Origin of the sequence: Streptosporangium vulgare (assembly GCF_042428775.1) — a bacterium.
Taxonomy (GTDB): domain Bacteria; phylum Actinomycetota; class Actinomycetes; order Streptosporangiales; family Streptosporangiaceae; genus Streptosporangium; species Streptosporangium vulgare.
On record NZ_JBHMBS010000007.1, the window covers coordinates 229913 to 287583 of the forward strand.

Here is a 57671-nt window from a genome sequence, read left to right on the forward strand (position 1 = left end):
GCCGCCCCCGCCCGGGGGCCGGCGCTCCGCTGTGTCCTGGATCACACTCTCTCGGGACAACCGACAGCGTCCAGTGGCGGTCACAGCCTGTGTGAAGAACGCCATCCCGCGCGCCTGGACCAGGCTCGTTCCCCCCTTGACCGCTCCCGCCGCCCCATCCGGGGCCGTATCGCGAAGGACCGCCACGCCCGGGGCCGCCCCGCGGACGACCGGCCCCGCGCTCGCCCTCCTGACGGCCGTGGCACTGGTGTCCGGCTGCGCCGCGGAGACCACCTCCGCCGCCCCGCCTCCCTCCGCGTCCGCCCCCTCGGACTCCTCGGCGGGCACGCCGGACGCCGCCGCGGAGACCACCCCGGCCGCCGCGCCCGCCGCCACCCCCGAGCTCTTCGGTACGGAGTTCCAGGCCGCTCCCGAGCACGACTGGAGCAAGGGGCGTCCGCCGCCCTTCGAGGGCGTCCTGCGTGGCTGGCTCACCGACGTGGACGACAACGGGGTGGCCGAGTACCGGCCGATCCGCTTCGTCCAGAACGGCGGCGAGGACGGCCACTTCGACGGCCCCGAGGAAGGCGACGTGGTCCGCTATCTCGCGCCCATCGCCGAGGACGTGCGCTTCCTCGCCGACAGCGGCTGCGAGGGCACGACGCAGACCTACGACAGGGCCACCAACCTCGGCACCGAGAGCTGCACCCGCCAGACGCTGATCGACAACGTCAGGGAGGCGGCCTCCCTGACCGGCGTGGAGGGCCTCCACCGGCCGGCCCTGATCACCACCGAGAACGGCAGGATCACCAAGGTTGTCGAGATCTTCTGGCAGGGCGGAGGCTGACCGGGACCGCCGATCCGGCGCCTCCGCGCCACCCTCGCCCGGCGGCGAGCCGGGCGCGGGTGGCGTCCGCGCCCGGTCCGCGCCCGGTCCGCGCCCGGTCCATGTCCGGTCCGCGCTTAGCCGCTCACGGCCCGGGGCATAAGCCGTACGACCGAAAACCCCATGATCCCTCCCGCGAGAGGGGTTCGGCGAATAGTGTGAGGCAATGGATCGTCGCATCTTCGGGCTTGAGAACGAGTACGGCGTCACCTGCACGTTCAGGGGGCAGCGGCGGCTGTCACCCGACGAGGTAGCGCGTTATCTATTCCGCCGTGTCGTCTCCTGGGGCCGATCGAGCAACGTCTTCCTCCGCAACGGGGCGCGCCTGTATCTCGACGTGGGCAGCCACCCCGAGTACGCCACCCCCGAGTGTGACAACGTCGTGGAGCTCGTCACCCACGACAAGGCGGGCGAGCGCATCCTGGAGGGCCTCCTCGTCGACGCCGAGAAGCGTCTCCGCGAGGAGGGCATCGCCGGGGACATCTACCTGTTCAAGAACAACACCGACTCCGCGGGCAACTCCTACGGCTGCCACGAGAACTACCTGGTCGGCCGGCACGGCGAGTTCGGCCGCCTGGCCGATGTGCTGATCCCGTTCCTGGTCACCCGGCAGATCATCTGCGGGGCGGGCAAGGTGCTGCAGACCCCGCGTGGAGCGGTCTACTGCGTCTCCCAGCGGGCCGAGCACATCTGGGAGGGCGTCTCCAGCGCCACCACCCGGTCGCGCCCGATCATCAACACCCGCGACGAGCCACACGCCGACGCCGAGCGGTTCCGCCGCCTGCACGTCATCGTCGGCGACTCCAACATGAGCGAGACGACCATGCTGCTCAAGGTCGGCGCGACCGACCTGGTGCTCCGCATGATCGAGGCGGGCACCGTGATGCGCGACCTGTCTCTGGAGAACCCGATTCGGGCCATCCGCGAGGTCTCCCATGACATGACCGGGCGGCGGCGGGTCCGGCTGGCCAACGGCCGCGAGGCGTCCTCGCTGGAGATCCAGGAGGAATACCTCTCCAAGGCCCGCGACTTCGTCGACCGCCGCGGCGGCGACGAGATCAGCCACCGGGTGCTGGAGCTGTGGGAGCGCACCCTCAACGCGGTCGAGACGGGCAACCTCGACAAGGTCGCCCGCGAGATCGACTGGGTGACCAAATACCAGCTGATCGAGCGTTACCGCAGGAAGTACGACCTGCCGCTGTCGAGCCCCAGGGTCGCCCAGCTCGACCTCGCCTACCACGACGTGCACCGCCGCCGTGGCCTGTTCTACCTGCTGCAGAAGCGCGGCGCGGTGGAGCGGGTGGCCTCCGATCTGAAGATCTTCGAGGCCAAGTCGGTGCCGCCGCAGACCACCCGGGCCCGGCTGCGCGGTGAGTTCATCCGCAAGGCGCAGGAGAAGCGCCGCGACTTCACCGTCGACTGGGTGCACCTGAAGCTCAACGACCAGGCGCAGCGCACCGTGCTGTGCAAGGACCCCTTCCGTAGCGTCGACGAGAGGGTGGACAAGCTCATCGCGGGAATGTGACGGTCATACTTCGGCAAGCTCGTCCCGGTCTTACCTTCTCCGTACGCCGGGACGGGTAATGTTGCGCGAACCTGACGTCTGCTTGAGGGATACCTATGCGCCGCCGCAGCATGGCCGTACTGGCCGCAGTGCCTCTGATGTTCGCCGCAGCATGTGGCTCCGGTGGAGGCACGGCCACCGGCGCCTCCAGTCCCGCGAGCAGCAGCGGGGTCGCCGAGCTGCAGGTGACCGGGCAGGCCGGAGCCAAGCCGACCGTCGCCTTCCCGTCCAAGGTCGTCGAGACCTCCTCCTACAAGGTGCTCACCCCCGGCACCACGGGCGAGGCCGCCAAGCTCGGCAACAGTGTGATCGCCAACTTCACCGTCTTCACCTGGGACGGCAAGGAGAACAAGATCGCCGGCTCGACCTACGACGAGGGCGGGCCGCAGGTCATCACGCTCAACGAGCAGGTCCCGGAGATCCTCCGCAAGGGCTTCGCCGAGACCAAGGGCGGCGGCAGGTTCATGTCGGTCGTCGCCAAGGACACGCTCCCCGCCGAGCAGCAGGCGCAGGCCCCTCCGGGCCAGTCGCAGGTCTTCGTGGTCGACGTGATCGGCGTCCCGCAGGCGAAGGCCGCCCAGGGCACCGCGACCGATCCCGGCGTCGAGGGGATCAAGGTGGAGAGCCCCGGAGGCGACGCCGCGCCGAAGCTCACCACCAAGACCAAGAAGAAGGCTCCCAAGGATCTCGTCGCCAAGACCGTGATCAAGGGCGCCGGCCCCGAGGTCAAGACCGGCCAGTCGATCCTGGTGCAGTACGCCGGGAAGATCTGGGGATCGGACGTCGAGTTCGACAGCAGCTGGTCGCGCGGCGGCCAGCCGGTCATGTTCCCGATCGGCGCCGGCAAGGTCATCAAGGGCTGGGACCAGGGCCTGGTCGGCGTCCCGGTCGGCAGCCGGGTGCTGCTGAGCGTCCCGCCGGACCTCGGTTACGGCAAGGCGGGCAGCGGCGAGAAGATCAAGGGCACCGACACCCTCGTCTTCCTGGTCGACGTGCTGGGCGCCTACTGAGCCCGCCGGGCCCCGGCCCACTGATTCGCTGATTCACCGATCCGACGTTCCGCCTCCGGCGAGGCCCACCGGGCCGCCGCCGGGGCACCCTGTCCCATCCCGGAGCCCGGCCGTGCGCGCACGGCCGGGCTCCGTGCCTTCCCGGCCGAGGCCCCGGGACCCAGAGGCCGGTCCGCGCGGCCACGTCGTCCCGCGGCCGCCGACCCGCGTACGGGCCAGGCCGTCCGCCTCGTCCGCCGGGTTTCGTGCCGTCCGGAACGCCCGCCACCTCGTCCGCCGGGCCGCACGCCCTCCGGAACGCCCGCCGGGATCTTCACCGGGTCTCGTGTCACCCGGAACGCCCACCGGGTCCCGTGCCGTCAGGAACGCCCGCCGGAACGCCAGGCGGCTCCCGGCGGCGAGGGCGTGACCTCCCGGGGCCGCGGCCTACAATCCGGGCTGTGAGCGGCGACGATCTCGACACGGTGGCGGTACTCCACGACCCGGTGCGCCGGGCCGTCTACGACTACGTGGCCTCCCGGGGCCAGGACGTGGGGCGCAACGAGGCGGCCGAGGCGGTGGGGGTGCAGCGGACCCTGGCCGCCTTCCACCTCGACCGGCTCGTCGAGGCGGGCCTGCTCGAGGCGGGGTTCCGGCGGCTGACGGAGCGGACGGGGCCCGGCAGCGGCAGGCCGGCGAAGGTCTATCGCAGGGCGCCGGGGGAGTGGCAGGTCAGCGTGCCCGCCAGGGACTACCGCACCCTCGCCCTGGTGCTGGCCGAGGCGGTCGAGCTGCTCGGCGGGGACGAGCGGGCCGAGCAGGCCGCCCGGCGGGCGGGGGCCAGGTTCGCGGAGGAGGGCGAGGATCTCGCCGGGGTGCTGCGGCGGCGCGGATACGAGCCGTACGAGGAGGACGGCCGGGTGCGGCTGCGCAACTGCCCGTTCCACGTGCCCGCCGAGGAGCACCCGCTGCTGGTCTGCTCGGTGAACCTGGAGTTGTGCCGAGGGCTGCTCGACGCGCTCGGGCGGGACCCCTCGGCGGCCGGCCTGGACCCGCGTCCCGGGGAGTGCTGCGTCGCCTTTTCTAAAAACAATGAAGATTGACATAGAAGGATCGGTGGTGATCTGCTGTCTTCATGCATCTGGCCCAGTTGAACGTCGCCCACGCGCGCGCGCCCAAGGACTCCCCCGAACTGGCCTCCTTCATGGCGGCCCTCGACTCCATGAACCGGCTGGCCGAGGCCGATCCCGGCTTCGTGTGGCGCCTCAAAGGGGGTGACGGCCCCGAGGACCTGGTCGAGCACGGGTACGGCGACCACCTCCTGATCACCTTCTCCGTGTGGAGGTCGCGCGACGCGCTGTGGGACTACGTCTACCGCAGCGGCCACCTGGCGTTCCTGCAGCGGCGCAGGGAGTGGTTCCTGCGCGTCGCGGAGCCGTACCTGGTGATGTGGTGGATCCCCGAGGGGTACGAGCCGACGCTCGCCGAGGGGATGGAACGCCTGGAGCGACTGAGGGCCGAAGGCCCCACGCCGGAGGCCTTCACCTTCAGGGACTTTTACGACAGCAGCGAGGCCGCGTGGCGCCCGGCGGCGGCGGAGGCGAGGAAGTAGGCGAGGTCCTCGTCCAGGCCCCGGCCCATCGTCGACAGGCGCACCGGAGAGCGCCGCAGCGCCTCGTACAGCCCGTCCACCGGCACCTCGACCAGCTCGTGCCGCGCGGCGAGCGGGCGCGACTGCTCGGCCACCCGCCTGCCGAAGTCGCCGGGCAGCACGGGCACGGCGACCTGGGCCGGGGCGAGCGCCACCCGGCCGTAGGCGGTCAGCGAGTGGTGGGAGACCCCGATGTGGCGCTCGCGCAGGTCGCCCTCGCTGACCCGCAGCGCCGCGACCGGGCGGCCCCCAAGGACGGCGGCGGCGTTGACCGCCTCGCCGGCCGAGACGCCGGAGAAGCCCCAGCGGGTCCCGCTGCCCAGGTTGCCCGGCCCCTGGGTGACGATCGCGACGTCGGCCTCCAGGACGTGCCTGGCGGCCAGCAGACCGGTGTGCGGGGTCACCACCTCCACGTCGCCGCCGAAGGCCTGGCCCGCCGTGACGACGCCGCACAGCCAGCCGGTCTCCCGCAGCCGCGCGCACGACATGGAGAACCAGGCGGGCAGCGCGCCCCCGTCGAGCATCACGTAGGCGACCCTGACGGGCTTTCCGCGCTCCCCGCCGCCGGGCCCGCCCGCGGTTTCGCCGGGCCCGGCCGGGTTCCGGTGATCGGGTCCGCTCGCGGTTTCCCCGAGCACGGCCGGGTTCGGGTCGCCGGGTCCGTCCGCGGATTTCCCGGCCTCGGGCGGGTTCCGGCCGTACAGGCCGCAGAGGATCGCGGGCAGGGCCGAGTGCAGGTCAGCGACGATCACCGGCATGCCGTCCACGGAGTCGGCGTCGCGCAGGAGCTCGTGGAAGGGCGAATCCTGCTCGTCCGCGCCGAGGACGGTGGCCTGCAACGGGGTGTAGCGTGCCTTCACCAGGTGTCCGGGGCCTTGGGGATCTTGTGGCAAACGGTCGGGAACAGCCACCACCATGGCGTAGCCTCCCGTACCGAGACCCATCGCGAGCGCGGTCGTGTTGAGCAGCACCACGTCACCGGGCTCCGGACGTCCCACCAGGGCCGGGTAGGCGAGCGCGCGCGCCTCACCGTCCTCGGTGGTCACGTCGAGTTCCACCGCCCCCGGCCACTCGCGCCGGACCCGTACGACCTCGCCCCTGCGCCATCTGATCACGGGGGAAGGGTAGCGTCACTCGAACAGGGAGGAGGCCGGATGTCGCGCCGGAAGACCGAGCGGCTGCTCAATCTCGTGATCTGCCTGCTGGCCACGCGGCGGCCGCTGAGCGCCGAGCACATCCGCCAGGCGGTGCCGGGCTACGACGCCGACAACGACGAGGCCTTCCAGCGGATGTTCGAGCGGGACAAGAACGAGCTGCGGGAGATCGGCATCCCGATCGAGGTCCACAAGGACCCGTGGGAGGAGGATCCCGGCTACCGGATCGTCCGCTCGGCGTACGAGCTGCCGGAGATCACCCTGGAGCCCGACGAGGCCGCCGTGGTGGGCCTGGCGGCCCAGGTGTGGCAGCGGGCCAGCCTCGCCGAGGCGGCGAGCGGGGCCCTGCTGAAGCTGCGCGCCGGGGGTGTGCAGACCGACGAGGCCCACGGGGTGCTCGGCGGGGCGCTGGAGCTGCGCGTCGACACCCAGGACCCCTCCTTCCCCGCGCTGTGGGAGGCCGTGCGCGACCGGCGCGCGGTCCGGTTCGCCTACCGGGCGGCGGCGAGCCAGAACGTGCTGACCCGCACGGTGGAGCCGTGGGGCGTCGTCAGCCGCCGGGGCCGCTGGTACATGGTGGGCCACGACCGCGACCGGGACGCGCCGAGGGTCTTCCGGCTCAGCCGGATCAGCGGCACGGTCACCACCGTCGGCCGCCCCGGCGCCGTGGTGGTGCCCGAGGGCGTCGACATCAAGTCCATGGTCGGCTTCAGCGACGCCGCCGTCCGCGAGCGCACCGCCCTCATCCGGGTCAGGGAGGACACCTGCCAGGGGCTGCGCCAGGTGGCGAAGGCGGTGCGGCCCGCCGGCGACGGCTGGGACGAGCTGGACGTCGACTTCACCGACCCCGGCCGGCTGGCCGGGTGGATCGTGGGCTTCGCCGCGGACGCCGAGGTGGTCGGCCCGCCGGACGCCCGCGACGCGGTCATCTGCCGCCTGAAGGGAGCACTCGCGTGAGCACGGCCGATCGCCTGCCCAGGCTGCTGGCACTGGTTCCCTACCTGATGTCGCACCCCGGGGCCCAGGTGCCCGAGGTCGCGAAGATCTTCGGGCTGAGCGAGAAGCAGCTCATCGACGACCTGCAGCTGGTGTGGATGTGCGGGCTGCCCGGCCACACCCCCGGCGACCTGATCGACGTGTCGTGGGACGGCGGGGAGATCGTCATCGACAACGCCGAGACCATCGCCCGCCCGCTGAGGCTGGGCGTCGACGAGGCGAGCGCCCTGCTGGTCGCGCTGCGCCTGCTCGCCGAGATGCCGGAGTTCGGGGAGCGCGACGCGCTGGCCCGGGTCATCGCCAAGTTCGAGCGGGCCTCGGGCGAGGGCGCCGCGGCGGTGAGCAGCCAGGTCGCGGTGGAGGTCGACGCCGCGCCCGACGCGCTGCCCGTCGTCAACGAGGCGCTGCGGAGCGGCAGGCGGCTGTCGCTGCGCTACTACGTGCCGGGCCGCGACGAGATCACCCCCCGCGAGGTCGACCCGATGCGCCTGGTCGTCGTGGACGGCCGCCCCTACCTGTCGGGCTGGTGCTACCGGGCCGAGGCGGTCCGGCTGTTCCGGCTGGACCGGATGCTCTCCGTCGACGTGCTCGACGTGCCCGCCGACCCGCCCGCGGACGCCGTGGCCGACGAGGTGACGCCCGGGGTGTTCCGGCCCTCGCCGACCGACGAATTGGTGGAGCTGGAGCTGACCGCCGCGGGCCGCTGGGTCGCCGAGTACTACCCGTGCGAGCGGGTCGAGGAGCTCGGCGAGGGCCGCGTGCGGGTGGCCCTGCGGGCCAGGGACCAGGGCTGGCTGGTACGTCTGGCGCTGCGCCTCGGCGACACCGGCAGGGTGGTCTCGCCCGCCTCGCTGGACGAGAGCGTCCGGGCCGCGGCCACCGCCGCGCTGAATCGTTACGAGTCGGTTTCCTGACGCACGGAGCTGGAGTCTCCCGACATGAGCTGGATCATCGCCGTGATCACGCTGACCCTCGCCGGGCTGGCCGTGGTGGCATTCCTCGCCGTCCGCGTGCTGCGCGCGGCCGCCGAACTGGGCCGTGAGGTCGACCGCGCGCAGGGGAGGCTGGAGCCCGTTCGGGTGCTGTTCGGCGAGCGTACGGCGACCGTACGGGGGCAAAGGGATGAGTCTGTCCCCGAGGGAGCGTACGATCGGGACCAAGAGACTGCACGTCGCCCGGCGTAAGGATGTGTAATGCCCAACCTCGGACCCACTGAGCTGATCATCATCGGCCTGATCCTGGTGCTGCTCTTCGGTGCCAAGAAGCTGCCGGAAGCCGCCCGCGGGCTCGGCCGGTCGCTGCGCATCTTCAAGTCGGAGACCGCCAAGCTCCGCGACGAGGACGAGCCGCCGACCGCGACCGCCACGGTCGTCCAGGCGCAGCCCCAGCCCGCCGCCCCGGCTCCGCAGCCGATCCCGGCGGCGACCCCGGCCCCGGCCCCCGAGCCGAGCGCCGAGGAGCAGGCCCGCCGGCTCGAGGAGCAGGCCGCCCGGCTGCGCGCCCAGGCCGGAGCGCCCAAGTCGCAGTGATCGGCGGTAGCCTGAAGATCTACCCTGATCATCCGACTCGTCACCACAGGATTCGCGAATGGCGCTGCTGAAGTGGCCCAAATCGGGCCGGAACGGGGCGGCACCCCCGCCCGCCGAGGCGGGCGACGGCCGCATGCCGCTCATGGAGCACCTGCGCGAGCTGCGTAACCGTCTGGTCATCGCCCTGCTCGGTCTGGTCGCCGGCATCATCGTCGGTTTCATCTTCTTCGATCCGATCTGGTCCTTCGTGTCGGCCCCCTACTGCGGGCTTCCCCAGGCGCAGGAGCTGCGGCCGGGTCAGTGCACGATGCTGATCCTCGGCGTCTTCGACTCCTTCTTCGTGAACCTGAAGGTCGCGGCGATGTTCGGCCTCGTGGTCTCCTCGCCGATCTGGCTGTGGCAGATCTGGGGCTTCGTCACCCCGGGCCTGTACCGCAACGAGAAGCGCTACTCGATCCTGTTCATCATCCTGGCGGTCCCGCTGTTCCTCGCGGGCGCGGCGCTGGCCTACTTCGTGATGGACACGGGCCTGTCGATCCTGCTGGGCTTCGCCCCTCCGGGGACGCTCACCGGCATCACGATCGACGAGTACCTCGGCTACGCGCTGATCATGCTCATCGTGTTCGGCATCTCCTTCGAGCTGCCGCTGCTCATGGTGTTCCTGAACATCATCGGGGTGCTGCCGCACGCGCTGGTGGCCAAGCACCGCCGCATGGTCATCTTCATCATGTTCGTCTTCGGCGCGGTCGCCACCCCCGGTGGCGACCCGTTCACGATGATCGCGCTCGCCCTGCCGATGGTGGTGCTGTTCGCCCTGGCCGAGGGGTTCATGTATCTCAGGGAGCGAAGGCAGCCCAAGGGCGACGACTTCTCCCACCTGTCCGACGACGAGGCCTCCTCGCTCGACGACGACGTCTCGCCCGTGGGTGACGTCGCCCCCGTCGGCGATCCGGCTCCTATCGATTCGAAAACGACCGACACCGATCCCGCCAGATAGGGGATAAGTTCCGGTCTGTGCCCGCAGAGATCGCAGTCCTCGTCAACCCCGCCGCCCGCGGCGGCCGTTCGCGGGGGCTGCTCTCCCCGGTGCTCGACCGCCTGAGGCAGGGCGGGCGCGAGGTCTCGGTGATCCTCGGGGACTCGGCCTCCGACGCACTGGAGCGCGCCTGCACGGCCGTCGCCGAGCAGCCGGAGGCGCTGGTCGCCTTCGGCGGCGACGGCCTGGTCCACCTCGCGGTCCAGGCGGTCGCGGGCAGCGGCGTGCCGCTGGGCGTCATCCCGGTGGGCACCGGCAACGACATCGCCGCCGCGCTCGGCATCCCGCTGAAGGCGCCGCTGGCCGCCGCCGACACCGTGCTGCGCGGGCGGGTGCGCACGGTCGACGCCGCGAAGGCGGGCGAGGACGAGTGGTTCGCCGGGGTGCTGGCCTGCGGCTTCGACTCCCGGGTCAACGAGCGGGCCAACACGATGACCTGGCCGCCCGGCATGGCCAGATACCTGGTCGCCCTCGCCGAGGAGCTGCGCTCCTTCCGGCCCATCCCGTTCAGGATCGACCTGGACGGCGAGATCGTCGAGCGTGAGGCGATGCTGGTCGCGGTCGGCAACACCTCCTCCTACGGCGCGGGCATGCGCGTGTGCCCCGGCGCGGTCCCCGACGACGGCCTGCTGGACGTGACGATCCTCGGCGCCATCCCCAAGGGGGAGTTCCTGCGCACCTTCCCCCGCGTCTACCGGGGATCCCATGGCGCCCACCCCGCCGTCACCATGCTCCGCGCCCGCCGGGTGAGCCTGGAGGCGCCCGGAGTGATCGCCTACGCCGACGGCGAGCGGGTCGGTCCCACCCCGCTGACGTGCGAGATCGTCCCCGGCGCGCTGACGGTCCTCGTCTAGGCCGGTCGCGCCTTCGGACGGCCCCGCGACGGCCTCCCGGCGGCGCCTCGACGGCCCCGCGGCGCCGTGCGGCACCGGCCGGAACCCCGCCCCGGACCGCCCGTGTGGGCGGCCGGATCCCGGCGGAAAAGGGGGGACGGACCGGAATCCCGATATCGGTAGGCTGGAGGCATGACGACCCCAGCGGAACGATACGCTGCCTTCCGTCAGAGCCAGGCCGAGAGCGGGCCGGCGCTGACCTCGTTCCGCGGTCTGTACGACTTCGAGCTGGACGACTTCCAGCTCGACGCCTGCCGGGCGCTGGAGGCGGGAGACGGGGTCCTCGTGGCGGCCCCCACCGGATCGGGCAAGACCGTCGTGGGCGAGTTCGCGGTGCACGTGGCCCTGGAGGAGGGCCGCAAGTGCTTCTACACCACTCCGATCAAGGCGCTGTCCAACCAGAAGTACAACGACCTGGTCAAGCGGTACGGCACGGACAAGGTGGGCCTGCTCACCGGCGACAACAGCGTCAACGGTGAGGCCCCGATCGTCGTCATGACGACCGAGGTGCTGCGCAACATGCTCTACGCCGGGTCCCCCACCCTGGCGGGGCTCGGCTTCGTCGTCATGGACGAGGTCCACTACCTCGCCGACCGGTTCCGCGGCGCGGTCTGGGAAGAAGTGATCATCCACCTGCCCGAGTCGGTGCGCCTGGTCGCGCTGTCGGCCACGGTCAGCAACGCCGAGGAGTTCGGCGAGTGGATGGGCGAGGTCCGCGGCGACACCAGCGTCATCGTCGACGAGCACCGCCCGGTCCCGCTCTGGCAGCACATGCTCGTCGGCAGCCGCATCTACGACCTGTTCGTCACCGGCGACGAGGACCGGCGCCCCCAGATCAACCCGAACCTGCTGCGCATCGCCAGGGACGAGGAGCGCCAGGCGTACGGCAGGGGGCGGCGCGGCTACTCGCGGCCCCGCAGGAACGGCCCGCCGGACCGGGCCGCGGCCATCGAGCGCCTGGACGCCGACGCCCTGCTGCCCGCGATCACCTTCATCTTCTCCAGGGCCGGCTGCGACGCCGCCGTCATGCAGTGCCTGCACGACGGCATCCGGCTCACCACCGACGCCGAGCGCCACGAGATCCGGCAGATCGTCGACGAGCGCACCGCGCACCTGCCCGACGAGGACCTGGGCGTGCTCGGCTACCTGGAGTGGCGCGACGCCCTGGAGCGCGGCCTGGCCGCCCACCACGCGGGCATGCTCCCGGCCTTCAAGGAGGTCGTCGAGGAGCTGTTCACCCGGGGCCTGGTCAAGGCCGTGTTCGCCACCGAGACCCTCGCGCTGGGCATCAACATGCCCGCCCGTTCCGTGGTGATCGAGAAACTCGACAAGTGGAACGGCGAGACCCACGCCGACCTCACACCCGGCGAGTACACCCAGCTCACCGGGCGGGCCGGGCGCCGCGGCATCGACGTGGAGGGCCACGCGGTCGTCCACTGGCAGCCGGGCACCGACCCGCTCCAGGTCGCCGGCCTGGCCAGCACCCGCACCTACCCGCTGCGCTCCAGCTTCCGTCCCTCGTACAACATGGCGGTCAACCTGGTCGGCCAGGTGGGCAGGGAGCGGGCCAGGACCCTCCTGGAGTCCTCGTTCGCGCAGTTCCAGGCCGACCGGGCCGTGGTCGGCATCGCCAAGCAGGTGCGCCGCGCCGAGGAGGCCCTGGAGGGCTACCGCCAGGCGATGACCTGCCACCTGGGCGACTTCGAGGAGTACGCCGCGATGCGCAGGGCCCTGTCCGACCGGGAGGCCGAGCTGTCGCGCCAGCGCGGCGCGGCCCGCAGGACCCAGGCGCTGCGCTCGCTGGAGGCGCTCAGGCCCGGCGACATCATCAGGGTTCCCGGCGGGCGCCGCGCCGGTCTGGCCGTCGTCCTCGACCCGGGCCTCAACTCCAGGGGCGAGGGCCCGTCCCCGCTGGTGCTGACCATCGGCAAGCAGGTCAAGAAACTGTCACCGGCCGACTTCCCCGTGCCGGTGGAGCCGGTCGAGCACCTGCGCATCCCGAAGAACTTCAACGCCCGCTCGCCCAAGGAGCGGGCCAACCTGGTCTCGTCCGTGCACGCCAAGATCGGCGACCGTGACTTCGGCAAGCCCGTCAGGGCGCGCGACCACGCCGCGGAGGACGACGAGATCACCCGCCTGCGCCGGGAGATCCGCCAGCACCCCTGCCACGGGTGCGACGAGCGCGAGGACCACGCCCGCTGGGCCGAGCGCTACTACAAGCTGCTCCGCGAGACCGAGGGGCTGCGCCGCCGGGTCGAGGGCCGCTCCCACGTGATCGCGCGCACCTTCGACAAGGTCTGCGGGGTGCTCGACCAGCTCGGCTACCTCGACGGCGAGAGCGTCACCGCCGAGGGCCGCCGCCTGGCCCAGCTCTACACCGAGCTGGACCTGCTCACCGCCGAGTGCCTGCGCGCGGGGCTCTGGAACGACCTGGACCCGGCCGAGCTGGCCGCGTGCGTGTCGTCACTGGTCTTCGAGTCGCGGCAGGCCGACGACGCCCGCCAGCCCAGGATCCCCGGGGGAGCGGCCCAGAAGACGCTGGCGGACATGGTCCGCCTCTGGGGTGAGCTGGAGTCGATCGAGGGCGACCACGGCCTGTCGTTCATCAGGGAGCCCGACTTCGGCTTCGCCTGGGCGGCCTTCCGCTGGGCCAAGGGCCACACCCTGGACGCCGTGCTCCGCGACGGCGTCGCCGGCTCCGAGCTGGCCGCGGGAGACTTCGTCCGCTGGACCAAGCAGCTGCTCGACCTCCTCGGCCAGATCTCCGACGCGGCCCCGCCGGGGAGCAAGGTCAAGCAGACCGCGGGCAAGGCGATGGACTCCCTGCGGCGCGGGGTGGTGGCCTACTCGTCCCTCACCTGAGTCCCGGCCCACCGGCCCCCCGGCCCGGGCCTTCTCCGGTCCGGGCCCGCGTGGAGCAGGCCCTGCCCCGCGCCGGGCCGCGATGGTCCGGTGAGGAGGCCCGATGGCGTCGGGGCCGGGCTTCGCGGGGTCTCGGACCGGTGCCGGGAACGTCAGGCCAGGCTGAAGCGGACCTCGCGGGTGGTCGGGTCGGCGCGCGTCAGCCGCACGCGTACGGTCTCGCCCAGCGGGAGTCCCTCGCCGTCGCAGCGGGCCACCACCGCCGGGTCGGTGACCTGCACCTGGCCCCACGGCCGGTCGTCGGCCACGTCGATCACCACGGCCTCGAACGTCTGGCCCACCCGCTCGCGCAGCACGAAGGCCTCCACCAGGTCCACGCACGCCCGCTCGACGCCGCCCGCGCGGCGCCCGGTGGCGTGCATGATCTCCGGCAGCTCGCCCATGGCCCGCTGGACGTCCTGCGGCACCGGCTCGCCCGCCGCGACGGCCAGGCAGATCTCCGTGGCGTAGCGGTCGATGAGGCGGCGCAGCGGGGCGGTCACGTGCGCGTACGGCGCGCCCACGGCGGCGTGCTCCGCCTGCGCGGGCGGCTCGCCGTTGAAGGCGACGTATCCGGCGCCGCGCAGCAGCACCGTCGACTCCTGCAGGAACGCGGCCTGCTCGGGGACCTTCGGGTCGAGGGAGTGCACGACCTCGCCGTACCCGGCGCCCTCGGGCCAGGGCACGCCGAGAGCGGCGGCCATCCGGCGCACCTGGGCGATCCTCTCCGCCGGGGCGGGCGGCAGCACCCGCAGCAGGCCGATCTCGGCGTCCAGCATCATGGAGGCGGCGGCCATGCCGGTCAGCAGCGAGATCTGCGCGTTCCACGCCTCGGCGTCCAGCGGGGCGCGCAGCTCCACCCGGTAGCCGTCGCCGTCGGGGACGACCTCCTGGTCGGGGGTGGGCAGCGTCACGCCGCCCCTGGCCCGCTCCTGGGCGAGCCTGAGCCGGCCGATCTCGGCCAGCAGTCGCAGCGTGCCGTCGGCGGTGCCGGTGTCGATCGCGGCCTGCGCGTAGTCGTAGTCGAGCCGCTCGCGGCTGCGTACCAGCGCCCTGGTCACGTCCGCGCCGACGATCCGGCCCTCGGCGTCCAGGTCGACGCACCACAGCGCGGCGGGCCGCGTCACGCCGGGCAGCAGGCTGGCGGCGCCCTCGGACAGGACGGGCGGGTGCAGCGGCACGCGCCCGTCGGGCATGTAGACCGTCTCGCCGCGGGCGCGGGCCTCGGCGTCGATCGCGCCGCCGGGCTTGACGAACGCCCCGACGTCGGCGATGGCGTACCAGACGCGGTAGCCGCCGGGCCGCTCCTCCAGGTGCACGGCCTGGTCGAGGTCCATCGCTCCCGGGGGGTCGATGGTGATCAGCGGCAGGTCGGTCCGGTCGAGCCGGGGGAGGGCGGGCACCTCGGCGACCCACTCGGCCTCGTCGACCACCGCCCGGGGGAACTCGTCGGGCAGTTTCATCTCACGACGGATCCGCTCGAAACCATCGTCGAGCCGCGGATGGGACTCTCCGGGCACCCGGATGCTCTTGTGAGGCACAGGGAGCAACCTACCGGCTCGCGGCGGGCCACCCCACCGGCCGGCCGGGCCGACGGCGACCGGCGCGGCCGGGGGCCAGGTCAGCGCCCGGACGCGGCGGACGGAGACGATGAGGCCGGGCCGGAAGGCGGTGGGACCGGCGGGTGTGGGATCGGCGTGGGGCGGGCGGGGTCAGAGCGCGGAGGTGAGGCGCTCCAGCGGGCCGGAGAGGCCGTAGCGCTCGCTCAGCGCGGCCAGGGCCTCCGGGTCGCGGGGCTTGGCGGGAAGCGCGATGCCGACCTCGGGAAGGGGGGCGTCGCGGGCGACCTGGACCACCTCGGGGGCCACCCGCAGGTAGTCGCGGGCCGCCGACAGCTTGGCGCGCTGCCCGGTGGTGAGGTCACCGCCTTCCTCGCCCCCGTCGACGGCGCGCAGCAGCGCCTCCAGCGAGCCGAACCGGGTGATCAGGGCCGCCGCGGTCTTGTCGCCCACCCCGGGCACGCCCGGCAGCCCGTCGCTGGGGTCGCCGCGCAGGGTGGCGAAGTCGGCGTAGGAGCGGCCGGGGACGCCGTACTTCTCGGCGACGGCGGCCTCGTCGACCAGCTGGAGGTTCTTGACCCCCCTGGCGGTGTAGAGGACCCGGACCGGCCGGGAGTCGTCGACCAGCTGGAACAGGTCGCGGTCGCCGGTGACGATGTCGACCTGGCCGCTCGCGCGCGCGGTGAACGTGCCCATCACGTCGTCGGCCTCGTAGCCGGGCACGCCGACCCGGGCGATGCCCACCGCGTCGAGCACCCGCTCGATCACCGGCACCTGCGGCGCGAGCGTGTCGGGGGTCTCCTCGGCGCCGCCCTCGGCGACCCGGTGGGTCTTGTACGTCGGGATGGCCGCCACCCGGAAGGCAGGGCGCCAGTCGGCGTCCATGCAGGCGACGAGCTCGGCGGGGGAGTGCCGCCGGACCAGCATGGCGATCATGTCGATGACGCCGCGCACCGCGTTGACGGGCATCCCGTCGGGGGCGGTCATCGACTCGGGGATGCCGTAGAAGGCGCGGTAGTACAGGGAGGGGGTGTCGAGAAGCATCAGGCCGGGCATGGCGACCATTTAACCAATCAGCCGAGCACGCCGATCGCCAGAACGCAGGTGTCGTCCTCGGGGTTGGGGCCGCCGATCACCTCGATGAGCCGGTCGAGGCCGTCGTCCAGGTCGCCTCTCAGCAGGGCCGCGGCCTTCATGGTCAGCTCCAGGCCCTCGTCGATGTCGCGGGTGCGGCGCTCCACCAGCCCGTCGGTGAACAGCAACAGGAGGTCGCCCTCCCGCAACTCGATCCCGGCCAGCTCGTACGGCTCGTCGGGGGTGGCGCCCAGCAGCACCCCGGCGGGCGAGTCGAGCTGGCCGGTAGTGCGGGGACGGCTCGCGGGGACCTCCCCGGTCCGGTCGTGCGGGCGCGACCCACGGGGACCGCCCACGGGCACGGCCGCATGGCGGCGGTCGCGTGGCGGGTGTCAGAATCGGGGTGGCCGGTGATCCCGGCCGCCCTCTCGCCGTCCGCGCCGGGACCTCGGGGCCGGGACTCCGCGCCGGGACCCGGAGCACGCGGGCGCGACCCCCTCCCCGCGAACCCTGGGGCGGGTCTCCACGCTGGAAGGACTCAGATGACCGTTGAGCGCGTTCTGCCGACCGGCGACGCCCATGACCTCCTGGACCTGGTCCGCGACCTGATCGGCAAGGAGGTGGGGCCCCGGGCCGCGGCCGACGAGGCCGCCGGGCGCTTCCCCCGGGAGGTGTTCACCACGCTCGGCCGCGCGGGGCTGCTCGGCCTGCCCTACCCCGAGGAGCACGGCGGGGCGGCGCAGCCGTACGAGGTCTACCTGCAGGTGATCGAGGAACTCGCGGCGGGCTGGCTCGCCGTCGGGCTCGGCCTGTCGGTCCACACGCTGTCGTGCTTCCCGGTGGCCGCCTACGGCACCGCCGAACAGCGTGCCGCGCTGCTTCCCGAGATGCTGGGCGGCGAGTGGCTGGGCGCGTACTGCCTGTCGGAGCCGCAGTCTGGGTCCGACGCCGCCGCGCTGACGACGAGGGCGGTTCCCGGGGACGGCGGCTCGACCGGCTACACCGTCGACGGTGTGAAGGCCTGGATCACCCACGGCGGCGCCGCCGACTTCTACACGCTGATGGCCCGCACCTCGGCCGACGGCGCGCGCGGCATCTCCTGTTTCCACGTGCCCGCCGGGACGGAGGGGCTGTCGTTCGGCGCGCCCGAGCGGAAGATGGGGATGAGGTCCTCCCCGACGGCCCAGGTCCGCTTCGACGGGGTGCGGCTGGCGCCCGAGGCCCTGCTGGGTTCCGAGGGGGAGGGCTTCCGGATCGCGATGGCCGCACTGGACGGCGGCAGGCTCGGCATCGCCGCCTGCGCCGTGGGCGTGGCCCAGGCGGCCTTCGAGACCGCCACCGCGTACGCCGCCGAGCGCCGCCAGTTCGGCTCGCGGATCATCGACTTCCAGGGCGTCGGCTTCATGCTCGCCGACATGGCCACCCAGATCGCCGCCGCCCGCGCCCTCTACCTGGACGCCGCCCGGCTGCGCGACGCCGGTCGCCCGTACGGCACGCGGGCCGCGATGGCGAAGCTCTTCGCCACCGACATGTGCATGAAGGTCACCACCGACGCGGTCCAGGTCCTCGGCGGCTACGGGTACGTGGAGGACTTCCCGGTCGAGCGCCTCATGCGGGAGGCCAAGGTCCTGCAGATCGTCGAGGGCACCAACCAGGTCCAGCGCCTGGTCATCGGCCGCGCCCTCGCGAAGGACGCGGAGAAGGCCGGGCGGTGACAGGCACGACAGGCACGACGGCCACGACAGGCACGACGCCGCCGCGCGGGTGATGCGCCGGGCGGTGCCGGTGACGATGGCGACGGTCCGGGCCGTGGGAGGCGGCGCCTCCCACGGCCCGGACGCGGGGCCGGAACCCGCGTACGCCAGGCCGGAGCCCGGGTGCGGCCGGGTCAGAGCCCGTACGTCTCCAGCAGCCGCAGCCAGATCTCGCTCACCGTGGGGAAGGACGGCACGGCGTGCCAGAGCCGGTCGAGGGGCACCTCGCCGACGACCGCGATCGTCGCGGAGTGCAGCATCTCGCCCACGGCGGGGCCGGCGAAGGTCACCCCGAGCAGGACACGGCGCCGCTCGTCCACGACGGCCTTGACCTTGCCCCGGTAGCCTTCGCCCTGTAGGTAGGCCCCCGTCACCTTGGCCAGGTCGTACTCGACCACGCGGACGTCGAACCCCTCGGCGCGGGCCTCCGCCTCGGTCCGGCCGACCGAGGCCACCTGCGGGTCGGTGAAGACGACCTGCGGCGCGCCGTACGCGTCCGCCAGGTCGCGCAGGCCCGGCAGGTCGTCGGGCTCGCCCTTGGCCCGCGCCGCGATGACGTCGCCGCACACCCGCGCCTGGTACTTGCCCATGTGGGTGAGCAGGGCGCGGCCGTTGATGTCGCCCACCGCGTACAGCCAGCCGTCGGAGACTCCGGTGGCGCGCATGCTGTCGTCGACCTTCACCGTGCTCCCGGCCTCCAGCCCGACGGTCTCCAGCCCGATGTCGCCGGTCGCCGGACGCCTGCCGGTGGCCACCAGCAGCTCGTCGGCCTCCACCGGCGGGCCCTCGGACAGGTGTACCGTCACCGGGCCGCCGGGCGCGGGCCGCTCGACCCTCGTCACCTTGACGCCCGTGCGCACCGTGATGCCCGCCTCGGCGAACGACGCGGCCACCAGCTCCCCGGCGAACGGCTCCATCCTGCCGAGCAGCCCGCTGCGCGCCAGCACGGTCGTCTCCCGGGCGCCGAGCCCGTGCATGGCCTGGGCCATCTCGCAGGCCACCACACCGCCGCCCAGCACGGCCAGCCGCCCAGGCACGCTCCTCGCCGCCGTCACCTCGCGGCTCGTCCACGGCGACGCCTCCGCCAGGCCGGGGATCGGCGGGACGGCCGCGCCGGTGCCGGTGGCGAGCACGACCGCGCACCGGGCGGTCAGCGTGCGGACCGAGCCGTCCTTCGCGGTCACCACGACCCGCCTGGGGCCGTCCAGCCGCCCATGTCCGCGAACGAACTCGGCGGGCACGTTTTTTATCCACTCGACCTGGCCGGCGTCGTCGAAGTGGGACACCGCCTCGTCGCGCCGGGCGAGCACGGCGGCGGTGTCGATCGGGCCCGGCGTGAGGCCGGGCACCCGGGCAACCTCGGCGGCCAGCTCCACCGGGCGCAGCAGCGCCTTGCTGGGAATGCACGCCCAGTAGGAGCACTCGCCGCCGGCCAGCTCCCTCTCGACGATCGCGGCGGTCAGCCCTCCCCTGACCGCGCGGTCGGCGACGTTCTCGCCCGCGGGCCCAGCGCCCACAACCACCACGTCGAACTCGTCCGACACGACTTACCTCCCACAGAGAACCGGCCATCGGCCGTGCGCCGCCCCCGGCGACACCGGTCGTACCAGCTTCGCACCCTCCGGCAGGGGCCGTGGACGGGCCCCGGGTCTCGGCGGGCCCGGGGGCGGGGCCGCCGGTGGGCCGCCCATGGGCGGGGCCGGGGAGGTGTGGTCGAGGGCCAGATCGGGATAATGGAGAAAATGCGGGGGAACATGGGGGACGCATGAGAGCGCAGGGAACACGCCCCTGCGCTCTCATGCGTCCGACAGGCGCTCGGTGAAGAGCGTCATGGGCCTGGCTCGAACAGCTCGAGGTCCACGTCCTCCGGCGGAATGTATTGACGTGCTCTTCGGCACGAATGCCGAAGACTCAGCCCGTGCCGCTCGCGCGACACCCCTGTGGCTTCCTGCTTCACCGACCTGAGCCACCGAGATGGTCTTACCGAGTCTCCACAGGCTTTCGAGCTCTTACGAACCCCGTTCCCGCCCGCCCGGCGGTACCTGACCTGAGCAACGTACCGCGCACCGATCCATCATGATGGTGAATTGCGCTTCCCGGCCTATCACATGTGAGGGTCCGCCTTACCTCCGGCGTGAATACGCAGCGTCGCGGATGGCTCCGGTAGCGGGTGGGCAGGCCCGTCTCGAACAGCAGCACCGGGCGCCGGGTGTCCGCGACGACCCTGCCGTCGATCTCGACCCTGACATGCCGCGAGCTGGGCACCGGATCGACCCGCTTGTACGGGTCACGGGGATGGACGAAGATCTCCTCCTCCTCTTCGTACCAGTGTTCGAGTACCTCGCCACCGTGCTGGAACCACTCGAACGCGATGTGGCCGGGCAGGGCCGGGTAGCTCCACGCGGCGTTCGCGACGGTCTCGCCGCCGATCACCAGGTCGTAGAAGACCGTGGACCCCTCGTGGACACCGGTCGGCGGGGCGGCGGCCGGACGCAGCAGGTCGGAGCGGACCTCCGCCTCGGGGAAGGCGTAGCGGGGCACCGGATGCGACGCCTCCCAGACCAGCACCGGGGCGCGGCTGTCGACGACGGTGACGTCGCCCTTGATGCCGCGTACCCAGCGCTCGCCGGTCTCCCAGTTGAACGTTCCCGACGCGGGCACGGCCTACGCCTCCGCGAGTTCCGTGAGCTCCGCGACGTACGGCCTGCGTTCGCGCCAGGCCGCGATCTGGTCCGGCCGCCCGAAGACCCGCAGGTACTCCTCGACCTGCCCGCCGGCCTGGTCCCACAGCAGCTCCGGCTCGAAGTCGCCGCCCTCGGGGCCGACGAACGGCTCCAGCGGCTCGATCACCGTGTCGAGGCTGGGGTGCCAGAAGACGCCGGTGGAGCGCCGGGTGACCGTGCCGCCCGCCACGACGCGGTGCCTGCCGGGGCGGAGCCGGCCGTTCGTCCACTTGGTGAGGATGTGGCCGGAGAAGACCTGCAGGGCTCCGGGCACGATCGGCACCGGGATCCAGCTCCCGTCGGGCGCCTGCCCCTGCAGTCCCGCGTAGTCGCCGCGCTGGTGCAGCACGGTCAGCGCCGAACCGTCGGCGTGCTCCAGCAGGAGCAGCTTGTCGTCGTCCGTCCCGGTGTCCTCGTGGGTCCAGGTCGGGTAGTCGTTGACGACGAAGCTCGTGTAGTAGGGGCGCCCGGAGATCGGGAACGTCGACAGGGGCACGCCGAGCACCCGGCTGTAGAGGGCGAGCACCCGCTCGGCCACGCCGACCGAGGCGTCGTGGTAGAGCCTGGTCACCGCGGCCAGGCCGGGCTCCTGCGGCGGCCAGACGTTGGGGTGGGCGTACAGCTGCGCGTACTCCTCCGACAGTCCCGCGGCCTTCGCCTCCTCGACGGTGTCGAACTGGCCGATGTTGAAGCGCTCCAGCTCCAGCCGCCCGAAGTCGTCGGGCCACTGCCGCCAGCCCCGGTAGGGGTGCCCTGTCGGGCTGGCCAGCTTCGCCTTCTCCTCCCTGGGCAGGGCGAGGACGCGGCCGATCCTGTCGTGGAAGTCGTCGATCAGCTCGGCGGGGACGCCGTGGTTGACGACCTGGATGATGCCGACCTGCTCGGCCGCCGCGCGCACCGAGGCGATCAGCTCCTCGGGGGCGTCGTCGCTCAGGGCGAGTTCGAGGTCGATGACGGGGATCTGGGCGGTCATGCGGTTCTCCCTTGGATGGTGTCGAGCGTTTCGCGCAGCACCGCGGCCTGCTCGGCCGGGCCTGTCGCCGTGACGAGCCGGGCCGACGGGGCCCGGCGCAGGAGCTCGCCCGCGGCGGCGTCGCTCACCCGGCCGCCGGTGGCGGGACGGACGAGCAGGATGGGCACCTCGTACCCGGAGAGGACCTCCAGCTGTTCCCAGAGGGTCTCGTCGCCGAGGTGCGCCGCCGCCTCGGCGGGCAGGTTTCCCAGGTGGTGGCGCCAGGTCCAGGTCCCGTCCGGCTCCTCGACGGTCTCGTAGCGGACGTCGGCGACCAGGTCCTCCTCGGCGGCGTCCGGCCTCGTCTCCCTGAGCCGGTCGAGCGCCTCCTCCCTGGAGGCGTGGCGGCCGGGCGCGACGCCCGGCTCTCCCGGCGTGCCGGGGAGGGTGTCCAGCAGCACCAGGGCCCGTACCAGGTCGGGCGAGCGGGCGGTGAGCGCGATCGCGGTCAGCGCGCCGAGACCGGCGCCGGCCACGACCTTCGAGGCGGGGGCGAAGGACCGGATGGCCTCGCTCACCGCGGGGGCGAGCCTGCGCGGGGAGTAGACGCCGTTCCCGCGCCAGCCCGACCGGCCGTGGCCCGGCAGGTCCAGGGCGAGGGCGGGACGGCCGAGCGCGAGCAGCAGCCGGTCCCAGGAGCGGGCGCTGCGGCGGGCCTCGTGCAGCAGGACGATCTCGGCCGGGCCGGTGTCCCAGGTGATGCCGCTGACATGGCCACCGCTGACCACGGTGACCCAGCGGCGCTGGACGCGGTGCGGATCGGGGCCGGTCAGGCCGAGGCTCTCGGCGATCTCGGGCAGCAGGGCGAATTCCTGTTCGGGTACCGCGAGTTTCGATGACATTGGTGCCTCCGTACGGGCTGGTGGGAAAACAGGGCGGGTTCTAGGGCGATCCGTCCTCCTTGCCTCAGGTGTCTTGGGTGTGTCGGGTGTCCGGGGCGTCTCGGGCGTGCCGGGTGTTCCGGGGATCGGGAGCCGTCACCGGGACGGTGGTTCGCGGGAGGTCGCCCGCGTCGAGGTGGCAGCGGACCGTGTGGCCGTCACCGGTGCGCGCCACCGGCGGGTCCACCGCGTCGCAGAGCCCCTCGATCCGCAGCGGGCAGCGGTCCGCGAACCCGCACCCGGTCGCGCCCTCCGGCCTGTTCGCGCGCTCCCACCCGATCCGGTTCGCCCACCCGATCCGGTTCGTCCACCCGATCTGGTTCGCCCACGCGACCTGTTTTGTCCGCCCGAGTCGGCTCGCTCGCGCGGTCTCGCCCGCCCGTGTGGCCCCGTTCGCCCGCACGATCCCCGCAGGCTCTCCCACCGGCTCTCTCGTCGGCCCTCCCGCCGGGCGGGTGCTCTCCGGACCGTTCAGCGCCGGGTGGGTGCTCTCCGGCTCGTCCAGCCGGGCTCGCGACGCGGCGACCAGTGAGGCGGTGTACGGGTGGTGCGGACCGGAGAGCACCCGCCCGGCGGGCCCCTCCTCGACGATCCGGCCGCGGTACATGACCGCGATCCGATCGGCCAGGTAACCGACGACCGCGAGGTCGTGCGAGATGAACAGGTACGACGTCCCGGTCAGCCGCTGCTGCTCCGACAGCAGCCGCAGCACGCCCGCCTGAACGCTCACGTCGAGGGCCGAGACCGGCTCGTCGCACACCACCAGCTCGGGATCCCCGGCGAAGGCGCGGGCGATCGCGGCCCGCTGCTTCTGGCCCCCGGAGAGCCGGTCGGGACGGACGTCCAGCAGGTGGTCGTCCAGGTCGGTCCGCGCGGCCAGCTCGGCGGCGGTGCGGGAACCGCCCAGCCCGCGGACCGCCCTGGTCAGGATCACGCGGATCGTGTGGCCGGGGTTCAGCGACGTCTCGGGGTTCTGGAAGACCATCTGGACGCGGCGGCGGTCGCGCGGGTCGCGCCGTCCCACGGTCGCGGCCAGTTCCCGCCCGTGCAGCGCGATCGTCCCCGTTCCCCGGGGTCCGAGCCCGGCGACGGCGCGGGCCAGCGTCGTCTTGCCGCTGCCCGACTCGCCGACCAGGCCGAGGACCTCGGCGCGGCCGATGGTCAGGTCGACCCCGTCGACGACGGCGGTCCGGCCGTACTTCCTGGTCAGTCCGCGCACCTCCAGCAGCGGCACCCCGCGCGGGGCGTCCGTACCGTCGGCCGGGCCGGTCGGCTCCAAGGGGGCGCCGGTCGAACCGGTCGGCTTTCCGAAGGGCGAACCAGGCGCACCGGACGGCTCCTCGAAAGGCGAACCGGGCACATCGGTCGGCTCTTCGAAGGGCGAGCCAGGTAGCTCCTCGGAAAGAGGACCGGGCGCCGAGAGCAGCCGGTCGGTGTGGTGGCAGCGGGCCAGCCGCCCGCCGGGGGCGGTCTCCAGCGCTGGCGTCCTCTCCCGGCAGAGGTCGTCGGCGAGGGCGCAGCGGGGCGCGTACGCGCACCCGCCGACCTCCTCGCCGGGAACAGGGGGCCGGCCCGGGATGGCCGCGAGCTCTCGCGTATGGCGGGAGACGCCCAGCAGGGGGACGCTCGCCAGCAGCGCCGAGGTGTAGGGGTGCCGCGCGCCCGCCATCACCTCCGCCGCGGGGCCCTCCTCGACCATGCGCCCCGCGTACAGGACGCCGACGCGTTCGCACAGGCGTCCGACCAGTGCCAGGTCGTGGCTGATCAGCACCACGGCCGCGTCCGTCTCCGCGCGCAGCGCCCAGAGGAGGCCGAGGATCTCGTGCCGCACCGTCGCGTCCAGGCCGGTCGTCGGCTCGTCGAGGACGAGCAGCCGGGGGCGGGTGGCCAGCGCGGCGGCGATCACGACGCGCTGCTGCTGGCCCCCGGAGAGCTGGTGCGGATAGCGCCGCGCGATCGCGGCCGGGTCGGGCAGCCGCACCCTGGCCAGCAGCGAGACCGCCTCCCTCCGCGCCTCGGCCCGGCCGCGTCCCTGCAGTCCGAGGACCTCCGCGAGCTGCGCGCCGATCCGCATCGTCGGGTCGAGCGAGCTGCCCGCCTCCTGGTGCACGACGGCGAGCGAGGTGGTCCGCCAGCGCCGCAGGTCCGCGGGGGAGAGGCCGAGCACCTCGACGCCGTCCACGGTCACCCCGCCGCCGGTGATCGACCCGCCCGGCGGAAGGTGGCGGCCCAGGGCGCGGCTCAGCGTGGTCTTGCCGCACCCCGACTCGCCCACGATCCCGTACGTCTCGCCCGGGGCGACGTCGAAGGAGACGTCCGTCACCGCCGGGGCCTCGCCGCGTGCCGTGCGGTAGGAGACCGACAGCCCCGTCACCCGCAGTCCCCGGCCCGCCGGTTCGCCCTTATCAGGTCGGGATCCGTGGCCGTGCGGGTCCTCCCCGCGCGGTCGCGTGAGGTCGACGCCCCGGGCCACGGGTTCCCGCGGCGCCGGGAGACGAGGTCCTCCGGCTCTTGCCCCGGTCACGACGCCTCCCATCTGCCGCGCAGCGAGTCGGCGACGAGCGCTGTCCCCACCACCAGCGAGGCGATGGCCAGCGCGGGGGCGAGCACGGTCCAGGGCGCGAGCTGGAGCCAGACGCGGTTGTCCGAGACCGACGCCCCCCAGTCGGGGGAGCCCGGCGGCTGGCCGAGCCCCAGGAACGACAGCGTGGCGGCGGCGAAGATCGCGTCGCCGAACCGGGAGGTCGCCTCCACCAGCACGGTCGTGCCGACATTGGGGAGGATCTCCCGCCGCATCAGCGACCAGGGGCGTTCCCCGCGCAACCTGGCCGCCTCGACGTACGCCTTCTCCCGCTCGACCAGTGTCGCCGCGCGGACGCTGCGGGCCACGATGGGCACGAACGACCCCGCGACGACCAGCACCATGACGGTCACCGAACGGCCCGCCAGTGCCACGAACAGCACCGCGGCGATGATCGCGGGGAAGACCACGACCGCGTCGAGCAGCCGCATGACGATCTCGTCGACCAGGCCGCCGAACGTCCCCGCCACCAGGCCGACCGCGGTGCCCGCCACGACGGCGAGCGCGGTCGCGAGCGGCGCGACCTGCAGCACCGGGCGGGCTCCCGCGAGCATCCTGGAGAAGGTGTCGCGGCCGAACTGGTCGGTGCCCAGCCAGTGTCCGGGGCCCGGGGGCAGGAAGCGGCTCAGCGGGTCGTGCTGCTGCGGGTCGTAGGGGACCAGCTGCGGCCAGAACGCGGCGACGACCGCCCAGGCCAGCACGAGCGCGGCGCCCGCGACGAGGGCCACGCGGAAGTCACGCCCGGCCGTCCGCCGCCGCACCCCGCCCGCCGTGACGGCGCTCATGTGGACTCCCTCCCGTGCCCGGCACCCGGTGTCTCCCGGCGCTCACCGACCGGGCGCTCACTGACTGGGCGCTCACCGGCTGAAAGCTCACTGACCGAAAGCTCACGGGCCGAAAGCTCACCGGCCGGACCCCTCGTACGCCCCTTCACGCGGCGGCCCCCCCGAGCCGGACCCGGGGGTCGAGCAGGCGGTAGGCCAGGTCGGCCGCGAGGATGATCGACATGTAGAGGACGCCGAGCACCATCGCGGTGGCCTGCAGGGTCGGCAGGTCCTTGTCGACCGCCGACCGCAGCAGGAGGTCGCCGATGCCCGGGTAGTTGAACAGCAGCTCGACGGCGACCAGCCCACCGAGCAGGAACTGCAGCTGCACGCCGAGCGCGCTGGTGGCCGGCACCGTGGAGTTGCGCAGCACGTGCCGCCGCACCACCCGGGCCCGGCCGAGCCCGCGCAGCTCCGCGGCCCTGACGTACGGGCTCTCCACGGCCGCCACGGTGCTCGCGCGCACGTGGCGGGCGACGTAGCCGGTGCACAGCAGGACGAGGGAGGTCACCGGCAGCGCCAGGTGGCCGAGCCGGGTCAGGACCGTCGCGCCGTCCGGCGCCTGGGCCGAGGCGGGGAACCAGCGCAGCCGCACCGCGAAGACGACCAGCAGCACCACCCCCGTCACGAACTCCGGTATGGCGCCCAGGGCCAGCCCGGTGACGCTGATGACCCGGTCGGCGGGGCGGTCGTGGTTGACCCCGGCGACCAGCCCGAGCGTCACCGCGACCGGGACCAGCAGGGCGAACGCCAGCCCGCCCAGGATCAGGGAGTCGGCGAGGCGTCCGAGGACGAGATCGCGGACCGGCACCCCGAGGGTGTGGGAGTCGCCCCACTCACCGGTGAAGAACCCCGACAGCCAGTCCGCGTAGCGGTCGGCGAGCGGCCGGTCGAGCCCCAGCTGCTCGCGGAGCCGCGCCACGGCCTCCTCGCCCGCCTCGCGGCCCAGGATCGTGCGGGCCACGTCGCCGGGGACCAGCTCGGTGGCGGCGAAGACCAGCAGGGACACCGCGAGCAGGGTGAGCGGGATCGCCGCCAGCCGCCGGAGCAGGAATCGCCTCATGCCACTCATCCCGCCTACAGCCGCGAGACCGAGCTGAAGTCGACATAGCTCGACGGATGGGCCGACACGCCGGTGAAGCGATCACCCGCGTACGCCCGGACGGCGCCGCTCCAGACCGCGATGATCACCGGGACGTCCTCGTGGAGCGCCTTGGCGATGATCGCGGCCTGGGTCCTGCGTTCCTCGTCGGTCGTCGCCGAGTCGTAGGCGTCGGTGGCGGCGTCCAGCGCGGGGTTGGCGTACTTCGAGCCGTTCCACACGCCGCCGCTCTTGACCATCGGGATGATGAACTGGCTGGGCACCGCGCGCCCGGCCCAGCCCACCAGGTTGGCCGGGGTGAACAGCCAGGGGGTGTCCTTCTCCTGGTCGCCGCCGTAGAAGTCGCCGGACGTGCGCTGGTCGAGCTCCACCTCGATGCCTACCTGCTTGAGCTGGTCCTGCACGGTGAGGGCGTAGTCCTTGCTCGGCGGGTCGTACGTCAGCTTGAAGGAGAGCCTCTCCACGCCGGCCGCGGCGAGCAGCGACGCGACCTTCGCCGGGTCCTTGGCCCGCTGCGGCACGTCCGGCGGCGCGGCCGGGAACAGGGCGGCGAACAGGTGGTCGTTGCCCAGCGCGCCGATGCCGTCGTAGACGCCCGCGTTCACCCCCGGCCGGTCCAGGGCGTACGCGATCGCCTGGCGCACCTCCTTCCTGTCGAAGGGCGCCTGGTCCACGCGCAGGGTGAAGGCGGTGAGGCCGGTGCCCTGGACCTGGTCGACCACGGTGCCGCCGAGCCCCTTGAGCGGCCCGACCAGCGCGGGGCGGCTGAGGATCTGGGTGTCGATCTCGCCGCTCTGCAGCGCGAGGAGGTCCGCCTGGTCGTCGGCGTAGAAGGTGATCCGCACGCCGTCCAGGTACGGCTTGCCCGGCTCCCAGTACTTCGGGTTGCGTTTGAACACCGCGCCGCTGGAGGCGTCGTACGACTCCAGCAGGAACGGGCCGGTGCCGACCGGCCTGGCGGTGAAGTCGCCCGCGTAGTCCTCCTTGAGGATCACCGCGTTGTAGTTTCCCGCCGACACCAGGTACGGGAAGTCGGAGAAGGCACGCTCCAGGGTGAAGACGACCGTCGAGTCGTCCCGGACGCCGATCCCGCCCCTGGCCAGCACCGAGTCGAACGCCGCCGCGGCCGCGGACTTGCTCTTCGGGTCGAGCAGCCGGTCGAAGGTGGCCTTGACCGCCTTCGCGTCCAGCGGCGTGCCGTCGGAGAAGGTGACGCCCTCGCGGAGGGAGAAGACCCAGCGCTCGCCCCCCTCCTCGGACTCCCACCTCTCGGCCAGGCGGGGTACGAGCTTGAAGTCCCTGTCCAGCCAGATCAGGTAGTCGGCCACCAGCTGGACGATCGCGATCGCGGAGCCGTCGTACATGGTGACGGGGTCGACCGCGGTGGGCGGCGGGGGAGAGCCGGCGCGCAGCGTGCCGCCGGTCTTCGGGGTGCCCGGCGGGGAGGCGGGAACCGTCCGGGGGCCGCCGCCCGCGCTCGCCGTGTCGCCTGGGTCGCCCGTGCCACCTGTGCCGCCCGCGCAGGCGGCGAGCAGCCCGGTCAGCGCGGCGCCTCCGGCCGCGCCGAGGAAGAGGCGTCGTGACAGGCCGGGGAGGCGGGACAGCACCTCGGCACCCGGACCACCGGGGGAACTCCGGGGGACAGGCCGAGGGGCACGGTGGGGGGATTCCTGCATCGGAGGGTCTCCTCGCGGTCGAGGCTGGTGAGAATCCGCGCGGCTCGGCGGCGTCCCGCGGCGGCTCGAATATATCCATACTATTCAGGTAGGAATACTGGGCTGTCAAGGGAGCGCGGCCCATCGGGACCGGATGGCGTGCTCCTTCTTGACCTTTCCTGGCCTTCTCCTCCGTTTCCGGTCTTTCGCTCCGTTCCATGCCTTTACCGGAAACCCGCCCCCCGCCGGCTCCTCCGCGACGGCCCGCTCACGGGCGGATCCCGCTCGCCCGCGACGCCGGGCACCACGGAACGCCGTCATCAGGCCCTGCGGAAGCGACACCCCGAGACGGTTGAATAGGCGAGTCCATCGGTAACGAGGCCGGATCCGGGCAAATCACGACCGGATCATCACAGGGGAGACGCAGCGCATGAACACGCCACCATCGCCGGGAGCGGAGCGGACCGACGGATCCTCCGTCCGGATCGGCGCCCTCGTTCCGCTGACCCGGCCCGGCTGGGTCGGGGCGGGCCGGCACCTGCTCGCCGGACTCGAACTGGCCGTTCGCGAGGTCAACGAGGCCGGCGGGATCGCCGGAAGACCGCTCGAACTGGTGGTCAGAGACACCGCGGCCGATCCGCGAAGGGCCGCGGCGGCCGTGGACGAACTGGCCCGCCTGGGCGTGGCCGCCCTGGCGGGGGAGTACCACAGCGTCGTCGCCCGCGCCGCCGCCGCCAGGGCCGACGCCCTCGGCCTGCCGTTCCTGTGCTCGTCGGCGGTCCTCGACGCGCTCACCGAACAGCCGACGGAACGGGTCGCGCGCCTCGCCCCGGCGCAGTCCCACGGCTGGCGGATCTACGCGGACTTCCTCCTCGGCGCGGGCCACCGCCGGATCGCCGTGGCGGCGGAGCCGAGTGTCTACTGGGCGTCCGGGGCCCGCATCCTGCGGGACCACCTCGCTCCACGCGGCGGCACCGTCACCGAACTCGACATGCGCGCGCTCACCCCCTCGGCCCTGTGCGACGAACTCGCCGGCGACCGCGCGACAGCCCTCCTTCTCCTGGTCGGCCACCCGGAGCCGGCGGTGCCGATCGTCAGGTCCGTCCGCCGCGACCGGCGTCTCGCCGGGATCGTGATCGGTGCTCCGGCCGGGCAGCCGGAGTTCGCCGAATGGACGACGGCGCTGGGCGACGACGGCACCGCGATCCCGTTCCTGCGCTACCTGCCCGAGCGCCTCGGCCAGCTCGGCGCGCGAGTCGAGACGGCCCTTCGCGAGCGGCTGGCCGAGGCGCCCTCCTTCGTCGCCTTCGAGGGCTACGACACGGTCACCGTCCTCGCCGAGGTGCTGCGGTCGAACGGCGCGGACCGGACGCGCACCGCCGGATCCTGGCCGCGCGTCGAGGTCGAGGGCACCCGCGGGCGGATCCGGTTCTCCCGCGTGCCGGGCGTCGGCGTCTGGCAGTGGGCCTGGCCGCCGATCCAGGTCGTCGATCGGGACCCGGCGGAACCCGGTCGCTTCCGGGTCCTGCACACCGGCTGAGAGCACGGACGGTCGCCGTCGAACTCCACGTCGCCGGCGGCCCGCGGCGGACGGACGGGCGAGCTCACCGGTGAGGCGCGGATCGGCCGTCCTGTCCGAGCGTCACCGGAGCGTGGGGGAGGGCCCGAGGTGATCGGCAGGGGGGCGGGGGTGAACGGCGGCCCGGGACGCCGGTGTGGGCGAGGCCGGGGCGGACCGTGCGCGACACTTCCCGCCACTTTCATTTTTTATCAGATCCGCGCGCCTCATGAGACGCCGAAAAGTACCTCATACTGCCCGTTGCGAATCGGACCGACGAACGATGGAGCAACGGAATTGCGCTGTGTACTGGGTTTCGAGGAGATCGACTCGACGAGCATCGCGGACGTCGGCGGCAAGGGGGCGCACCTGGGCGAGCTCTCGCGAATCGACGGCATCCGCGTGCCGGACGGCTTCTGCGTCACGACGGACGTCTTCCAGCGGGTCGTGGCGGAGGCGCCGTCGATCGGCGCCCAGCTCGACCTGCTGTCACACGTCGAACCGGACGACCACGCGGCGATCCGCGCTCTGAGCGCCGACATCCGCCGTGCCGTCGAAGGACTCACGGTTCCCGACGATCTCGCGGTGGCGATCGGCGAGTCGCTCGCCCGCCTCGGGGAGCGGGCCGCCTACGCGGTGCGTTCCAGCGCGACGGCCGAGGACCTGCCGACCGCGTCCTTCGCCGGCCAGCAGGACTCGTACCTGAACATCACGGGCCTGCCGGAGATCCTCCGGCACGTCCGGAAGTGCTGGGCCTCGCTGTTCACCGAGCGGGCGATCACCTACCGGAGCCGCAACGGCTTCGACCACCGCCGGGTACGGATGGCCGTGGTCGTGCAGCGGATGGTGTTCCCGGACGCGGCCGGGATCCTCTTCACCGCGGACCCCGTGACCTCGAACCGGAAGATCGCCACGGTGGAGGCCGGTTGGGGACTCGGCGAGGCGCTCGTCTCCGGCCTGGTCGCCGGGGACGTCTACACGGTGCGCGACGATCAGGTCCTCACCACGGCGGTCGCCACCAAGTCGCGGTCCGTCCAGGCGTCGCCGGGAGGCGGCACCCGGGACGCGCCGGTCGAACCGCCGCGGCAGACGCGGCCGGCTCTGACGGACGAGCAGGTCGTGCGCCTGGTACGGCTGGGCCGGCGCGTCGAGGCGCACTTCGGCAGGCCCCAGGACATCGAGTGGTGCCTGGCCGGCGACGACTTCCACCTCGTCCAGAGCCGGGCGATCACCACCCTGTTCCCCGTCCCCGAGACCGGCGACGAGGAGAACCACGTCTACGTCTCCGTCGGTCACCAGCAGATGATGACCGACGCGATGAAGCCGCTGGGACTCTCCCTGTGGCAGCTGACGACCCCGCGGCCGATGCACGAGGCGGGCGGGCGGCTGTTCGTCGACGTGGCCCCCATCCTGGCGACGCCCGCGGGGCGCGCGAACCTCATCGGGACCCTGGGGAAGTCCGACCCGCTGATCCGGGACGCGCTGCAGACCATCCTCGACCGCGGCGACTTCGTCCGCTCGCTCCCCGACGACGACTCCGCCGCCGCGCCCGCCGGTGACCCGCCCGCCCCGATCGAGGCCGATCCGGCCGTCGTCACCCAGCTGATCCGGGAGAGTCAGGCGTCCGTCGCCACCCTGCGGAGCGAGATCCAGGCCCTGTCCGGGACGGCGCTGCTCGACTTCGTCCTGGCCGACATCGCGGAGCTGAAGCGCACCCTGTTCTCCCCGCGGAGTCACCAGGCGATCATGGCTGGGATGGAGGCGGCCTGGTGGCTCAACGACCACCTCGAGGCGTGGCTGGGTGAGAAGAACGCGGCCGACGCGCTCACGCAGTCCGTCCCCCACAACGTCACGTCGGAGATGGGGCTGGCGCTCCTCGACGTCGCGGACACGATCCGGCCGCACGCGGACGTCGTGACGTTCCTGCACCGCGTCGCGGACGAGGGCCGGGAGGGCGACGGCTTCCTGGACGAGCTGGCCGGGCTGGACGGCGGGCGGGAGGCGCGTGACGCCATCCGGGGCTACCTCGACGAGTACGGCATGCGCTGCGCGGGCGAGATCGACATCACCAGGACGCGCTGGAGCGAGCGTCCCGCCACGCTCGTGCCCGCCATCCTCGGCAACATCAAGAACTTCGAGCCCGGCGCCGGCGAACGACGCTTCGAGCAGGGACGCCTGGAGTCACGACGGAAGGAGGGGGAACTTCTGACGCGACTGCGCGCCCTGCCCGACGGGGAGCGGAAGGCCGAGGAGACCAAGCGGATGATCGACCGCGTCCGCGCCTTCGCCGGATACCGGGAGTATCCCAAGTACGGCATGGTGAGCCGCTACTTCGTCTACAAGCAGGCGTTGCTGCGGGAGGCCGATCGCCTCGTCCGCTCCGGCACCCTGCGCGAGAGGGAGGACGTCTTCTTCCTCCGGTTCGAGGAACTGCGGGAGGTCATGCGCACCGGCGAGGTGGACGCCGGGCTCGTCCTGGAGAGGCGGGAGGCGTTCCGGTCGTACGAGGTGCTCACCCCGCCCCGGATCCTCACCTCGGACGGCGAGGCCGTCACCGGCCGATATCGGCGTGAGGACGTCCCTCCCGGCGCGCTGATCGGACTCCCGGTCTCGGCCGGGACCGTCGAGGGCCGTGCCCGCGTCGTCACGGACATGGCGCGGGCCGACCTCGAGGCGGGCGACATCCTGGTCACCGCCTACACCGACCCCAGCTGGACCCCCCTGTTCGTCACCGTCGCCGGACTGGTGACGGAGGTGGGCGGCCTCATGACGCACGGGGCGGTGATCGCGCGGGAGTACGGCCTGCCGGCCGTCGTGGGCGTGGAGCGGGCCACCCGGCTGATCCGGGACGGGCAGCGGATCCGCGTTCACGGAACCGGCGGATACGTCCAGATCCTCGACTGAACCGCCGCCCCGGCCCCGGGACTGCGGGCTCCGGGACGCGGGTCGGGGCGGGGCGGAGCGGGGGTGGCCCTCGTGGTGCGGCCGGCGCGCGCTACGGACCGGTGACGGTGCCGGAGCTCCACGCCCAGGCGGCGATGCCGACCCGGTTGGCCACCGCGAGCTTGCGCTGGACGTTGGCGACGTGGGTCTTCACCGTGCCGGAGCCGATGAACAGCTCGGTGGCGATCTCGGCGTTGGTGCGGCCGTGGGCGACCAGACGGGCGATCTCCAGCTCCCGCTCCGTCAGCGGCTCGGCGAGCACGGGTGGCCCGGGTGGCCCGGGTGGCGCGGCGGGCGTTCGGAGGTGGGCCAGCAGGCGGACGGTGACCTGCGGGCTGATCAGCGTGTCACCGGCCATGGCCGCCCGGACGGCCTCGACGAGCAGGGCGGGGCCCGACCGCTTGAGCAGGAAGCCGCAGGCGCCGTTGCGCAGCGCGGTGTGCACGTACTCGTCGAGGTCGAAGGTCGTCACGACGATCACCCGGGTGTGCCCGGCCAGCACCCGGGTGACCTCCAGCCCGTCGAGCCTCGGCATGCGGATGTCGGCGAGCACCACGTCGGGCCGCAGGGACCGGGTCAGGCCGACGGCGCTGTGGCCGTCGGCGGCCTCCCCCACCACCGTCATGTCGGGCTGGGAGTCGAGGATGAGCCGGAAGCCGATCCGCACGTCCTCCTGGTCGTCGGCGATCAGGATCCGGGTGGTCATGCCGGCTCTCCTCGACCGGCGGCCTGACGGCTCGCGCGTGTTCCGGTGTGCCGGGGCCGCCACGGCGGGTGGGCGGGCACGAGCGCCTCGACCCGCCAGCCGCCCGGCTCGGGCCCGGCCGACAGCGAGCCGCCGAGCACCTCGACCCGCTCGGTGAGCCCGACCAGGCCGAAGCCCCCGCGGCGGGCCGCCTGCGAGTGACCGCCGCCGCCGTCGTCGTCGACGCGCACGCGGACCGACTCTCCCACCCGGGTTACGGTGATCGCGACGGAGGTCGCCGCGGGGGCGTGGCGGCGCACGTTGGTGAGCGCCTCCGTCGCGACCCGGTAGACGGTGGCGGAAGTCTCCTGGGAGAGCCGCCGCTCCAGCCCGGGATCGACCGAGAGGTCCACCCGCACCGACGGGGAGTATCCGCCGGCGAGCCGCGCCAGGCCGTCGACCCCGGGCAGCGGTTCCGTCGGGTCCGGTCCGGTCTCGTCGGCCTCGTGGAGCATCTGGACGGTGCGGTCCATGGCGGCCAGAGCCCGCTGGCCCGCCTCCTCGATACGCCGCAGCGCGTCGGCCACCTGCGGCGGGAGCGGCTCCGGTACGAGCCGGGCGGCCTGCGCCTGCACGAGGATCCCGCTCACGTCGTGGGCGACGAAGTCGTGCAGGTCGCGGGCGAGCACGAGCCGTTGCGTCCGTCTGGCCTCGGCCACCGCGCGGCGCCGGCCGTTGTCCAGCACGCGCACGTAGAGGCCGGCCCCCGCCGCCGCGACCGCGAGGAGGGACCAGCTCGCGCAGGCCACGACGGTGAACGTGAGGTCACCGGGCCAGAGCGCGCGCACGAGCATCAGCGCGACCGCGCTCCCCGCGAGCCCGGCCGAGGTGACGGCCCGAGGGGCCGGCGCGCGCCTGGCGGCCATGAACGTCAGCACGAGCAGGGGCGACACCTCTGCCGGCCCCCAGGGGACGGTGTCGCCGCGCCACCCGGCCAGCGGATGCGCGACGGTGACGGCGATCGAGATCGCCCCGGCCACCGCGGCGGGCCACGCGGGCGGCACGCGCGGCACGAACGCCACGATCACCATGGCGAGTGCCACGAACGCGGCGACCTGGTCCATGGATTGACCCTATTGGGATGCCCGGCCGCGGCGGATCCCCCGAAAGGGAGAGGGAGCACGACGTTCGCCGGGCGAAATCCACCGAACGGCAGATGGGCACGGCGCGCTCCGTCGATCGACGATCGATCCATGGAAACGACCACGGACGAAACGATTACGGACCACCGGAAGGTGACCCCCCGGTGGCCCCGCTGGGCGGCGTACGCGGCGAGCGCGTGGTCGCTGGCCTACGGCTGCCTCGGACTCCACTGGGCACGGGGCGGCGCGGGTTTCCCCTTCGGCGAGGGCGATGTCCCCGACGCCAGGGCGGAGTCGTGGCTGGGCGGCGCGACGGCGTCGGGAACCGCGCCGGTCATCGCGGCGCTCGGGTTCACGGGCGCGGTGCTCGCGCTGGTCATGGCCCGGGTACGGCCGCGCGGCGCGGCCCGCGTCGCGGTGCTCGCGACGGCCTGGGCCATCGCGGTGACACTTGTCGCTCTCGTCCCGGACGCCCGAATCATGATCGCGCTCGGATACGTTCCGATCGTCCTGGCCGGGCTGCCGTTCGGCTGGCCGGACGTCGACTACTTCGAGGTCGCGCTGCCCTGGCCGGTGCTGAACCTGATCATCTGCCTGGCCGGGGGGCTGCTGTGGGCGGGCGCGGCACTGGCCTTCCAGCGGCGCACCGGCGATGCCTGCGGCGGCTGCGGCCGTTCCGCGAGCGGGAGCGCCATCTGGACGACACCCGCCTCGGCGGCCAGATGGGGGCGCTGGGCGGCCTACACGGCCTTCGTCGTCCCGCTCTTCTACGCCGTGGTCCGCTGGGCGTGGGCGCTGAACATCCCTCTGCTGTTCTCGGAGGAGGAACTGCGCTGGCTGCACGAAACGGGCCTGGTGTGGGCAGGGGCGGGGCTGGCGACGTTCGCGGCGGCCGGCGGGGTGCTCACGCTCGGGCTGGTGCACCGCTGGGGTGAGATCTGGCCCCGCTGGGTGGTCGGACTGGCGGGCAGGCGCGTCCCGCCCGCCCTTCCGGTCGCCCTCGCCTCGGTGGTCACGGCCGTGCTGCTGTCGGCGGGCGCGCAGGTGGTGCGCGTCACGGACTGGACCGACCCGGCCGCCTGGCTGAGCAGTCCGATGGCGTACTGGCCGATCTGGGCCGTGGCCCTCGGTGTGGCGACGCTGGCGTACCACCTGCGCAGGCGGGGCCGGTGCCGCCACTGCGGGCTGGTCTGACCGGCTCCGACAGGGGCGCGGCCGGAACGCGGTGGGACGCGGCGGGAACGGGCGAGGGTCGGGCCGGCGGCCGTACCCGGCCTGTCATCGGCGCCGTACGCCCACAGGCGTGCCGGGCTGTGCCGGGCGGTGCCGGGTCGGCGTCACGGGGTCGGCGCGACGGTGTCGCGGGGCTCGGCCGCCCGCGACGAGGACGACGGAGAGGGCGCGGCGGCGGGTGACCGGCGCGAGAGCAGGTATCCCGCCAGCGCGGCGAGCAGGCCGGTCAGGCCGGCCGCCGCGAAGCCGCCCGCCGGGGCGGACGCGTCGATCGCCACTCCCACGACCGGGGAGCCGAGGGCGAAGCCCGCGCTCGCCGCCGAGGACTGCAGGCCGGTCGCCTCACCTCGCACACCGGCCGGCGTCAGCCGGCTCACCGCGTCGGAGACCGTGGAAAGGGTCGGTGCGGTGAGCAGCCCGGCGGCGACGACGGCCACACACAGCCAGGGCCAGTCGTGGGCGAGCCCGGCCGGAATCGTCACCAGCCCGAGCAGGCCGAGCAGCAGCCAGGTGGGCATCGGCCGGGGCAGCGCTCCGTACACCAGGCCGCCCACGACGGACGTCACGCCGAACACGGCGACGACCAGGGCCGCCCAGGAGACCTGACCGGCTTCCCGGAGGGTGGCGACGATGGCCAGGTCGACCCCGCTGAGCAGCATCGCGACGCCGAACCCCATCGTCAGGACGGCGACCAGGCGCGCTCCCAGCCACTCCCCGCGCCGGGGCCGGGGCCGGTCCGCCGCCTCGTCCCCGGTCCGCATCGGCGGATCGAGCAGGGCGATCCCCACCCCGCCGGCGACGATCGCGGCGCCCACCCCCCACGCCACCACGCCGGGGGACATCGTCGCCGCGCACAGGATCACCACCGCCGGTCCCACGATGTACGACAGCTCTCCCACCACCGACTCCAGCGCGAACGCCGCCTGCCGCTGCCCCGCCGTCGTCATCGCGGCGATCGCCTGCCGGGTGACCGCCTGGACCGGCACCATCAGCAGGCCGGCGGCGAAGGAGGCGCCCAGCAGGATCACGTACGGCAGCACGGGCAGGGTGAGCCAGAACACGAGCTGCGGCACGACCGTGGCCGACAGCACGGTACGCAGGCCCCGCCGGTCGATCATCCGGCCCAGCAGCGGCCCGCCCAGCGCGACACCGGCGGTGAGCGCCGCCACCAGGGCTCCCGCCGCCGCGTAACTCATGTCGAGGGCGATGACGACGTACATCGTCAGCGCCATCGCGTCCGCCGTGATCGCGGCGCGGGCGAGCAGCGAGACGCCCAGCAGCGGCGTCATCCCCGGCACCGCGAGCACCTGTCGAAATCCGATCACCGGTTTGACGCTAGGTCACCGGGGAGGCCATAGGAAGTCGTCAATTCGTTGGACCAGGCATAATGAACGCTTATGGCACGCGATCTCGACACCGCGCTGCTGCGGTCGTTCGTCACCGCCGTGCGGGCGGGCAGCATCAGCCGTGCGGCGGTGGCGCTCGGCCGCACCCAGCCCGCGCTCAGCCAGCAGCTGCGCAGGCTCGAAAGGGCCGTCGGCAGCCCGCTGCTGCACCGGGCGCCCTCCGGCGTCTCGCCGACCCGCGCGGGCGAGGAACTGCTGCCCTACGCCGAGCGCATTCTCGCGCTGTCGGCACAGGCGCTCGCCGAAACGGGACGCGCGCTCACCGGGCACTGCGGGGTGGGACTCCTCGAAGATCTCGCCGGCTCCCGCCTTTCCCAGGCACTCGCCGACCTCGCGCGGCTGCACCCCGGCGCGACGCTGGAGGTGCTCAGTCTTTCCAACGCCGAGATGCGGGAGGCCTACGACACGGGCCGTGTCCAGCTCGTGCTCGACGAGGTCCCCGATCTTCCCTGGCCGCCGCGCTGGACGGTTCGTCTGCCGCTGGTCTGGGCGGTCGGGCAGGGGGTCGCCACCGACGCCGATCCGCTGCCGGTGGTGCTGTTCTCGAACGCGTGCGCCTGGCGGACGTCGGTGCTGGAAGCGATGGAGGGCACCGGGCGCCGCTGGCGGGTGGCGTTCGAGAGCAACAGCCTCGCCGGGGTGCTCGCCGCGCTGCGGGCCGGGCTCGGAGTCGCGGCGCTCCTGCCCGCCAACCTCGATCCGGCGATGGCCTGCCACGACGCGGCCGCGCTGCCCGCCCTGCCGGACGTCGAGCTCGGCCTCGCCCGCAACCCCGCCACCGAAGGCGACGCGCTCGTCGACGCCGTGGAGACCGCCCTGCGGCGGATGATCTGAGCGGTGCGCGGACGAGGGACGACCGGGGCGACGGAGTCCGTCGCCGGCCCGTGAGACGTCAGTCGGTGTCGTGGGCGATCAGCAGGCTCAACACGTTCCCGCCCGGGCTGAGCGCGCCGACCGCGATCTCCTGGTCCACCCAGTACGGCTCCCGGCCGGTGAGCCCGAACGCCAGCCACGTCCACCGGGCGGCGAGCTCGTTGACCCGGTGCACGGACGCGTCGGCGGGGGCGCGCACGAGGCCCGCGACCGACTGCCACGCCCTCACCCTGCCGTATCCACCGCGCAGCCCCCTTTCGGAGTAGAGGGGGTCGCAGTAAGCCGCGGTGAGCAGCTCGCACACCACGCCGTCCAGGTTCTCCAGCCGGCCGTTCAACGCGATCCTGGCTCTGAGGGCGTCCGGCAGGAACGCGTTCACCCACAACGACGCCACCTCCCGGGCGTCGAAACGCCGGGGAAGTTCGATGACCACCGCCAGCGAGGTGCTGCTCCAGTGCCGCACGGCGGAGGCGATGAGCCGCTCGTCCCGCCTCGTGCTCACGGTCCTGGACTCGCACACCGGCACCTTCGCCAGCCAGTCCTCCCACAACGGGGTGGGTCGCCGGCCCCCTCCCTCCTCGCCCTCCAGACGCGGGGAAGACCACTCGACAAGCGGGTGCTCCGGCACGTGGAACGCGCTGCGATCCCGCCAGGGGAAGTCACAGGGGGATATGTGGCGCTCTCCCCTGGAGCGCTTGAGGGGCAGGTCCGCGAGAGGGTGACCCAGCTCCCTCAAGGCGGCCGCGCAGCGCACCGCCGCGGGCACCCGGGTCAGGTTGACGCGGCGCACCACCAGTTCCTGCATCAGGCAGGCGACCAGCTCCGCCCACATGTCGAGCTCGGCCGGGAGTCCTTCCAGGAGCGGCAGCAACCGGTGGACCGGCCGCCTCTCGGCCAACAGGGCGGCCAGGTCGCGGATCTGCCGGAGCCGGTGATCACCGGTGTACCGGGTGCGGACCAGATCGGCCAGCGACTCGACGTCGGCCGGGACGCCTGACAGGGCCGGATCGTGTGGATCCCCGCCACTGACGTACCGGCTCACGAAAGTGTCCCCGGCGACGCCTCACCGACGCCCGCGCCCGCCCAGGCGCCCAAAGCGTGACCTGCGACTCCCGCGACCTCCGCGACTCCCGCGACTCCCGCGAACCCCGCGAACCCCGCGAACCCCGCGAACAGGGTGGGCGCCGATTCCGCCCACGCCGTCGTTTCCCTTCTCCCGCGCACACCCTCAGGAATAGCCGGACGGGCTTGCGCGCCGATTGTGAGCCACTGGTGAAGCTCGCCACACCATGTCGCCGTCGCGGTGAGAGTGTTCTGATCAAGGTTCCTGCCGGCCCCCGGCACGGGCCGGTCCCAGGTGGTCGATCCACTCGTGGTCGATCCACCCGCGGCGAAGAGCGTCCTCGACGTCGCCGGGAGTCTCGCCGTACGGCCCGTCAGCGGCGGCGTCCGCGCGCCTTGAGGGGGGTGAGGGGCAGCTCGGGCGCGGGCAGCGGGGCGGCCCCGGTGCCGGGCACCGTGCCGAACGCCTCGCCCTCCATCCACTCCCGCCGGAACCCGGCGATCTCCTCGTGGCTCCGGCCGACGAAGTTCCACCACATCACGATCCGCTCCTCGAACGGCTCGCCGCCCAGGAGCAGCAGCCGCCCGGCCCCCTCGGCGCCCAGGGCCAGCTCCGAGCGCCCGCTGCCCAGGTAGAGCAGCGGGCCGGGGGAGAGATCCGTCCCGCCGACCCGTACGGTGCCGGACAGGGCCAGCGCGGCGTACTCGAAGCCGGGACGCAGCGGGACAGAGGTCCCGGCGCCCGCCTCCAGCGTCACCTCGGCCCCGACGAGCGGGGTGTGGACCGTCGCCGGGGAGGTGACACCGCCCAGCTCGCCCATGATGACGGTCACCGTCACTCCCGGAGCGGTCAGCGCGGGCAGCGCCGGGTGGTGCTCGAAGGCGGGGGCGGTGTCGCGGGAGGCGGAGGGGAGCGCCACCCACAGCTGGACCCCGTGCAGCACGGCCCCGGCGGGCGACTCCTCCGCGTGGGAGATGGCCCGCCCGGCGGTCATCAGGTTGAGCTGGCCTGGCCTGATCGGCTGCTCGCTGCCGACGCTGTCGCGGTGCAGGATCTCGCCCTCCACGAGCCAGCTGACGGTCTGCAGGCCGGTGTGCGGGTGCGGGGGGACGTGCATCCTCGCCCGCTCGGGGCCGTAGTGGTCGACGAAGCACCACGCGCCGACCATCCTGACGTCCCGGTTCGGCAGGGTCCTGGTGACCTTCATCGCCCGGGGGCCGCCCAGCACCACGTCCCGGCCGGTCAGCAGCTCGTTCACCGGCTCCGCCGCCACGTCCGCGAGGCCGCCGCAGGCCGACTCGCGCGGATCCGTTTCCAGGTTGCTCATCTCGCGAATGTACGTCGCGATCCGTCCGTACCGGGCATCGGGGCGCATCGTCCCCCGGGAGGGGATCACGTGCCCAGCGGCCGGTTCCGGTATCTTTCGTCCACCCCCCGCCAGGCACCCACGGACCCGGCGGGACGAACACCGCGTGAAGTGAGAGGCCGAATGACCACCGAGACACCTCCGAGCGGATCCCGCAAGAGCCGCTGGAGCGCGCAGACGTGGTTCAACGTCGTGTTGCTCGTCATGACCCTCCTTCTGGGGATGTCGGCGATCGTCGGCGCCACGGTCCTGCAGAACGCGGCGTCCGCCTCCAACAGGCTGATCGACCACATCTCCGCGGGCAGGCTCCAGGCGGAGCGCCTGCAGGCGACCCTGCTGAACCAGGAGACCGGGGTGCGGGGCTTCGTCATCACCGGCAAGGAGGAGTTCCTGCAGCCGTACGTGGACGGGCGGCGCGACGAGATCGCCGTCTCGGCGCAGATCGAGCGACTGGCGCCGGGCACGGACCCCCTGCGGGCCCTCGAAGAGGTGGCACGGCTGGCCGCCGAGTGGCGGGCCCGCTACGCGGAGCCGATGATCGCCAGCGTCAGGGACGAGGGCCCGGAGAGCGTGAGCGCCGAGCAGGCCGAGGCGAGCAAGCGCTCCTTCGACGCCGTCAGGAAAGGGCTCGACGCCCAGAACGCCGCCTGGGCCCACGCGAGAGAGGTGGCCCGCGCCGACCTGGAGGCCGCCCGCACGGTGAGGGACGCCACCTTCTTCGGCATCCTGGCCGCCTTCCTGGTCACCATCGTCACGGTGGCGGTGCTGTTGAAGATCGCGGTGTTCGGCCCCCTGGCCCGGCTGCGCGAGGCGTCCCGCAGGGTCACCATGGGAGACTTCGCGCACCACGTCGACACCGGCGGCCCCGCCGACCTCGCCGAGCTCGCCGACGACATGGAGGCGATGCGCCGGCGCATCGTCACCGAGCTGGAGGAGGCCCGCGGCTCCCGGCTGCAGATCGCCGCCCAGGCCGAGGAGCTGAAGCGCTCCAACGCCGAGCTGGAGCAGTTCGCCTACGTGGCCTCGCACGACCTGCAGGAACCGCTGCGGAAGATCGCCTCGTTCTGCCAGATGCTCCAGCAGCGGTACGCCCCCCAGCTCGACGAGCGGGCCAACACCTACATCGACTTCGCCGTGGACGGCGCCAAGCGCATGCAGGTGCTCATCAACGAGCTGCTCACCTTCTCCCGGGTGGGACGGATCAGCAGGGAACCCGTCGAGATGGACCTGAACGACGTGGTCGACAGGGCCCTGACCAACCTCTCCGCCGGGGTGGAGGAGTCCGAGGCCGAGATCGAGGTCGGTGACCTGCCCACCGTCGTCGGGGACCGGACCCAGTTCGTGATGCTCTGGCAGAACCTGATCGGCAACTCCCTCAAATTCCGCGACCCCGGCCGCGCGCCCCGGATCGGGATCGCGTCCGAGCGGCTCGACGGGGAGGTGCGGTTGACCGTGACCGACAACGGCATCGGCATCTCCCCCAACTTCGCCGACAAGATCTTCGTCATCTTCCAGCGGCTGCACCAGCGGGACGCCTACGAGGGCACCGGGATCGGCCTGGCGCTCTGCAGGAAGATCGTGGAGCAGCACGGCGGCACGATCCGGCTGGACACCGAGTACACCGAGGGGGCCCGCTTCGTCATCACGCTGCCCGCCGAGGTCGTCGTGCCGGAGCGTGAGGCCGAAGCCGTGGGAGAGACCGGGGGAGAGGCCGAGGACGAGTCCGGACGGGAGGGTTCCGCGGAGATCGCGGCCGGGACCGTGCCGTGACACACGGACGGGAGGGCCTCACGGAGATCGCGGTTGGGACCGTGCCGTGACACGCGGACGGTACGCGCGGTATCCGAATGCCGTTACCGTTTACCGGATGGAGGAGATCGACCGCCGTATCGTCACGTTGCTGGCCAGGGATGGCCGGATGAGCTTCACCGATCTCGCCAGGGAGACCGGGCTCTCGGTGTCGGCGGTGCACCAGCGGGTGCGCCGGCTGGAGAAGCGCGGCGTGCTGCGGGGGTATGCCGCCCTGGTCGACTACGACTCCATCGGGCTCCCGCTCACCGCGTTCGTCTCCATCAAGCCGATCGACCCGGCCGCCGCCGACGACGCCCCCGATCGGCTGGCCCATCTGAGCGCCGTCGAGGCCTGCCACAGCGTGGCCGGGGACGAGAGCTACATCCTCAAGGTCCGGGTGGCCTCGCCGATCGCGCTCGAGGAGCTGCTGAACCAGATCCGCACCGCCGCCAACGTCTCCACCCGCACGACGGTCGTGCTCAGCACGCCGTACGAGCACCGCACCCCGGAGCCCGCGGGCGAGGACGGCGGGGGGCCCGAGGAGCGCGCCTGACCGTCTCGGGGACCGTTCCCGGCAGGCCGCGAGGCCCCGCACGGTGACCGCCCACCTCCCCGGGAGACCGCCGGACGGGGTCGCGGGGGACGCCCGGCGTCTGCCCGGCGGGGTGGTCGCTCGCTTTCCCGGGGGACCGCTCCCGGCTTGCCGGGAATGAGGTGATTGCCCCAAGCTGGACGGGTGCCTCCCAGAAAGATCATCATCGACTGCGACCCGGGGATCGACGACGCGCTGGCGCTCGTCCTCGCCCACGGGAGCCCCGAGCTGGAGATCCTGGGGATCACCACGGTCGGCGGCAACGTCGAGCTGGCCAGGACCACCGACAACGCGCTGCGGCTCCGCGAGTTCCTGGGGTTCGGCGCCGTGCCGGTCACCGCGGGCAGCGCGGGCGCCCTGCTGCGCCCCCGGGTGGACGCGGCCGGGGTGCACGGGGCCTCGGGCCTCGGGGAGGCGCTGCTGCCCCCGGCGTCGCTCCCGCTCGCCGCCGGGCACGCCGCCGACTTCATCATCGAGACGCTCCGGGCCGCCCCGGGCGAGGTGACCCTGGTCGCCATCGGCCCGCTGACCAACGTGGCGCTCGCCGTGCTCAGGGAACCCGCGATCGTCGGCTGGGCGCGGGGGCTCACGATCCTCGGCGGCTCCTACACCCGGGGCAACTTCTCTCCCGCGGCCGAGTTCAACATCGCCGCCGACCCGGAGGCCGCCGCGGTCGTCTTCGGCGCGGGCTGGACGGTGACCATGATCGGCCTCGACGTGAGCCGCGGCGCCGTGACCACGCGGGCGGTGGCCGAGCGCATGGCGGCGATGGGCAGGCTCGGCACCGACCTGCTCCTGCCGTGCGTGCGGTTCTACGGCATGATCACCGCAGAGGACGGCCCCGCGATCCACGACGCCTGCGCGATCGCCCACCTGATCGACCCGTCGCTGATCACCCTCGAACCGGCCGTCGTGGACGTCGAGACGGCGGGCCGCTTCACCGCCGGGATGACCGTGACCGACTTCGCCCTCCGGGGCCGCGCCCCCAACGCCCTGGTCGGCACCTCCCTCGACGTGGGCCGCTTCTGGGACCTCCTGCTCACCGTCTACGCCCGGGTCGCGGAGTCGATCGAGCCCTGAGGCCGTCCGGCCCCCTCAGGGGATGATCCTGCGGCGGCGGAGGTCGCCGAGGATGTCCAGGAACATCGCCTCGGTGTCGACGTACTCGTGGAAGCCGAAGCGCCGGGCCTTGGAACCGTCGGCGAAGAAGTCGTAGTCCCAGGAGAACACGGCGTCGCCGAAGGCCCAGGAGGACACGTCCTCGTACGGGTGCGGCTCCAGCCCGTACCTCTCGGTCATGGCGTTCCAGAGCGGCCCCTTGTCGGCCATGACGACGTCGAGCGACATCGGCAGGGGAGGGGCCACCTCCAGGTCGAAGAACCCGGCGATCTTCGGCCACATGTCGTTCCAGCGGAAGAGGTCGCCGTTGTTGACGTTGAACGCCTGGTTGGCGCAGCGCTCGTCGGTCGCCGCCCAGACGGTCGCCCTGGCCAGCAGTCCCGCGTCGGTCATCTCCAGCAGCGTGTCGTAGGCCCCCGGCCTGCCGGGGAAGCGCAACGGCAGGCCCAGCTCCTTCGAGATCGCGCCGTACACCGCGATCACCATGGCCAGGTTCATCGGGTTGCCGAGGGCGAAGCCGCACACCACGGACGGGCGGATCGCGGTCCACGTCCACCCCGAGCCTTTCTGGCGCTCCTCCAGGAAGTTCTGCTGGTCGACGTTGAACTCCGGTGGCATGTGGTGCGGGTCGCTCTCGCGGGCCGGGGTTTTGAAGGGACCCAGGTGCGCGCCGTAGACCTTGTACCCCTGCATGAGGCTGACGTGCCGCAGGCCCGGCGCCACCGGCTCGACCGCGTCGACGACGTTGACGAGCATGGAGAGGTTGGGCGGTACGAGCTCGGCCCAGGTCGGCCGGTCCTGGTAGGCGGCGTAGAAGATGTGGGTCACGTCGGTGAGCTCGCCGAGTCTTGCGGCGCAGTCGTCCCGGTCGAGCAGGTCGACCCGTACGTGGCGGACCCGCCCCGCGCTCTCCCCGCCGCGGCGCGACAGGCCGATCACGTCCCAGTCGCCGAGCGCCGCGAGGTGGTCGACCAGGTTGCGGCCGATCACCCCCTGGGCGCCGACGACGAGGGCGACCTTGGGCTGGGTGCTCATCGTTTCTCTCCCGATCGGTGCGGATGGGCCGGCGCGCGGTCACGCTCCCGTGCCGGGGAACGCCGGTGCCGTGCGGTCCGATTCTGCGCGGCTCCCCCTCCATGAGTCCAAGGCTTGTTTCTTGTCACAGCCATGAACATCGTTTATGCCGGAGGTCACGGCTGCCGCCGGCTCCTCATGGTCTGAAATCATGATTTATGGGTTTCTGATAATTTTTGCTCATGCTGAGCCTGCGACAGCTCGAATACCTGGTGACCATCGTCGACCAGGGCTCCTTCACGCGGGCCGCCGAAGTCCTCCACGTCACGCAACCGGCCCTGTCGCACCAGATCCGGGCGCTGGAGCGGTCGGCCGGCGCCTCCCTGCTCGAACGGCTGCCCAGGGCCGTCCACCTCACGGCGGCCGGGCGCGCGATGCTGCCCCACGCGCGGGCCGCCCTGGCCGACGCGGCCTGCGCCCTGTCGGCCGTACACCAGGCGACGGGGCTGACCGGGGGAGAGCTGCGGCTGGCCACGGTCTACTCGGTCAGCCTGGGCGTACTGCCCGCCGCGCTGCGCGCCTGGAGCGGTCTCCATCCCGGGGTCGACGTCAGGCTCTTCGAGCACCGCCACGCCGACGAGCTGGCGGAGGCGATGGCGAGCGGGCAGGCCGACCTCGCCGTCGGCCCCCGGCCCGCGTCCTGGGCGGGGCCGGTGCGCACGCTCGGTGCCGAGGAGTTCGTCGTGGCCGTCCCCTTCGGCGATCCTCTCGCGTCCGGCGGAGCGTCCTCGGTGAACCTGGGGGATCTCCGCGACCGCCGCTGGGTCCACTACGCCCCCGGCAACGGCCTGGCCGACATCCTGGACCGCGCCTGCGCGGAGGCCGGGTTCCAGCCCAGGATCGCGGTGCGCACCGAGCAGACGATGTCGGCCCCGACCCTCGCGGCCGCCGGTCTCGGGCCCGCGCTCGTCCCCGCCAACATCGTGCCCCGGGGGTACGAGGGCCACATCCTCCGGCCGAGGCCCGCCGTGACCCGCGTCCTCACCGCTTACGCGCGCACCGGGTTCGACGCCCTCGGCGGGGCCTTCCTCGCCCTGCTCGCCGAGAGTACGGCGGCCATGCTTCTCCCCCCGCCGGACGGCCGCCCCGCTTCCTGAGCGCTCCGGCCCTCCGCACGCCGCGGCCCGCGCCGTGGGACGCGGGCCGTGTGCGGTGCGATGTCACGATATTTCAAGAACTGTCATGTCAGGGCATGAAAGTGGGACCGCAGCCGGGCCCTGGCCTCCTCGGTGGCGCCGAGGGCGTCCAGGCCCAGGAGGGCGGCGCCCATGATGGGCGCGACGTCGGCGACGATCAGCTTGGCCTGCGGCGCGCTCTCGGCGAAGCCCCGTTCCAGCAGCTCGCTCATGAGCGGGTCGCGGGCGGTGAGCACGCCGCCGCCCAGGACCACCTCCATCGGGACGGAGAGCAGGTCCAGGCGGCGCATCGCGACCACCGCGAGCACGACGACCTCCTCGGCCATCCGCGCCACCAGCGAGCGGGCCACCCCGTCGCCCTGGGCCGCGACCGCCATCAGCACCGGCACCAGCTCGTTCAGCCTGCCGTAGGACAGCTCGCCGAAGTGGATGGCGAGGGCCACCTCCTCGACCGTACGGGTGCCGAAGTGCTCGCGGACCGCGGCGTCCAGCGCGCTCGCCCGTCCCCGGCCGTCCTCGGCGCGCACCGCGTGCCAGAGCGTCTCCTCGCCGAGGCCGAGGCCGCCGCCCCAGTCGCCGGTGAGCCGTCCCAGCGCCGGGTACCTCGCCACCTCCCCCGAGGGGGAGACCGCCACCGCGTTGATCCCCGCGCCGCACACCACGGCGACCCCCGCGGGCCCGGAGGCCCCGGCGCGCAACAGCGCGAAGGTGTCGTTGCCGACGGTCGCCTCCCCGCCGTACCCCCGGGAGAGGATCTCCGCGCGGAGCGCCTCCTCCTCCACCGGCAGGTCCGCGCCCGCGACGTAGGCGGCCACGTGGTCGGCGTACGGCGTGGCCGCGCCGGGGCCGAGCGCGGAGCACGCGGCGTCGCCGATCACGTCGATCGCGACGCCCACCCCCGTGGTCTGGGGCTGGAAGGCGCCGCCGCGCCCGGTGGCGAGGACCGAGCCGTCCTCGGCCACCAGCGCGATGTCGGTCTTGCTGTTTCCGCCGTCGACCGCCAGGACCGTCCTCACGCGGTCGCCCAGGACAGGTGCCCGCGGTTGGCCTCGACCAGGCGCCTGGCCAGGTCGCCGGAGAGCGAGGCCTGGCCGATCAGCGGGTGCGCCAGCAGCGCGTCGGCGACGCGGTCCTCGCCGCCGTGCAGCGCGGCCTCGATCGCGAGTGTCTCGTACGCGGTGACGTGGGCGACGAGCCCGGCGAAGAGGGGCTCCACCGGGTCGACGGGCAGCGCGGTCGCGCCCGCCGAGGTGATCGTGGCCGGGACCTCGATGACCGCCTCGTCGGGCAGGAACGGCAGCGTGCCGTCGTTGCGCAGGTTCACCACCTGGGTGTCGCCGCGGTCGCCGACCAGCGAGGCGATCAGCGCCACCGCCGCCTCGGAGTAGAAGGCCCCGCCGCGCTTTTCCAGGAGTTCGGGCTTGGTGTCCACCGCGGGGTCGGCGTACAGCTCCAGCAACGTCTTCTCCATCGCCGCGACCTCCGCCGCGCGCGACGGCTTGGTCCGCTGCTCCTCCACCACCAGGTCGTGCTCGTAGAAGTAGCGCAGGTAGTAGGAGGGCACCACGCCCAGGTGGCGGATGAGCGCGGCGGGCAGGCCGACGTCCCGGCCGATCTCCTCGGCGTGGCTCTCCAGCAGCTTGGGCAGCACGTCCACCCCGTCCAGGTGGACGGCCCGCTCCCAGGTGAGGTGGTTCAGGCCGACGTGGCCCAGCGAGATCCGCTCGGGGGAGACCCCGAGGTTCGCGGCGAAGCGGCGCTGGAAGCCGATGGCCACGTTGCACAGGCCGATGGCCCGGTGCCCGGCCGAAAGGAGCGCCCTGGTGACGATGCCGACCGGGTTGGTGAAGTCGACGATCCAGGCGTCCGGCGCGAGCCTCCTGACCTTCTCGGCGATGTCCAGCACCACCGGCACCGTGCGCAGCGCCTTGGCCAGCCCGCCCGCGCCGGTCGTCTCCTGGCCGACGCAGCCGCACTCCAGCGGCAGCGTCTCGTCCACGTTGCGTGCCGCCTGGCCGCCGACGCGCAGTTGCAGCAGGACCGCGTGCGCCCCGGCGACGCCCTCCTCGACCGAGGTGGTCGCGAGGACCGTGGCCGGGTGCCCGGCCCGCGCCAGCATCCGGCGCGCCATCCCCGCCACCGGCTCCAGCCGGTGGACGTCCGGGTCGACCAGCGCTATCTCGGTGAGCGGCAGCTGGTCGCGCAGTCGCGCGAACCCGTCGATCAGCTCCGGCGTGTACGTCGAGCCGCCCCCGACAACGGCGAGTTTCACCCTTTTACTCCTGTCAGCGTGACGCCCTCGATGAAGACTCTCTGGGCGAAGAAGAACACGATGATCACCGGGGCCATGACGAGCAGCGTCGCCGCCATGGTGAGGTTCCACTGCACGCTGTGCAGTGCCCGGAAGGACGCCAGCCCGAGGGAGAGCGTCCAGTTCGCCTCGTTCGTATGGGCGTAGAGCAGTGGGCCGTAGTAATCGTTCCAGCAGTAGAAGAACTGGAACAGACCCACCGCCGCGATCGCCGGACGCGCCATCGGCAGGATCACCCTGACGAGCGTCCGGAAGTCCGAGCAGCCGTCCACCTTGGCGGCCTCGGTGTACTCCCTGGGAATGCTGACCAGGAACTGCCGCAGCAGGAAGATGGAGAAGGCGTCGCCGAACAGCATCGGCAGGATCAGCGGCCACAGCGTGCCGGTGAGGTCCAGGCGCGCCCAGATCAGATAGACGGGCACCGCGACGACCTGGGGCGGCAGCATCATCATCGTGATGACCGCGAGGAAGGCGAGCTTGCGCCCCCGGAAGCGGAAGCGGGCCATCGCGTACGCCACCGGGATCGACGACAGCAGCATGAACGCGGTGCCGAGCCCGGCGTACAGGAACGTGTTGCCCAGCCAGGCGAGCAGCTGCGACCTGGCGAACACGTCGGCGAAGTTGGACCAGTTCCAGGCGCGGGGCCACAGGTCGCCGGTGAGCGCCTGGTCGTTGCTCATGACGGCCGTCAGCGCCACGAACACCAGCGGGCCGACGAACATCAGCGACAGCGCGACGGCGAGGGCGTGGGTGGCGATCCAGTACAGGATCGCGCGGCCGCGCGGGCCGCGCGCGGCGGGGCGCGGCCCGCGGGAGGCGGCGGGCTGTGCGGCCGCGGCCGAGGTGGTGAGGGCGGTCACCGGTCCCCTCCTTCGTCGAACGCGCGGAACCTGCGGAGCAGGATGAGGGTGAAGACCGTGGAGAACGCGAACAGCAGCAGGGCCAGCACGCAGGCGTACCCCATGCTGAAGTCGCGGAAGCCCACGTGGAACAGCCACTGGGCCAGCGTCAGCGTCGACAGCTCGGGGTAGCCGGGCACGAAGCTGCTGCCGGGGGAGTCGGTGACCCCGGCCGCGACCCGGGAGGCGATCATCGCCTGGGTGAAGTACTGCAGGGCGTAGATGACGCCGGTGACCGTCGAGAACATCAGCACCGGCGAGATCGTCGGCAGTGTGATGCTCCTGAACTGCCGCCACGCGCCCGCCCCGTCGATGGCCGCGGCCTCGTACAGGTGCTTGGGCACGTCCAGCAGGGCCGCGAGGAAGATCATCATGGTGTTGCCGATGCCCCACATGGCCAGCATGGTCAGGCCGGGCTTGGACCAGTCCTTGTCGCCGAACCAGTCGGGCGCGGCGATCCCGAAGAGCTCGATGAACTGGTTGAGCGGCCCCGAGGGGTTCAGCAGGAACACGAAGGAGACCGTGCCGGCCACCACCGGGATCAGCGACGGCAGGTAGAACACCGTGCGGAAGAAGCCGACGCCCGACTTGAGCCGGGTGAGCAGCCACGCCACGCCCAGCCCGAAGAGCACCTGCGCGGGGACCATGAGGACCACCAGCCACAGCGTGTTCTTGATGGAGGCCCAGGCCCGGTCGTCCACCAGGAAGTAGCGGTAGTTGTCCAGGCCGATGAACTCCAGCGTGAACAGGTCGTAGCGGTAGAAGGAGAAGTAGACCGTCGCCGCGAGGGGGTAGGCGAAGAAGACCGCGAACCCCACCAGCCAGGGCGACATCCAAAGGAGGGCCTTGAGGCCCTCGCCGCGCCGCCACCTGGGCGGCGCGGCGTGGACGGTGCTCATCGAGGATCAGCCCCCGGACAGCTTCATCTTGTCGTCGAGGCGCTTGTCGACCGCGGCGAGCCCGGCGTCGAGGTCGGTGGCCGAGCCGTTCTCCCACTTGACCATGAACTCCTGCAGCGAGTCCTGGTTGAAGGTGCTGTTGACGTTGGCCGGGACCGTGCTCGTCTTCGGGTGGGCGAAGATGTCGAGGAAGGTCTGGAAGTTCGCGTCCTTGACCAGGTCGGGCGACTCCAGCGACGCCTTGGTGGTCGGCACGTTGCGCAGCGCGTTGGAGAGCGTGACCAGCGCCGAGGTGTCGGTGGTCAGATACTTGACCAGCTCCCAGGCGGCCTGCGGGTTCTTGGCGCCCTTGGGCACGCCGATCACGGTGCCCGCGGTGAAGCCGCTGCCGTACAGGTCGGGCTTGGCGTCGGAGACCGGGAGCGGCGCGGTGCCGTAGTCGACGTCCTTCGCCTCGTTGGCGATCATGGCGTTGCGCCACTCGCCGTCGAGGACCATGGCGATCTTGCCCTTGTGGAAGGGGTGGGCGGCCGACCACTCCTGGCCCAGGCTCTTACGGAACTTCTCCAGCTTGTCGTACCCGAACCAGTCGACGAGCTCCTTCTGCCAGCGCAGCAGCTCCTTCCAGGCGGGGTCGGAGCCGACCGCCGAGGTGCCGTCCGGCTTGTACCAGGTCGCGCCGACCATCGGGGCCATGTGCGAGGCGGAGTTCTCGTAGTACTGGAAGCTCGGCATGAACCCGGCGACCTTGATGTTCCCGTCGGCGTCGCGGACGGTGAGCTTCTTGGTCAGCGCGGTCAGCTCCGAGAGCGTCTTGGGCGGCTGCTCGCCCTTCATCAGGGCCTTGTTGTAGTAGAGCCCGTACGCGTCGGCGAGCAGCGGCATCACGCACCGCCTGCCCTCGTACTCGGTGTAGGAGCGCGAGACCTCCGGCAGCACGGACAGGTCGATGCCGTCCTGCTTGATCACCTGGGTGAGGTCCTGGAACGTTCCGCTGCGGCACCACTGGGCCACGTTGTCGGTGGTGAACGAGGAGGCGACGTCCGGAGCCTTGCCGCCGCGCACCGCCTGGGTGATCTGCTCGTCCTGCACGCCCTTGACCAGCTTGACGGTGATCTGGGGGAACTTCGTGCGGAAGCCCGCGATGGCGTCCTCGAACGCCTTCACCTCGGCGGGCGCGGAGAACCCGTGCCACAGTTCGATGGTGGAGGCCGGCAGCGCGGCGGAGGCGGAGCCCGAGGGCTTGGGCCGGGAGCCCAGTGCGGGCGCGCTCTCGGTGCCCGCGGTGCAGGCGGTCAGGGTGGTGGCCGTCAGGGTGGCCAGGGCGAAGGTGAGAAAGCGTCGGTGCACGACGGCTGCCTCCTGTGGCGGTGGAGCTGGCGGGATTCCGGGCGGGGGGCCGTACGGTTCGGCGGGGTTTAGGGAGGTTCGGTGAGTTTCGGCGGGGTTCGGGAGGGCGACGGGGGTCAGGAGGGGACGGTGGAGCTGAAGACCTCGTCGCGGGCGGTCGCGAGGGCGAGGTCGAGGGCGCCGGCGAGGACGGGATTGCCCTCGACGGTCGACAGCAGCAGCGGGGGCCGGGGGATGGTGAGCGCGTGCAGCTCGTGCTCGACGAGCTCGCGCAGGGTGTCGCCGCCGGCGAGGAGGGTGCCGCCGGTCAGCACGATGATCTCGGGGTCGACGACGGAGGTGATCGCGGCCAGCCCGACGGCGAGCCGGGAGGCGATGTCGCGCAGCCCGGCGCGGGCGTCGTCGGCGCGCCTGCCGGTGGACGCCGAGGCCTGCACGGCGTTCAGCACCGCCTGCGCGGGCGCGGTGCCGCGCACGCCGTACGACCTGAGGATCTTGAGTACCGCCGGGCCGCCGGTGAGGGCCTGGTAGCCGTGGTTGGCGTAGCGGCCGGTGTCCCTGGCGGTCGGCGCGCCGGGGGTGGGCATGTAGCCGACCTCTCCCGCGCCGCCGGTCGCGCCCCGGTGCAGCCGCCCGCCGAGGACCAGCGCGGCGCCGAGGCCCTCGTCGGCCCAGAGCAGCACGAAGTCGCGGTGGCCGCGGCCCACGCCGTGCGCCTGCTCGGCCTGGGCGACGAGGTTCACGTTGTTCTCCACGGCGACCGGCACGCCCAGGCCGTCGCCGAGGGTGCGGACCAGGTCCGGGATGTGCCAGCCGGGCATGTCCTTGCTGGTGGCGTACGCCATCTTGCCGGTGCCGGGATCGATCGTGCCCTGCACGCCGATGACCACGCGCCGCAGCGCCGCGGGCGCGCCCGCGCCCTCCAGCGCGGCCCGGACCCGCTCCAGCGCGTCTCCGCCGGAGCGGCCCGGACTGGGCAGGTGGTGCTCGCCGACCACGGCGCCGGTGATGTCGGCGACCCTGACGTCGATGCCCGCGCGGGTGACGTCGAGCGCGGCGACGTGCGCGGCGGCGGGGTTGAGCCGGTAGACCTCGGCGGTGCGGCCGGGCAGCCCCTCGCGGATGCCGTCGAGCACGACCAGGCCCGCCTCCTGCAGGCGGATGAGAAGCTGTGAGGCGGTCGGCTTGGACAGGCCGGTGAGGGCGCCGATCTCGGGGCGGGTCAGCGGGCCGCGCTCCAGCAGCGCCTGCAGGGCGGCACGGTCGTTGATCGCGCGCAGCAGGCTGGGGGTGCCGGGCGTCGGCTGGGTCACTGATCCTCCGCGTGCGTCCTTGCATCCATTGGGAGTGCAAAGTTAGGAAACTTTCCTAACTTCGAGTGAATGTAAGGAACCCGGCAGATTTTCGTCAAGCAGGCAGGGAACGCCGCAATCAAGCTGTGATGCCGGGGGGGCGGGTAAACTTCTCGACGGACCTGCTAGGGTGATGGTTTGTCATAACAACCAGCGCAATGGCCCGGAGTACCCCATTACTAGCAACGATAATGGAGCGACGGCAACCCGTCAAATCGAGCTGACCCGGGAGCAGGAGTACGTTTCCTGCCTTTATGCCCGGCTCGATCTGCTGCGCGAGCGCACCCAGCGGCAGCTGGACGGCGTCCTCGCGCAGGGCGGGAGTGGCGGCACGCATCAGAACCGCTCCGAGCGCGACAGCTTCGCCGGGATGTACGCCGAACGCCTGGGCCGCCTGTGGGCGGTCGAGAACGGCCTGTGTTTCGGCCGGCTCGACAACGCCGACGACACCTCACTCTACATAGGCCGCATCGGCCTGGCCGACGACGACCAGCGCCGGATGCTGATCGACTGGCGGGCGCCGGTGGCGCAGCCCTTCTACGGCGCCACCCCGGCCGCCTCGATGGGCGTCACCCGCCGCCGTCACCTGCAGACCAAGGGCCGTACGGTGATCGGGATCGACGACGATCTCCTGGACCTCGACAGCCTCACCGAGGAGGACGTGGCCACCCTCAACGGGGAGGCCGCGCTGCTGGCCTCCCTGGGGGCCAGGCGCACCGGCCGGATGCGCGACATCGTCGCCACCATCCAGTCCGAGCAGGACCGCATCATCCGCTCCGACCTCAACGGGGTGCTGGTCGTGCAGGGCGGTCCCGGCACCGGCAAGACCGTGGTCGCGCTGCACCGCGCCGCCTACCTCCTCTACACCCACCGGGAGAAGCTGGCCCGCAGGGGCGTGCTCATCCTCGGGCCGAACCTCACCTTCCTGCGCTACATCGAGCAGGTGCTGCCCTCCCTGGGCGAGACCGACGTGCTGCTGTCGACCGTCTCCGAGCTGTACCCGGGGGTCGTCCCCGGCCGCAGGGAGCGTCCCGAGGTGGCCGGCGTCAAGGGCGACGCCCGGATGGCCCAGGTCATCGCGCGGGCCGTGCGCGAGCGGCAGCGGGTGCCGCGCAAGCCGATCGAGATCAAACTCGACCGCTACACCCTCCGGCTGGAGGGCAACGTCCTGGAGGCCGCCCGCAACCGGGCGGCCCGCTCCAAGAGGGCGCACAACGAGGCCCGCGCGGTCTTCGTCCGCCACCTGCTCAACGCGCTCGCCCGGCAGGCCGCCCGGCAGCTCGGCAAGGGGATGATCGACGACGACGAGCTCGCCGACATCCGCGAGGACCTCCGCACCGAACGGCCCGTCAAGGCGGCCCTGAACCGGCTGTGGCCCTACGTCACCCCGCAGCAGCTCCTGATCGGGCTGTTCACCTCCCGCGAGCGCCTCGACCACGCCGCCGCCGAGTTCGGCGAGGCCGAGCGCGAGCTGATGCTGCGCGAGCCGCCCCGCAAGGGGGAGAACTGGTGGGCCGAGTCCGACGTGCCGCTCCTGGACGAGGCCGCCGAGCTGCTCGGCGACATCGACCCCGCGGTGCTGCGGGCCGGGGCCTGGATGGCCGAGGAGGAGCAGGCGGCCCAGCGCGCCGCAGCGCTCGACGAGCGGCAGCACCAGCTCGCCTACGCCAAGGAGGTCCTGGAGCTCACCGGCCTGTCCGACATCATGGACGCCGAGAAGTTCGCCGCCCGCCACCTCGGCGACGACGTCTTCCTGACCACCGCCGAGCGCGCGGCGGCCGACCGCACCTGGGCCTTCGGTCACGTCATCGTCGACGAGGCGCAGGAGCTGTCGCCGATGGACTGGCGGATGCTGATGCGCCGCTGCCCGACGCGGTCGATGACGATCGTCGGCGACCTGGCCCAGACCGGCTCGTCGGCCGGGGCGCACTCCTGGGGCCGGGTCCTCGACCCGTACGTGTCGGGGCGCTGGCGCGAGGAGACCCTCAGCGTCAACTACCGCACCCCGGCCGAGCTGATGGTCGTGGCCGCCGACGTGCTCACCCTGGTCGACCCGGCGCTGACCGCCCCGACCTCGGTCAGGGAGACGGGGGCGCGGCCGTGGGCGGCCTCCCCGACGGCCTCCCTCGGCGAGGTCGTCAAGGCCGAGGTCGTCGAGGGCGGGCGGCTCGTCGTGATCGTCCCCGAGTCGCGCGCGGGGGAGCTCGGGGAGATCGTGGTCCGCTCCGTCGAGGGCGCGGTGGCCGGGCCGGGAGCGGCCGCCCTGGACGCGCAGGTGGCGGTGCTCACCGTCGCCGAGGCCAAGGGGCTGGAGTTCGACGCGGTCGTCGTGGTCGAACCGGAGCTGATCCTGGGCGAGTCCCCGCGCGGGGCGAGCGACCTTTACGTGGCGTTGACCCGCGCCACCCAGCGGCTTGGCGTCGTGCACGACGGTCCGCTTCCCGACGCGCTCGCTCGACTTGAGAGACATCGGATCACATGAGACCATTGACGGCTCTCGTCGATCATGTCCCAGCTGCGAAAACTTGATGTTTCCGCAGTTGGTGACACGGTTGACATCTGCGCTGGGCTCGGTAGTTTGCTGCCCAGTCCAGCACGGGACTGGCCGGTCGGCCGCCTTTCGACATCGCCGTCTCCTGCGCCCGTGACGGGGGATGACCCCGTCCGTACAGCCAGGCGCAGGGCCGGCAGTCCGTCGAGGCGGGGCACTCCTTCCGGGCGGGGGGTTGGACCCAGGAGGGGTCCGGGCACCCAGTAGACAACGGCAATCCGCGCTCGCCGCCGACGGGACGGAACCGGTCCGAAGGGTCGCCCGGGCCCTCTTCCCGCTCCCGTGCGAGCGCCGCAAGCGTCGGGGCGGCCCGGGGTGTCTTTCGATACCCCGGGCCGCCCCGTTGCCGTTTGTCGCGGTTTTGTCGGATTTAAAAGGTTTTGGTGCTGCTTCTGGTTAATGTGGTGTGGGGCTTTTGGGGGCGTGCCCGCCGGGCGGTAGCGTTCCGGCTAGAAACATCGGCCAGGAACACCGGCTGGGAAGACCAGGCGGCCACCCGCCCGCCCGACATCGCAAGGAGCCCCGCCCGTGGTGCAGGACAAGACGGCCGCCCCGGTGCCGGAGAGGTCCGCGACGGGCGATCCCGCGGACGGCTCGCCGGCCGGTCCCGTGCGGGGGCCGGAGGGCGGTCCCGGGGGCGGCACTCCCGGGTCCCCTGTGTCCCCTGTGTCCCCTGTGTCCCCTGTGTCGCGGCCCCCCGTGTCGCGCCTGGCGCTGCCCGCCCGCGTCGCGGGCGCGGTGGCCGGCGGCCTGCTGATGTTCCTCGCCTTCCCGCCGCTCGGGCTCTGGTTCCTCGCGCCGCCCGGCATGGCCCTGGCGGTCCTGGCGGTCCGTGGCACCCGTCCGCGCCGGGGCACGTGGCTCGGCCTCCTGGTGGGGCTCGCCCTGCTGCTGCCCGGCCTGCACTGGGTGAGCCCGATCGGCACCGACGCCTGGCTGGGCCTGGTGGCCATGGAGAGCGTCTTCTACGCCGCCTGGGGGACGGGCGTCGCCCTGGTGACCCGGTTGCGTCTGTGGCCGTTGTGGAGCGCCGCGCTCTGGGTGGCGGCCGAGTGGGCGCGGGGACAGTTCCCCTTCGGCGGGTTCCCCTGGGCGCGGGTGGCCTTCAGCCAGGGAGAGTCGATCTTCACCCCGTACGCGGCGCTCGGCGGGGCGCCGCTGGTGAGCTTCGCGGTGGCCCTGTGCGGCGGCCTGCTCGCCCTGGCGGCGATGCGCTCGTTCCCGGCTTCCGACCGGTTCCCGGCCTCCCGCCCGATCGCGGCTCCGGTGCCGTCCGAGGCCTCCGGCCCGTTCACGCTCCCCGGCCCGCCGGTGTCCGAGGGCCCGCCGGTGTCCTCTGGCCCGTCCACGTCCTCCGCCACGCCGGTGTCCGAGGGCCTGGTGTCCTCTGCCCCGCCCGCGTCGTCCGGTCCCCGCCCCGTCCGGGGCGGGCGCTGGGGGCGGGCGCTGGCCCTGCCGCTCGCCGGGGCGCTGGCCGTGCCGGCCGCGGCCCTCGCCGTTCCCCGGTACGGCGACGAGGGCAGGAACGTGACCGTCGGGGTCATCCAGGGCAACGTCCCCGGCCGGGGCATGCACCCGCTGGGCG

Annotated in this window: 47 protein-coding genes (1 of these 47 cut by a window edge); 23 read left to right on the plus strand and 24 right to left on the minus strand. The window is 72.8% G+C overall.

Going from position 1 to position 57671, the window contains the following annotated elements; translation table 11 throughout:
- Positions 1 to 238: 238 nt before the first annotated feature.
- The 5 genes from ACFFRH_RS17365 (at position 239) to ACFFRH_RS17385 (ending at position 5030) form a co-directional block, all read left to right on the plus strand.
- On the plus strand, positions 239 to 826 hold the full coding sequence (locus ACFFRH_RS17365; RefSeq protein ID WP_386157698.1) for a hypothetical protein: 588 nt from the start codon (positions 239 to 241) through the stop codon (positions 824 to 826).
- Between the two features lie 205 nt (positions 827 to 1031).
- Positions 1032 to 2390, plus strand: a complete 1359-nt coding sequence (pafA, locus tag ACFFRH_RS17370; protein WP_329079331.1) for a Pup--protein ligase — start codon at positions 1032 to 1034, stop codon at positions 2388 to 2390.
- Positions 2391 to 2485: 95 nt separating this feature from the next.
- Positions 2486 to 3439 (plus strand): FKBP-type peptidyl-prolyl cis-trans isomerase, encoded by a 954-nt coding sequence (locus ACFFRH_RS17375; protein ID WP_344745676.1) that lies wholly within the window; start codon positions 2486 to 2488, stop codon positions 3437 to 3439.
- 440 nt (positions 3440 to 3879) lie between these two features.
- Positions 3880 to 4521: a helix-turn-helix transcriptional regulator gene (locus ACFFRH_RS17380; protein WP_386157702.1), complete on the plus strand. Its 642-nt coding sequence runs from the start codon at positions 3880 to 3882 to the stop codon at positions 4519 to 4521.
- A 32-nt stretch (positions 4522 to 4553) separates the two neighbouring features.
- The gene (locus ACFFRH_RS17385) at positions 4554 to 5030 is read left to right on the plus strand and encodes a DUF3291 domain-containing protein (protein ID WP_344745674.1); all 477 of its coding nucleotides are present in this window, start codon (positions 4554 to 4556) and stop codon (positions 5028 to 5030) included.
- Here ACFFRH_RS17385 and ACFFRH_RS17390 read toward each other — a convergent pair.
- On the minus strand, positions 4976 to 6184 hold the full coding sequence (locus ACFFRH_RS17390; protein ID WP_344745673.1) for a DUF3866 family protein: 1209 nt from the start codon (positions 6182 to 6184) through the stop codon (positions 4976 to 4978). The two genes, ACFFRH_RS17385 and ACFFRH_RS17390, sit on opposite strands and share 55 nt — an antisense overlap.
- A 39-nt stretch (positions 6185 to 6223) precedes the next feature.
- Here ACFFRH_RS17390 and ACFFRH_RS17395 point away from each other — a divergent pair, with 39 nt between their 5' ends.
- From ACFFRH_RS17395 to ACFFRH_RS17425, 7 genes are all read left to right on the plus strand, one after another.
- Positions 6224 to 7180: a helix-turn-helix transcriptional regulator gene (locus ACFFRH_RS17395; protein ID WP_344745672.1), complete on the plus strand. Its 957-nt coding sequence runs from the start codon at positions 6224 to 6226 to the stop codon at positions 7178 to 7180.
- Complete coding sequence (locus ACFFRH_RS17400; protein WP_344745671.1) at positions 7177 to 8133, plus strand: helix-turn-helix transcriptional regulator; 957 nt, start codon at positions 7177 to 7179, stop codon at positions 8131 to 8133. The genes ACFFRH_RS17395 and ACFFRH_RS17400 overlap by 4 nt, the downstream gene beginning before the upstream one ends.
- Positions 8134 to 8157: 24 nt before the next feature.
- Positions 8158 to 8403 (plus strand): hypothetical protein, encoded by a 246-nt coding sequence (locus ACFFRH_RS17405; protein ID WP_344745670.1) that lies wholly within the window; start codon positions 8158 to 8160, stop codon positions 8401 to 8403.
- 9 nt (positions 8404 to 8412) lie between these two features.
- Positions 8413 to 8748, plus strand: coding sequence for a Sec-independent protein translocase subunit TatA (gene tatA / locus ACFFRH_RS17410; protein ID WP_344745669.1), 336 nt, complete (start codon positions 8413 to 8415; stop codon positions 8746 to 8748).
- 58 nt (positions 8749 to 8806) lie between these two features.
- The gene (tatC, locus tag ACFFRH_RS17415; protein WP_344745668.1) at positions 8807 to 9745 is read left to right on the plus strand and encodes a twin-arginine translocase subunit TatC; all 939 of its coding nucleotides are present in this window, start codon (positions 8807 to 8809) and stop codon (positions 9743 to 9745) included.
- Positions 9746 to 9762: 17 nt separating this feature from the next.
- Positions 9763 to 10638, plus strand: a complete 876-nt coding sequence (locus ACFFRH_RS17420) for a diacylglycerol/lipid kinase family protein (protein ID WP_344745667.1) — start codon at positions 9763 to 9765, stop codon at positions 10636 to 10638.
- Positions 10639 to 10809: 171 nt separating this feature from the next.
- On the plus strand, positions 10810 to 13539 hold the full coding sequence (locus tag ACFFRH_RS17425; protein WP_344745666.1) for a DEAD/DEAH box helicase: 2730 nt from the start codon (positions 10810 to 10812) through the stop codon (positions 13537 to 13539).
- A 152-nt stretch (positions 13540 to 13691) separates the two neighbouring features.
- Here the strand turns inward: ACFFRH_RS17425 and ACFFRH_RS17430 are convergent, their stop codons facing one another.
- The 3 genes from ACFFRH_RS17430 to ACFFRH_RS17440 all read right to left on the minus strand — a co-directional run bounded on the left by ACFFRH_RS17430 (position 13692) and on the right by ACFFRH_RS17440 (position 16567).
- Positions 13692 to 15119, minus strand: a complete 1428-nt coding sequence (locus ACFFRH_RS17430) for an RNB domain-containing ribonuclease (protein ID WP_344745665.1) — start codon at positions 15117 to 15119, stop codon at positions 13692 to 13694.
- Between the two features lie 171 nt (positions 15120 to 15290).
- Positions 15291 to 16193: a 5'-3' exonuclease gene (locus tag ACFFRH_RS17435; RefSeq protein WP_386157710.1), complete on the minus strand. Its 903-nt coding sequence runs from the start codon at positions 16191 to 16193 to the stop codon at positions 15291 to 15293.
- A gap of 17 nt (positions 16194 to 16210) precedes the next feature.
- Entirely contained in the window at positions 16211 to 16567 is a 357-nt protein-coding gene (locus ACFFRH_RS17440) for a SpoIIE family protein phosphatase (RefSeq protein ID WP_344745663.1), read from the minus strand.
- A 186-nt stretch (positions 16568 to 16753) separates the two neighbouring features.
- Here ACFFRH_RS17440 and ACFFRH_RS17445 point away from each other — a divergent pair, with 186 nt between their 5' ends.
- Positions 16754 to 17926: an acyl-CoA dehydrogenase family protein gene (locus tag ACFFRH_RS17445; RefSeq protein ID WP_344745662.1), complete on the plus strand. Its 1173-nt coding sequence runs from the start codon at positions 16754 to 16756 to the stop codon at positions 17924 to 17926.
- A gap of 173 nt (positions 17927 to 18099) precedes the next feature.
- Here ACFFRH_RS17445 and ACFFRH_RS17450 read toward each other — a convergent pair whose 3' ends face one another.
- The 8 genes from ACFFRH_RS17450 to ACFFRH_RS17485 all read right to left on the minus strand — a co-directional run bounded on the left by ACFFRH_RS17450 (position 18100) and on the right by ACFFRH_RS17485 (position 28695).
- A complete protein-coding gene (locus ACFFRH_RS17450; RefSeq protein ID WP_386157715.1) occupies positions 18100 to 19509 on the minus strand; it encodes a dihydrolipoyl dehydrogenase family protein in 1410 nt (469 codons plus the stop codon).
- A gap of 436 nt (positions 19510 to 19945) precedes the next feature.
- A complete protein-coding gene (locus ACFFRH_RS17455; RefSeq protein ID WP_386157718.1) occupies positions 19946 to 20626 on the minus strand; it encodes a DUF427 domain-containing protein in 681 nt (226 codons plus the stop codon).
- A gap of 3 nt (positions 20627 to 20629) precedes the next feature.
- Positions 20630 to 21661: a 2-oxoglutarate and iron-dependent oxygenase domain-containing protein gene (locus ACFFRH_RS17460; protein ID WP_386157721.1), complete on the minus strand. Its 1032-nt coding sequence runs from the start codon at positions 21659 to 21661 to the stop codon at positions 20630 to 20632.
- Positions 21658 to 22542 (minus strand): alpha/beta fold hydrolase, encoded by an 885-nt coding sequence (locus tag ACFFRH_RS17465; protein ID WP_386157724.1) that lies wholly within the window; start codon positions 22540 to 22542, stop codon positions 21658 to 21660. The genes ACFFRH_RS17460 and ACFFRH_RS17465 overlap by 4 nt, the downstream gene beginning before the upstream one ends.
- A gap of 64 nt (positions 22543 to 22606) precedes the next feature.
- Positions 22607 to 24955 carry a dipeptide ABC transporter ATP-binding protein gene (locus ACFFRH_RS17470; protein ID WP_386157726.1) on the minus strand — a complete coding sequence of 783 codons (2349 nt, stop codon included), beginning with the start codon at positions 24953 to 24955 and terminating at the stop codon, positions 22607 to 22609.
- A 146-nt stretch (positions 24956 to 25101) separates the two neighbouring features.
- Complete coding sequence (locus ACFFRH_RS17475) at positions 25102 to 25947, minus strand: ABC transporter permease (RefSeq protein WP_386157729.1); 846 nt, start codon at positions 25945 to 25947, stop codon at positions 25102 to 25104.
- Positions 25948 to 26092: 145 nt separating this feature from the next.
- Complete coding sequence (locus ACFFRH_RS17480) at positions 26093 to 27049, minus strand: ABC transporter permease (RefSeq protein ID WP_386157731.1); 957 nt, start codon at positions 27047 to 27049, stop codon at positions 26093 to 26095.
- A gap of 14 nt (positions 27050 to 27063) precedes the next feature.
- Complete coding sequence (locus tag ACFFRH_RS17485; RefSeq protein WP_386157733.1) at positions 27064 to 28695, minus strand: ABC transporter substrate-binding protein; 1632 nt, start codon at positions 28693 to 28695, stop codon at positions 27064 to 27066.
- Between the two features lie 478 nt (positions 28696 to 29173).
- Here ACFFRH_RS17485 and ACFFRH_RS17490 point away from each other — a divergent pair, with 478 nt between their 5' ends.
- Positions 29174 to 30283: an ABC transporter substrate-binding protein gene (locus ACFFRH_RS17490; RefSeq protein ID WP_386157735.1), complete on the plus strand. Its 1110-nt coding sequence runs from the start codon at positions 29174 to 29176 to the stop codon at positions 30281 to 30283.
- A gap of 315 nt (positions 30284 to 30598) precedes the next feature.
- A complete protein-coding gene (gene rph, locus ACFFRH_RS17495) occupies positions 30599 to 33205 on the plus strand; it encodes a rifamycin-inactivating phosphotransferase (RefSeq protein WP_386157738.1) in 2607 nt (868 codons plus the stop codon).
- Between the two features lie 91 nt (positions 33206 to 33296).
- Here the strand turns inward: rph and ACFFRH_RS17500 are convergent, their stop codons facing one another.
- Both ACFFRH_RS17500 and ACFFRH_RS17505 read right to left on the minus strand, forming a co-directional pair.
- Complete coding sequence (locus ACFFRH_RS17500; protein WP_386157741.1) at positions 33297 to 33950, minus strand: response regulator; 654 nt, start codon at positions 33948 to 33950, stop codon at positions 33297 to 33299.
- Positions 33947 to 35053: a sensor histidine kinase gene (locus ACFFRH_RS17505; protein ID WP_344744875.1), complete on the minus strand. Its 1107-nt coding sequence runs from the start codon at positions 35051 to 35053 to the stop codon at positions 33947 to 33949. The genes ACFFRH_RS17500 and ACFFRH_RS17505 overlap by 4 nt, the downstream gene beginning before the upstream one ends.
- Positions 35054 to 35182: 129 nt before the next feature.
- Here ACFFRH_RS17505 and ACFFRH_RS17510 point away from each other — a divergent pair, with 129 nt between their 5' ends.
- A complete protein-coding gene (locus tag ACFFRH_RS17510) occupies positions 35183 to 36265 on the plus strand; it encodes a hypothetical protein (RefSeq protein ID WP_386157745.1) in 1083 nt (360 codons plus the stop codon).
- Between the two features lie 143 nt (positions 36266 to 36408).
- Here the strand turns inward: ACFFRH_RS17510 and ACFFRH_RS17515 are convergent, their stop codons facing one another.
- Entirely contained in the window at positions 36409 to 37629 is a 1221-nt protein-coding gene (locus ACFFRH_RS17515; protein ID WP_344744873.1) for an MFS transporter, read from the minus strand.
- Positions 37630 to 37701: 72 nt separating this feature from the next.
- Between ACFFRH_RS17515 and ACFFRH_RS17520 the strand changes: the two genes are divergently transcribed.
- Entirely contained in the window at positions 37702 to 38544 is an 843-nt protein-coding gene (locus ACFFRH_RS17520; protein WP_344744872.1) for a LysR family transcriptional regulator, read from the plus strand.
- Positions 38545 to 38602: 58 nt separating this feature from the next.
- Here the strand turns inward: ACFFRH_RS17520 and ACFFRH_RS17525 are convergent, their stop codons facing one another.
- A complete protein-coding gene (locus ACFFRH_RS17525) occupies positions 38603 to 39625 on the minus strand; it encodes a DUF6183 family protein (protein ID WP_344744871.1) in 1023 nt (340 codons plus the stop codon).
- 394 nt (positions 39626 to 40019) lie between these two features.
- Complete coding sequence (locus ACFFRH_RS17530; protein WP_386157750.1) at positions 40020 to 40973, minus strand: pirin family protein; 954 nt, start codon at positions 40971 to 40973, stop codon at positions 40020 to 40022.
- A gap of 162 nt (positions 40974 to 41135) precedes the next feature.
- On the opposite strand from ACFFRH_RS17530, the gene ACFFRH_RS17535 reads away from it, so the two are divergent.
- From ACFFRH_RS17535 to ACFFRH_RS17545, 3 genes are all read left to right on the plus strand, one after another.
- Complete coding sequence (locus ACFFRH_RS17535) at positions 41136 to 42782, plus strand: sensor histidine kinase (protein ID WP_344744868.1); 1647 nt, start codon at positions 41136 to 41138, stop codon at positions 42780 to 42782.
- A gap of 97 nt (positions 42783 to 42879) precedes the next feature.
- The gene (locus tag ACFFRH_RS17540; RefSeq protein ID WP_386157753.1) at positions 42880 to 43356 is read left to right on the plus strand and encodes an Lrp/AsnC family transcriptional regulator; all 477 of its coding nucleotides are present in this window, start codon (positions 42880 to 42882) and stop codon (positions 43354 to 43356) included.
- A gap of 183 nt (positions 43357 to 43539) precedes the next feature.
- Positions 43540 to 44475 (plus strand): nucleoside hydrolase, encoded by a 936-nt coding sequence (locus ACFFRH_RS17545; protein ID WP_386157756.1) that lies wholly within the window; start codon positions 43540 to 43542, stop codon positions 44473 to 44475.
- A 15-nt stretch (positions 44476 to 44490) separates the two neighbouring features.
- Here ACFFRH_RS17545 and ACFFRH_RS17550 read toward each other — a convergent pair whose 3' ends face one another.
- Entirely contained in the window at positions 44491 to 45549 is a 1059-nt protein-coding gene (locus ACFFRH_RS17550; RefSeq protein WP_344744867.1) for an SDR family oxidoreductase, read from the minus strand.
- A gap of 221 nt (positions 45550 to 45770) precedes the next feature.
- Here ACFFRH_RS17550 and ACFFRH_RS17555 point away from each other — a divergent pair, with 221 nt between their 5' ends.
- Positions 45771 to 46685, plus strand: a complete 915-nt coding sequence (locus ACFFRH_RS17555; RefSeq protein WP_344744866.1) for a LysR family transcriptional regulator — start codon at positions 45771 to 45773, stop codon at positions 46683 to 46685.
- Between the two features lie 83 nt (positions 46686 to 46768).
- Here ACFFRH_RS17555 and ACFFRH_RS17560 read toward each other — a convergent pair whose 3' ends face one another.
- The 6 genes from ACFFRH_RS17560 to ACFFRH_RS17585 form a co-directional block, all read right to left on the minus strand.
- Positions 46769 to 47740 carry an N-acetylglucosamine kinase gene (locus tag ACFFRH_RS17560; protein ID WP_344744865.1) on the minus strand — a complete coding sequence of 324 codons (972 nt, stop codon included), beginning with the start codon at positions 47738 to 47740 and terminating at the stop codon, positions 46769 to 46771.
- Positions 47737 to 48996: a 6-phospho-beta-glucosidase gene (locus ACFFRH_RS17565; protein ID WP_344744863.1), complete on the minus strand. Its 1260-nt coding sequence runs from the start codon at positions 48994 to 48996 to the stop codon at positions 47737 to 47739. Before ACFFRH_RS17565 ends, ACFFRH_RS17560 begins: the two co-directional genes overlap by 4 nt.
- The gene (locus ACFFRH_RS17570; protein ID WP_344744861.1) at positions 48993 to 49895 is read right to left on the minus strand and encodes a carbohydrate ABC transporter permease; all 903 of its coding nucleotides are present in this window, start codon (positions 49893 to 49895) and stop codon (positions 48993 to 48995) included. The genes ACFFRH_RS17565 and ACFFRH_RS17570 overlap by 4 nt, the downstream gene beginning before the upstream one ends.
- Complete coding sequence (locus ACFFRH_RS17575) at positions 49892 to 50833, minus strand: carbohydrate ABC transporter permease (RefSeq protein WP_344744860.1); 942 nt, start codon at positions 50831 to 50833, stop codon at positions 49892 to 49894. Before ACFFRH_RS17575 ends, ACFFRH_RS17570 begins: the two co-directional genes overlap by 4 nt.
- Before the next feature lie 6 nt (positions 50834 to 50839).
- Positions 50840 to 52183, minus strand: coding sequence for an extracellular solute-binding protein (locus ACFFRH_RS17580; protein ID WP_344744859.1), 1344 nt, complete (start codon positions 52181 to 52183; stop codon positions 50840 to 50842).
- Positions 52184 to 52299: 116 nt separating this feature from the next.
- Complete coding sequence (locus tag ACFFRH_RS17585) at positions 52300 to 53496, minus strand: ROK family transcriptional regulator (protein ID WP_344744858.1); 1197 nt, start codon at positions 53494 to 53496, stop codon at positions 52300 to 52302.
- 172 nt (positions 53497 to 53668) lie between these two features.
- Between ACFFRH_RS17585 and ACFFRH_RS17590 the strand changes: the two genes are divergently transcribed.
- Positions 53669 to 56017, plus strand: a complete 2349-nt coding sequence (locus ACFFRH_RS17590; protein WP_386157766.1) for a HelD family protein — start codon at positions 53669 to 53671, stop codon at positions 56015 to 56017.
- 753 nt (positions 56018 to 56770) lie between these two features.
- Positions 56771 to 57671, plus strand: the 5' portion of a protein-coding gene (gene lnt / locus ACFFRH_RS17595; protein ID WP_386157770.1) for an apolipoprotein N-acyltransferase. 866 nt of this gene lie beyond the right edge of the window; only the first 901 of its 1767 coding nucleotides appear in the window; its start codon is at positions 56771 to 56773; its stop codon lies beyond the right edge, outside the window.

Bases quoted from the DNA above. Each gene is read 5' to 3' on its own strand.
- ACFFRH_RS17375 (WP_344745676.1), top strand. From the start codon at position 2,486: ATGCGCCGCCGCAGCATGGCCGTACTGGCCGCAGTGCCTCTGATGTTC.
- ACFFRH_RS17505 (WP_344744875.1), bottom strand. From the start codon at position 35,053: ATGGACCAGGTCGCCGCGTTCGTGGCACTCGCCATGGTGATCGTGGCG.
- ACFFRH_RS17575 (WP_344744860.1), bottom strand. From the start codon at position 50,833: ATGAGCACCGTCCACGCCGCGCCGCCCAGGTGGCGGCGCGGCGAGGGC.
- ACFFRH_RS17475 (WP_386157729.1), bottom strand. From the start codon at position 25,947: ATGAGCGCCGTCACGGCGGGCGGGGTGCGGCGGCGGACGGCCGGGCGT.
- ACFFRH_RS17435 (WP_386157710.1), bottom strand. From the start codon at position 16,193: ATGCCCGGCCTGATGCTTCTCGACACCCCCTCCCTGTACTACCGCGCC.
- ACFFRH_RS17500 (WP_386157741.1), bottom strand. From the start codon at position 33,950: ATGACCACCCGGATCCTGATCGCCGACGACCAGGAGGACGTGCGGATC.
- ACFFRH_RS17590 (WP_386157766.1), top strand. From the start codon at position 53,669: ATGGTTTGTCATAACAACCAGCGCAATGGCCCGGAGTACCCCATTACT.
- ACFFRH_RS17480 (WP_386157731.1), bottom strand. From the start codon at position 27,049: ATGAGGCGATTCCTGCTCCGGCGGCTGGCGGCGATCCCGCTCACCCTG.
- pafA (WP_329079331.1), top strand. From the start codon at position 1,032: ATGGATCGTCGCATCTTCGGGCTTGAGAACGAGTACGGCGTCACCTGC.
- ACFFRH_RS17550 (WP_344744867.1), bottom strand. From the start codon at position 45,549: ATGAGCACCCAGCCCAAGGTCGCCCTCGTCGTCGGCGCCCAGGGGGTG.
- ACFFRH_RS17425 (WP_344745666.1), top strand. From the start codon at position 10,810: ATGACGACCCCAGCGGAACGATACGCTGCCTTCCGTCAGAGCCAGGCC.
- tatC (WP_344745668.1), top strand. From the start codon at position 8,807: ATGGCGCTGCTGAAGTGGCCCAAATCGGGCCGGAACGGGGCGGCACCC.
- ACFFRH_RS17490 (WP_386157735.1), top strand. From the start codon at position 29,174: ATGAACACGCCACCATCGCCGGGAGCGGAGCGGACCGACGGATCCTCC.
- ACFFRH_RS17520 (WP_344744872.1), top strand. From the start codon at position 37,702: ATGGCACGCGATCTCGACACCGCGCTGCTGCGGTCGTTCGTCACCGCC.
- ACFFRH_RS17530 (WP_386157750.1), bottom strand. From the start codon at position 40,973: ATGAGCAACCTGGAAACGGATCCGCGCGAGTCGGCCTGCGGCGGCCTC.
- ACFFRH_RS17555 (WP_344744866.1), top strand. From the start codon at position 45,771: ATGCTGAGCCTGCGACAGCTCGAATACCTGGTGACCATCGTCGACCAG.
- ACFFRH_RS17535 (WP_344744868.1), top strand. From the start codon at position 41,136: ATGACCACCGAGACACCTCCGAGCGGATCCCGCAAGAGCCGCTGGAGC.
- ACFFRH_RS17465 (WP_386157724.1), bottom strand. From the start codon at position 22,542: ATGTCATCGAAACTCGCGGTACCCGAACAGGAATTCGCCCTGCTGCCC.
- ACFFRH_RS17540 (WP_386157753.1), top strand. From the start codon at position 42,880: ATGGAGGAGATCGACCGCCGTATCGTCACGTTGCTGGCCAGGGATGGC.
- ACFFRH_RS17445 (WP_344745662.1), top strand. From the start codon at position 16,754: ATGACCGTTGAGCGCGTTCTGCCGACCGGCGACGCCCATGACCTCCTG.
- ACFFRH_RS17405 (WP_344745670.1), top strand. From the start codon at position 8,158: ATGAGCTGGATCATCGCCGTGATCACGCTGACCCTCGCCGGGCTGGCC.
- ACFFRH_RS17510 (WP_386157745.1), top strand. From the start codon at position 35,183: ATGGAAACGACCACGGACGAAACGATTACGGACCACCGGAAGGTGACC.
- ACFFRH_RS17385 (WP_344745674.1), top strand. From the start codon at position 4,554: ATGCATCTGGCCCAGTTGAACGTCGCCCACGCGCGCGCGCCCAAGGAC.
- ACFFRH_RS17460 (WP_386157721.1), bottom strand. From the start codon at position 21,661: ATGACCGCCCAGATCCCCGTCATCGACCTCGAACTCGCCCTGAGCGAC.
- ACFFRH_RS17395 (WP_344745672.1), top strand. From the start codon at position 6,224: ATGTCGCGCCGGAAGACCGAGCGGCTGCTCAATCTCGTGATCTGCCTG.
- tatA (WP_344745669.1), top strand. From the start codon at position 8,413: ATGCCCAACCTCGGACCCACTGAGCTGATCATCATCGGCCTGATCCTG.